Origin of the sequence: Candidatus Nitrosopumilus sp. (assembly GCF_028278985.1) — an archaeon.
GTDB lineage: Archaea > Thermoproteota > Nitrososphaeria > Nitrososphaerales > Nitrosopumilaceae > Nitrosopumilus.
This window is the reverse complement of sequence record NZ_JANQTA010000017.1, coordinates 54,342-97,796: the sequence shown is the minus strand read 5'-3', so window position 1 is coordinate 97,796 and position 43,455 is coordinate 54,342. Positions and strand designations below refer to the sequence as shown.

Here is a 43,455-nt window from a genome sequence, read left to right as displayed (position 1 = left end):
ATTTTTGATTAGCTCATTTACTAATTCATCAACATCTACACCATTTTGCTTTAGGACATTAATCCCAACTACGTTAGGTTCCTTTGATTCGGACATTTCCTTTTTCAGTTCTTGATTCTAATAAAAATATTACAGAAAATCTGAAGACTATTCTACGGAGATTCTAATTTTCTGTCCGTCAATATCGTCATCTTTGTATTCTTTGCAAGTTTGCTCAAAGTTTACTTTTTTGACTCTAACTAAAAATGCCAAGTCTTGAGACTTTTCTTGAATCATTTCTAATGATTCTGCATCCAAATCTAAAATTGATGCAACTTCTAGAACATCAGTTGGATTGTATCCTCTTTCTTTTCTTAGTGTTTGAAGTCTTCTTGCTACATCTTTTATCAATCCTTTTGCCATCATCTCTTTGTTTCTTGCAGTAGAAATGAATACAGTATAGTTGTCTCTACTTGACATTGCAAAGTTTTCTTGTGCATCAAAGTCAACTACAAAGTCTTCTGAATCAAGTGAGATTTTTTCACCATCAATATCAAAATCATATTTTGAATTACTTTGTAATGCTGTAACAATTTCTTCATGATCAGTTTCACCAAATTTTGCAACAAGTTTTCCCATGTGCTGTTTTGCTTTAGGTCCGATTCTCTTTCTCTCCAATTCCACTACTCCTTTTGCAGGAAGTCCTAGTTGATTTAGCTCTGAGATTTGTTCTAGTCCTGATTCTTTTTCTGTTTCAAAGATACTAAATTTCTCAACGTTGAGCTGGGATTGTAATAGTTCAGATAATGATTCAAGTTTTTGTTTTTGTCCTTTCTTTACACAGATGAGTGCCTCATTTAGTGGCCATCTTCGTTTTAATTTTCCCTTCATTCTTGCAGCTGACGAAATAGACACAACATCTTTCATAATATCAAATGATTCTTCAATCTCTTCGTTAACTAGGGATTCATTGTAGGTGGGCCATTTGTCTAGTAGAATACTTTGCCTTTCTTCAAAGACTGTTTGATAGAGATGCTCACTAGTAAATGGACAGAATGGATGAATCAAAATATCTAGTGTCTTGAGAACCTTGCTCAAAACTGCATAGATTGCAAGCCTTCTATTCTTCTTTTCCTCATCCTCATCCCACAATTCTCCTCTTGTAATTGGGATGTAAATCTGACTTAGATTGTTAATGATATAGTCATCAATTGCTTTTGCACTTTCATGGAATTTGCAAGATTGATTTCTTTCTGTAATTTTTTGAATTAGTTTTTGAAGCTTTGATAGCAACCAAACATCTGGTGATGTAAGCAAGTTGTTTTGTTTGGCCCAGTCAATTGTCTTTGATTCATCATAATTGTCATACTGGCTATTTTGCTTAAAGTAAAGATGCAGGTTGAATAGAGTATTGATGACCTGGTATGGCCTTGACATTAACTCATCAGTGCTAAAACTAAGTGGCTCAATTGGACTTGCTTTCCACATAAAGTAGAATCTCACCAGATCTGCAGGATATTTTTCTAATAGTTCTGCCCCTTCCAAAACATTTCCTTTACTTTTACTCATCTTTCCACCTTTTTCATCTAAGACATGTCCTTGGAACAAAAATGACTTGTAGGGTGGAGTTGGTCCGTTGTTTAAAATCACATTTTCAATTAACAGTGTATATGCCCATCCTCTGGTTTGATCAATACCTTCTGTGAAAAATGGAGCTGGAATCTCTTTCTCATATTCTTCATTGCTTAGTGATGAAAATGGAGCCGAACCACTGTTGTGCCATGTATCTAAAACATATTCCTCTCTTTGTGTTTTGGTACTACCACATTCCTTACACTTTATCACCACATTATCTATCCATGGTCTGTGAAGCTCAAATTCTGGACCGTCAGGTAAATTGTCTGCAGCATCAATGATGTCCTTTCTTGTAAAGAACCAATTTTTTTCTCCACAGTCTTGACAGCCCCACACAGGCAATGGACATCCCCAAATTCTTTCTCTTGATATACACCATGGGTGTCTTTCTTTGATGATTCCAAGAAATCTGTTTTTTGGCTGCTCAAAGAAATACTCTACACTTTCTGCTGCATCAATTGCTTTGTTTTCTAATCTGTCTAGTTTGTAAAACCATCCCTTTCTTGCTAGCCATACTAGTGCATTTTGACATCTCCAGCAAAGTGGATACTTGTGTTTGATTTTACCAATTCTGACTAGTGCATTTTTTTCTTTTAGATCCTCTACAATTGTTCTGTCTGCATCTCTAACAAATAGACCCTGATACTTTCCTGCTTGAGATGTAAATTTTACTTCATCATCAATAGGACTGAAAACCTTTACCTTTCTTTTGTTTGCAATTTTGATATCTTCCTCACCGTTTGCAGGAGACAAGTGCACCAAACCACTACCTGTACTTGCATCAACAAATGATTCAGACACTGCAATATGGAAATTATCTGCCTTTGCACATTCAGCTAAATCTGGAATACTGTCTAGTAACGGATGGATGTATTTTTTGCCTTCAAACTCAGATCCCTTTACTGTTTTGAGAGTATCACATTTCTCAATTTTCACTTCTGCCATAAAATCTTCTAACCTAGTTTTTCCAACCACCCATGTCTCTCCCTCTACTTTGACGTAGACATAATCTTCTTCAGGTTGCAATCCTACCATTGCATCAGTTACCAGTGTAAATGGCATTGTAGTCCATACAATCAAAAATGCATCCTCATCGACTAGCTTTACTTTGTAAAATAATGATGGATCTTTGACCTCTTCATATCCTTGATTGACTTCAGCATGACTAAGTGATGTCTGGCAGCTAGGACAATATGCTATAACTGTAAAGTCTTCTTCTAATATTCCATTATCAAATGCTTTTTTGAGAACCTGCCATTCTCTTTCAATAAATTCATCTCTAAATGTCCAGTATGCTTTCTCATGATTAAATGACATTCCCAACTTTTCATCAACTTCAACCCATACCTTGTTGTATTTTTCAACCAGTTTTTTGCATTCAGAAACTATCCTCTCAATTCCAAATTGCTTGATTGCTTCAGTCTTTCCACCTGTAACTCCTAATTCTTTTTCAACTTGGAGTTCAACTGGAAGGCCTTGAGTATCCCATCCACCATTAAACTCAATTTTTTTTCCTTGTAATGTGTTGAATCTATACCACAGGTCTTTGATGACTCTGCCTCTTAGGTGCCCTGCATGAGGAATTCCGTTCATTGTAGGTGGGCCTTCAATGAATCGAATCTTTTCAGGTTTATCTGATGCAAAGATTTGTTTTTCTAAATCAATTGAATTGATGTATTGCTTAACATCTGATTCTATTTTCTTTGCATCAAATTTTGAGTCAAGTTCCATCTGGATTTTGGTATTTTTGTGGCAATTTAAACTTCTAAAAAACTATCATAGGCAAAAAATCAATTTAGAACAATGATTCCATTTTCAATGAGATATTGAATCCCTTGGATGAAAGAGTCATCATCAATTGTGTTATCTGCCCACCAGCCTGCATTGTTCTTAATCCAAGACGGAATGTCTTGTGACTTGGATTCTTGCAAATTTGTAACTGAAACTATGATGATATCTCGATTGATCAGATATTGAATCCCTTGGATGAAAGAGTCATCATCAATTGTGTTATCTGCCCACCAGCCTGCATTGTTCTTAATCCATGCTGGAATCTCTTGCACTTGGGCAATTAATGGTGGATTGATTACGATGATAAAATTGCCTTTTGAGAGTGGATTACCATCAATATCTGAAAAGGAGATATTTGCCGTTCCAACATGCTCTGGCTCAAATATTATTTTGTGAGAATTTGGAATATCTGAATTGATATTTCCAATCAAATATTTTTCGTAAATTTTTTTATCATTTTGAATTATTTTCAAATCATATTCTGTACCTCTCTTGGTTTTTGCTTTGAACAATTCTTCAAATTCTACAAAAAACGTTGTTTCTTCTCCAGCTCTAATTGTTTCAGGTTCCCATGATAGGTAAACTTTGAATCTTAAATCAGGAGTTGCAAACTCTAATGGAAATTGTACACTTTCACTGGTCTCTAATTTAAAATCAATTTTTGAATCAGAAGTTTTGATTGCTTCTTCTCTGATGTCTTTGATAATTTCTCGATAAACAGTCATGTGAACTGTTCTGTCATCAAAAGAATAGTCATCAATGTTTACAACTTCATCTGGCATCAAGATACCATTGACATATGCATTGTATTTTGTTGATAGAAATTCTCCAAACGTATTTGGAACTCTAATCTCTTCATGAATGACACTTAGTTGCTCTAGATTTTGATTCCAATCAAAGGGCATTGAGAATGAAACTTTGTTAGAATCAAAATTAAAGTCGCTAATTATATCAAAATATGATATTACTTGAATGTCATGAACTTTGTTTTGACTGTCTGATACCTCAAAATTCTTGATATCTGCAAGACTGATTGCCCCTTCTAGCTCCACTTTTTGCTCCAAGATGTTATCATCAGAATCTATTGTGAGAATCTCTACTTTGTATTCATAGAGTCCTCCTGATGTAAAAATTGGACCTGTCAGAATTAGTGGTTGGTCCTCTGCTTTCATCCACCCTCTCAAAATAGGCTCCTGAATTCCCTTTATCGTAATTTCATCAGAATCATCTGAAATTACTTGAAAATTCAGATTTCCCATTTCATCATGAAAGGTATGTTTGAAAATTTGTTCTCCATCTTTTTTCATTTCTAACACTAGGGAGACATGCTCAATTATTGCCTCTGTATTAGAGTCAAACAATCTGATAGTTACAGAGTGCTCTGGATTTTCAGGATCATAAATTGATGGAGAAACATCAATTGAGAGTGTGGCGTCTCTATCTTGAATTGTAACTGGAGGGAGCACTTCTCCACCCAATCCATGTCCAAATACAACACTAGATGATAATGCAAATGTCATTAGAAAGATTGTGAAAAAATGTATCGTATATTTCAATTAGGATCCCTATGGTTGATTTTTGATCATTCCTAGCATTATAAAGATAGATTGATTTTTTTAGACTTGGATTATATAATTGAGGAAATAATAATTTTCATTGGTTAATGTTCTAGTTGTTGGTTCTGGAGGAAGAGAGCATGCATTGTCTTGGAAGTTATCTCAAAGTCCCAAAGTAGACAAAGTCTTTACTGCACCTGGAAATGGGGGTACTGAAAACAATGTGAATATCTCCGTTGAAGATTTGGATGGATTAGCTGATTTTGCTCAAAAAAATAATTGCTTTACTGTAGTTGGTCCTGAAGCTCCTCTTGCTTTAGGAATTGTTGATAAATTTAATGAAAAAAATTTGAAAATTTTTGGACCATCAAAGGATGCAGCACAGCTTGAATCAAGTAAGATTTGGGCAAAAAATTTCATGAAGCGAAATGACATTCCGACTGCTAGATTTGAAATCTTTGATGATCCTCAAAATGCCCTTGACTATCTTGATTCAGTTGATTATAATGTAGTGGTAAAAGCTGATGGTCTTGCAGCAGGCAAGGGTGTAATTGTATGCAATGGAAAAGACGAAGCAATTTCTGCAATTCAGACTATATTGGTAAAAAAAACATTTGGCGATGCTGGAAATCGAATCATTATTGAAGAGCGAATCGATGGAATTGAGGCCTCTTACATTGCATTATCTGATGGAGAAGTAGCAATTCCTATGGCATCAAGTCAAGATCATAAACGAATCTTTGATGATGACAAAGGACCAAATACTGGTGGAATGGGTGCGTACTCTCCAACTCCAATAGTAGACGATACTCTTGCCAAAAAAATTCAAGAAAATGTTATTGAGAAAACCATCCAATCAATGACCAAAGAAGGAATATCCTTCAAGGGATTTTTGTATGCTGGAATAATGATTAGAGATGGGGAACCATATGTTTTAGAATACAATGTACGAATGGGTGATCCTGAATGCCAACCAATAACAATGAGAATGGATTTTGATTTGTTTGACTATTTTTCATCTAGTGCAGAAGGTAACTTGTCGGCATTGCCATCACCCACCTGGAAAAATCAATCAGCTGTTTGTGTGGTTTTAGCATCAGACGGTTATCCTGAATCTTATCCAAAAAATGAAGAGATTACTGGTTTTGATAGCATTCCAAGTAACTCGTTTGTATTTCATGCAGGAACTAAAAAACAAGATGAAAAAATTCTCTCAAATGGAGGGCGTGTTTTAGGAGTTACTGCATTAGGTGATACTTTAGATTCTGCAATATCAAATGCATATGCAGCTGCTGAAAAAATTTCATGGGCTCATAAATTCTGTAGAAAAGATATTGGCAAAAAGGGATTGTCTTATCTCTGAGTTTCTAAAATTTTATCTTCAGTAACTATCCAATCAATCAAAATATCATGTTCTGATTTTGGAATGTTTTTGATTACCTGTTTTTCTAGAATTAATGAAATTGTAGTTGTATTGTTTTCAGCTAGAAATTTATCATAAAATCCATGACCGTATCCTAGTCTAACTCCCCCAGGCGAAATGCCTACAGTTGGCACAAAAATCAAATCCAAATTGTTGTCTTTGGGACACTCTTCTTTTGGCTCCATAATGTCAAAATTTCCCTTTTCTAGGCTCGAAAATTTTTCAATTTTCCTAAACTCCATAGTATCACCAACCACTTTTGGTAAAAACACCTCTTTTCCAATACTGAGTAACTCTTGGATAATATCTTGAGTTAGAATCTCGCTTCCGATGGGATAGTATACACCAATTTTTTTTGCATCTCTAAAGTTTTTCATTCCTTTGACTTTTTGATGAATTTTCTCACTTGCAATTTTTAGAAAATCATGTGATGTATTGTCTCTTTTTTCTAAAAGAAGATTTCTCAGTGATTTTTTTTCTGTACTGTTATCCAATTTGACTACTCAATGATGCTGCAGTAATTGTGTTTTTTAGCAGCATTGCAACAGTCATTGGTCCTACTCCTCCTGGAACTGGAGTTGCAAATGATGCCTTTTGTATAATATCGTCATAATCTGCATCGCCAACTAGTTTGTCATTGTGGCGAGAAATTGCAACATCTATTACTATTGCTCCTTCTTTTATCATATCTTGAGTTAGAGTAAACTTGTTTCTGTCTCCAACTGCAGTAATTACAATGTCTGCATTCTGACATAACTCTGTCAAATTCTTTGTTCTAGAATGGCATGTTAACACTGTAGCATTTTCTTGTAACAATAAATGATACAATGGTTTTCCAACTAAATTACTTCTATTAATCAAAACAACATTCATTCCTTCCAAATCAATATCGTGAAAATCAAACATCTCCATTACTCCTGATGGTGTACATGCAACAAGTGCTGCTTTTTTCATGGCAAGCAAACCTGCGTTATGTGGTGTTAGTCCATCAACATCTTTGAGAGGTGAGATTCTTGATGTGGTTGCAAATTCATCTAATTGATCTGGTAATGGCAACTGAACCAAAATTCCATGGACTGATTTATCTGAATTTAATTCATCGATAATTTTGTTTAATTCCAACTGTGTGATGTTTGCATCTAATTTGTGGTCTTTTGTTGCTATGCCAACCTCATCACAGGCTTTGTGCTTGTTTCTTACATAGGTAGCAGATGCTGGATTGTCACCTACAAGAACTGTTGCCAGGCACGGATTGATGTCCTGTTTTTTGAGTTCGTTTACTGCCTGCTTTACTCTGTCTTTAACTGATTGAGCAATCAACTTACCGTCAATCTTGGTACCTGTCATGATGTGGTATTGCTATGTTGATATTTAATTCTTGGAATTTGACTTGAAAATCTGAGTAAAGAAATTAAATGGTTAGATTTTATTTTTTTTCATGTTTGTAATGATGGCTGATATTCAGCTAAAAGACGGCGCAGAAGAAGATTTCAAAAATTGGTTTTCTGAATCAAACAAGGTATTGTCTAGTTTTCCTGGCTTTGTCTCTAGAAGATTTCTAAAGGCTCATGATGGAAGCTATAGAATTATTGTAGAACATGAAAGCAAAGAGACTTTTATCAAAATGCATAATAGTCCAGAACATGAAAAACTACATCCAACTGGTCATTCCTTTATGAGTTCAGACCCTGTACGAAAAACTTTCTCAGTGGCTGCAGAATAAATTGAAACTCGAATATGATCTAAATGCATATGTTGAGAAAATAAAAAACAACCCTTCTTATTTTCAAACTTTTATCAATAAACAAAGTTTGGCAACAGGTGTTCTTGTTTTACAACCAGGAGAAGAAGACACTCAAGAGCCACATGACAGTGATGAAGTATACTTGGTGTTATCGGGTGATGGTTTTTTAAAAATTAACAATAAAGACTATAAAGTTTCAAAGGACAAATTGTTTTTTGTTGCAAAAGATGTTGAACACTATTTTCATGGAAATACAAAGGAATTAAAAGTACTGTATTTTTTTGGTGGACCTGATTCTTAGGAAATAATTGTTCTTCTTCCTGAAACTTTGATCTTTTTTCTGGCAAACAGATTTACTGCTTCAGGATAGATTTTGTGCTCTTCTTTTAGAATTCTTTTTGATAGGGTCTCTTCAGTATCGTTTTCTTTGATTTTGACTACTGATTGAATTATGACTGGTCCTGTGTCCATTCCCGCATCAACAAAATGAACTGTACATCCTGAATATTTTGAGCCATAATCTAATGCCTGTTTTTGTGAATCAAGACCTGGAAATGCAGGTAATAATGCTGGATGAATGTTGAGAATTCTGTTCTTGTATTTTTTTACAAATTCTGGGCTGATTATTCTCATAAATCCTGCAAGACAAACTAGGCCATTTCGAGAAGTAACTCCGTTTTCTGTTAGGGCTTCAACAATTTTTTTATCATACTGCCATCTGCTACCTTTGAATCCTTTACTTTCAATAACTAGGGTTTTTACACCAAGTTTTTCAGCTACTTTGAGGCCTTTGGCATTTGGTTTGTTTGAAATTACAATTGCTGGATTAATTGGGATTCTTTTTTTCTTAATTGACTTTAGGATGGATTCCATGTTGCTCCCGCGACCTGAGATTAAAATTCCTAGATTTAGCAACTAGTCAATTGTAGATCAAACCTGCAATTTATATCAAATCTATTTACCGTTAATTTCGTTGCCTAGAAAAGTCAGGATGACCAAAAACGGAATCCTGTGTGAGGTAGATGACAAACGTGTTTACTTGGATCCAAAAAATGCTGATTTGACAGGCATTAATTTTGTATCTCATGCACATGCAGATCATTTACCTTCAAAAAATGGTGGAACTATTCTTTCTTCCATTGAAACAAATGAAATTGCAAATCTTCGAGGATTCAAGATGGAAAATCATGTAGAGTCTATGGATAATTTTTCTCTAGTTGATAGTGGTCATATTCTTGGGGCCAAAGGATTACTGTTTGATGATATTTTCTATACTGGGGATATTTGTACAAGAAATAGAGGATTTCTACATGGTGCAAAAATTCCAAAATGCAAAACTCTGATTACTGAATGCACATTTGGTTTACCTGAATTTATTTTCCCAAAAACTGAAGATACTCTAAAACAAGTCAATGAGTTAATTTCTGAACTTTATGGCAAAGGTATTCCTGTAATTTTAATGGGTTATCAGCTAGGAAAGGCTCAAACTATAACTCAACTCTTTGGCCATTGGGGTCCTCTATACTTTCATGATTCTGTAAAGGAGATGAATGACTTGCATCAAAAATTCAATGTACCACTAAAAGATGGAATTGGACATTCTGAGGCTGAAAAAAATGGATTGCTTGAGAAAAAACCTTGGGTGATGGTAGCACCAATGTTGTCATCTAAAAACAAATTTGTTCAAGAAATGAAATCAAAGTATGGTGCAGTAACAATTGGATTTAGTGGATGGGCTCAATCTACAAAGTTTTCATTTGGACGAAGAACTGATTACTCTATCCCTATGAGTGATCATTGTGACTTTAACGAATTAGTGGACATGGTTTTGCAATCTGGCGCAGAACAAGTATACACTATTCACGGATTTGTTGATGAGTTTGCTCAGCATTTGAGAAAAATTGGAATCTCTGCTCAGCCACTACTTGAAAATTCATTAGATGATTTTACTTAGCAAATTCTTTGCAATCACAGTCTTCAACAAGACATGTCTCTGAATTTCTTATGTGATCATGAGAAAAATGCTTGCAATTTTCATTTTTGCAAATTCTTCTTTGGGCCTCCTTTTGAACAACTGATTGTGCTATCTCGTTTGCCTTTTCTTTGGAATATCCTTTTTTGTCAATATAGAAATGAACGATTCTATTATACAGTATATCTGGATTAAATTGCTTTTCTAACATTGTTATTCCTAACTAATTAGCCATTTATCCTATAAAAAATCGATCTAAGTTACATTCATTCAAAAAACTATAGAATAATTATAAAATTTTAGATTAAGAAAAATTTCATATAATGTGAATTGATTTTTTGAATATGGTAAATTGGGTATGAACTCTGTCATTAAAGAAAAGAAACGTCCAGAAACAGAGATTTTCTTAGAAATTCTAAAGTATACTGAATGTATTTCGGGAGACAATTTATGCAAAACTCATTCTGAAAAAGTAAAACAGATTTTGATGGCTGATGCAAAAGATGCCCTTGACAAACTATCTGAATGTGACTAGAACCAAAATTTGATTTTAATTTTTGACTAGGTGTATTGTATTTTTTGAACAAACATCATCTTATGAAGTTATTTTCATATGAGAAAGTATGCCTAAATGTAGAAACTGTGATGATGATTATGTGTTTAATCGTACAAGTTTTTGCTCAATTGATTGTTCAAGCACTCATTCAAAGAAATATTTCTTCTATTAATATGAGAATACTGTAATATTTTGTATGAAAATAATAATGCTTATATCTTTATTTTGCTTATACTTGTAGGGTATGGTTAACTGCATTGTTGTTGATGATGATCAAGACTTGGTTGAAATCTTTTGTGAGCTGCTAGAAATTCTTCAAGTGCCTGTTCTTGGAACTGGAAACAATGGTCAAGATGCAGTTAATTTGTACACACAACATAAACCCGAAATAATTTTCACTGATTTGAATATGCCAGAGTTTGATGGATTGTATGCTATTGAAAAGATTAAAGAAATGAATTTGAATGCAAAAATCATTGCTGTTACTGGAAACTATGATGTTTCGCATGCATATCTTTTTGATGCACTAAATGTAGGAGTTGTTCACAAACCATTTGATGTTCAAAAGTTAAAACAAGCTATTACTGATGCATCACTTCAAAAAGAATTAACTTACAGTCCTACTTTGAAAATTCAATATAGATTCAGAAATGATTCAATGTTGTATTCATGTTTGATGACTTTTGATCAGTACAAAAACTTCAAAGAACTTCCAACTATTCTTGAATGTACTGTTGTTTCTAATGCTGATTCTGAGATATCTTCTGATGAAATGCAAGAGGCATTAGACAAGGCACTTGATGATGATATTGGCCCAGTGAAGGATCTTTCAAATGTTGTCTCTTGATATTATTCATGCCTATTATGTGAAAAAAGTTCATTTCTGGACAAACAATATTAATATGAAAGTATTACAAAGTGAACAAGTATGACTGCCATAGATCAATTCCTAGCAGTATCTTTAGAACGCACCATTAGGCAAAATCTTGGTGATGTTACAGTCCATAAAATTCAAGATAGGTTATTCTCCAAATTTGGATTATCTATAACAGAATCTATGCGAGAATTTGAAAAGTTAGATTCTGTATTACGCGAATTTTTTGGAGCAGGAGCTGATGGACTTGAAAAACGATTCTTGGAAAATGTATGTTGTATAAAATCCAAAAAAGACAAGGCAGAAAAACGATTTACAATCACTGACACTGAAATTACTCAATCAATTCTAAAGGCATTTGGTGATGCTGATTCTTCAAAGATTCTCAATGCATCTATTGGTGAGCCATGGACCATCAATGAAATTTTAGAGCGATTAAACATTCCTCAGACTTCTGGTTATAGGAAGATCAATTTTCTAATTGACAATGGCTTGTTGATTAAAGAAGACTATGTTTTGTCTGAGAATAACAGAAAAATTGACAAGTACAAATCATTATTTGATAATGTCAATATCGACATTAATGACAAGATGACAGTAAGTGTTCAGTTTACATCTAATGTTGTTAAACAAAGTTCTATTCTTAACACCATTTACAATTTTTAGAACTAGATTCTAACTTAGAATCACACCAATATCCATTAAATTTGTATGTGTGAAATTTGTAACAATGTTTGCTTTTTGTTTTTGAAAGAACCTTGCTGAGTCACTATTTTTTAGAAATTCTTTCATCGTTAGCAAATCAATTTTTACATTCTCAGTTATTGCTCCTGCAAAAACTGAATTTCCATCTATGCCATCGGTTCCCATAGATGCAATCACTAACTTCTTTTCTTTTTGAGTATTTTTTAACAATCGCAAGACTAGTTCTTGATTTCTTCCCCCTGTCCCTTTGCCTAGAACCTTGACTGTTGGTTCCCCTCCAAAAATTAAACATTGTTTTTGTTTTGTTGGAATGTTTTCTAAAATTTCTGTAACTACATTTTTAATTTCTCCAAAAACCTGTATTGTAGATACGTTGTACCCTTTCTTCTCAGCTGCTTTTTTCATTTGAATCAAACATGATTCGTTATTTGCAATTACAATGTTGTCAATTTTTGGTTTTTTAGGGACTTCTTCATTGTTTTCTAATCCTTTTTTTAGCAGCTGCATAACTTCTAGTGGCATTTTACGTTTGAGTTTGTATTTATCAATAATCTCTAATGCGTCATTGTATGTTGTGTTGTCCATGTAAGTTGTTCCGGATGCAATTGATGACATATCATCTCTCTCAACATCAGACATTATCAAACCGACTCCGGAACATTTCATATCTTGAACTAATTTTCCACCTTTAATTTTTGAAAGATGTTTTCTAACACAATTGAACTCTTGAATTGTTGCACCTGATTTTAACATCAAATCAGTAACGTGAATTTTATCGTCTAGTGTAATTTGATCAGGTAATGCCAATAGTGATGATGCACCACCTGAAACAAGAAAGACAATTAATTCGTCACTTTTTCTGTTTTGCACAAACTTCATGACTTCTTTTGCAGCTTTTACACTGGTCTGATCAGGTTTTGGATGTCTTGGATTGAAAATCTGAAATTTCTTTCCTTTAACAATGGATTTTGAACCCTTTGGAATGACTATGATTCCATTTTTGACTGGAAATATGGCATTTAGAGCCTGAGTCATTGAATCTCCTGCTTTGCCAAAGGCTACTGTATAAACACTAGAGTAATCTGAAAATTTTATCGATTTATCCCCAATCTTGATTTCTGTTGGTGTAACAAATTTTGAGAGAATGTTTTTTGGATTTGCTGCTTGTAATCCTGCATCTAAAATCTCTAAACAGTCTTTCTTTTTGTCATTTAATGCCAAATCCTCAAAATTTTGAATGATCATACAACTAGTTCACAATGCAAGATATAATAATAATCAATGATGCCTCTGATTTATGCAGACAGTACGCATTCCAAAAGTTATCAACTTTGGAGAAAATGCACTTGGTGAAACAGAATATCCAAAGAATGCTCTAATTGTCACAACAGTTCCTCCAGAACTTTCTGACAAATGGATTGCCAGAATGGGCATTCAGGATTACATGCTGTATGATCAAGTAAAACCTGAACCATCAATTGATGATGTCAATGCTGTAATTTCACAATTCAAAGACAAGGATCCATCTGTTCTAATTGGATTAGGTGGTGGAAGTTCTATGGATGTAGTAAAGTATGCTGCACCCGAGATGAAAAAAGAAAAGATCTTGATTCCAACAACCTTTGGAACTGGAGCTGAAATGACAACATACTGTGTCCTCAAGTTTGATGGTAAAAAGAAACTGTTACGCGAAGACAGATTTTTAGCTGACATGGCTGTAGTTGATTCATACTTTATGGATGGAACTCCAGAACAAGTTATCAAAAATTCTGTTTGTGATGCATGTGCTCAAGCAACCGAAGGTTATGATAGTAAACTTGGTAATGACTTGACACGAACTCTATGTAAGCAAGCATTTGAGATTCTTTATGATGCAATTATGAATGACAAACCAGAAAACTATCCTTATGGTTCAATGTTATCTGGTATGGGATTTGGAAATTGTTCTACAACACTCGGACATGCATTGTCCTATGTTTTCTCAAATGAAGGTGTACCACACGGTTATTCCTTATCTTCTTGTACTACAGTTGCTCACAAGCATAACAAATCAATCTTCTATGATAGATTCAAAGAGGCTATGGATAAACTCGGCTTTGACAAATTAGAACTCAAAGCAGATGTATCTGAAGCTGCTGACACAGTTATGACTGATAAAGGACACTTGGATCCAAACCCAATTCCAATATCAAAAGATGACGTTGTAAAATGTCTAGAAGATATCAAAGCAGGTAATTTGTAAAAAATTCAAAAATTTTTTACCTTTTTTCTATTTTATTCAAAAACTGCGAAATTGGTACTTGACTAAACTTATTTATGCTAATAATCTGACGTACCTATAGTTGACTGATAAAAAATTAAAGTTTGGTATTCAAAATGGCCTGAATGTTGCACGAGCTGGATACACTGAAGACCAAATTTTGACAGCATGTATGCTTGCTGACAAAACAGGTTATGATTCAATTTTCTATATGGACCACACAAATGTCCCACAATGGAAAAATGCCATTGTATTAGATCCTTGGGTAATGTTGTCAGCAATTGCAGCAGTTACAAACAATGTAGAACTAGGAACTTGTGTAACTGATGCAATCAGAAGACATCCATCAAACATTGCACTTGCAGCAATTACACTTGATAGAGTTTCAAAAGGCAGAGCAATTCTTGGAATTGGTGCAGGTGAAGCTCAAAATCTTAAAGAGTTTTGTATTCCATTTGAAAAACCAGTTTCAAAATGGGCAGAACAAATTGAAACTATTCACACACTTTACGAATCTACTCCAGATAACACAGTAAATTATGAAGGACAATATTACAAACTTGAAGGCGCATGTTTGCAAGCACCTCCAATCAGAAAACCAAGACCACCAACATACATGGCATCAGGTGGTAAGAGAACACTTGCATTAACAGGAAAATTAGGTGATGGTTGGTTACCAATTGGTTACACTCCAGAACTCTTTGAAGACCATGCAGCACAAATTAGAAAATCCATGGATGAAAATAACAGAACTCAAGAAGAAAAAGACAAATTCCAATTTGCACTTGATATTGATGTATACTTTTCAGAAGATGCTGAAGAATCATGGGCTAGAATGAAAGAAGCAGTCAAGGTTAGTTTGTTCAAGCCTGAAGTTTTGAGAGTTCACGATCTCAAAGAAATTGAAGGCTTTGATTTTGTCAAATACTTTACAGAATATTCAATGTCAAACCAAGAATGGATTGTAAAGATGAGAGAAGCTGCAACAAAGATTCCTGAAGCAGTAGCACGTTCTTCAACAGCAGTTGGAACTCCTGATGATATTATCCCAACATTTGAAAGATTCATGGATGCTGGAGTAAACCACTTTGTCATTAGATTCTGGGGTAAGAATTACTTTGGTTCAATTGACAAATTTGCAAGTCATGTAATGCCTGCATTGCGTGAGAAAGCAAAACAATAGACATTCTATTCTATAATATACAGAAAATCATTTACTTTAGCTTCATCTTGTATTAGTATGGAAGATGATTTGCCTGAAGCAGTCAAAAAATGTCTTGATATTTTAGAAGAAAACGTTGAGATTCTAGCCAATCTAGAGTATGACCTCAATGATGAAAACGAAGATGAGATGACTGCTGACATGCAACTACATGACCTTTATGATATGGCAGAAGACGTTTCTGAATCATCTAAACTAAAACGTGCAGAATCAAATTTTATGAGAAGACAAACAGAAGACTCTCTATGATTTGTGAGGTCTTTTACCTTTAGATTTTGTAAACGCTCTTGCTCTTCGTTTGTTTTTTTGCTTTTCTAGTCTCTTTCTAGTTCTTTCAGTAGATTTTGTAGCACCTTGAATGATTTTGGTTTTACTCCCATCACGCAGCATGATTTCCTTTCCTTTGAATCGAAATTCAACATCTCTGCATTTGATGTAATATCTTCTCAAACAGAAAAAAATCCTATTGTTTGTTCCTTTCATTTCTTTTACTTCTCTTGATTTTTTTAACTCGTTGAGAACATTTCGTAAAAGACCCTTGTCAATATCGGTAATTCTATGCAGTTCTCTGAACCAGATGAATTTTGATTCAGCCCCCCATTCTTCTAAAATATCTAAAACTTGGTTTGTCGCATCTTCACGTTCTTCATCAAATTCATCCATGTTTTCACTTGAATGGTCCCATTTTTAGCAATTTTCATTATGAAAAGTTTGGATGAAAAAAGTCAAGTTTTCTGATCCATTGGTCTTTTGGTTATTTTTGTGATAATAATTCATGAATACAGAATTCAAAAGTGAATGTGACGCACTTTCTTGTCGAATCTTAGAAATCAAAGCACTTGCAAAAGAACTAGATGAAGAAAACTAATCTCTGGATTTATAAAATAAATCATTGAGATAAGATTATTGCAACTTGTAGGACGTTTACAAATTCAATCAAAACAAAAGATGATAGAGTTTCTTAATCAAGAACATGTTGGAAGAATAGCAACAATTGATTCAAATGGATATCCACAAATAATTCCTATGAATTTTGTATTTTTCAATGATGCAATCTACATGCATTCTCATGTTAAGGGAGAAAAATTAGAAAACATCAAGGCAAACTCAAAATCTGGCTTTGAAGTAGACCGTGAATTAGAATTTTTACCATCTTACTTTTCTAGTCCTACTGATGCTTCAATGGCTGACACTCTTTACATTAGTGTGGTGATTAAGGGTGAATCTATTATTGTCCAGGATTCTAGTGAAAAATCACTTGCACTAAATGCCATGATGCAAAAATACCAACCAGAAGGACAATACGAACCACTTCGTTCTGATATGGATGTTCTAAACTATACTGCAGTGATCAAAGTTGTTCCAGAAACAATGACGGGTAAATACAAAATTGGTCAACATATGAAATCTGAATCAAGAGCAATTTTAGCACACTTGATTCAAAAAAGAAATTCTCCATCAGCAAAAGAAACTCTGAAAATTATGGGTTTTGAAGAGACTACTGATGGCCTTAAAATGGTTGATGAGCCGGTTTGGTAAAGATATAATCACATTTTGACTCTGTTTTTTCTTGCTTCTTCTTTCATTTGTTCAAATTTTTTCTTTGCCTTTAGCTTTGTTTTCCAGACAACCTCTTGCTCTGTATCTTTCAACTCATGGTCTGGATCTTCACTCAAATCTTCTCAATTTCATATGATCATTTTTTAATTTAACATTTCTGCTAATTTTCCACTTTTGAAACTCTAGTTGACTATGGGTCTTAGTTTTGAATCAGTTAGCTATAAGTTCAGTTTTTAATGAATTTCTATGTTGGAACAAATTTCAAAATTTGAACTCGTATCTGACTTTGAACCTACTGGTGATCAGCCTCAAGCTATAGATGAGTTAGTCAGAGGAGTAAAGAAAAAGTCTGTTCAGACACTGCTAGGCGTTACTGGTAGTGGTAAGACATTTTCAGTTGCAAATGTAATTGCTAAAACTGGAAAAAATGCACTTGTAATCTCTCATAACAAAACACTAGCTGCACAACTATACTCAGAATTAAAGCAATTTTTCCCAAAAAACAATGTTGGTTATTTTGTATCCTACTATGACTACTATCAACCAGAGAGCTATCTTCCTCAAACTGATACTTACATTGAAAAAGATACTCAGATAAATGAAAAAATTGAAAAACTTCGTTTAGAGGCAACTGCAATGCTACTATCAGGTGAGCCTACAATCATTGTATCTACTGTATCTTGCATTTACTCACTTGGTAATCCTGAAGACTGGGAGGACTTGGCAATTACAGTTTCATCCAATGATGAAATCAAACGTACAGAACTAATTAGGAAATTAGTTGATGCTAGATATGAAAGAAATGACACTGAAGTTGCTCCAGGAAACTTTAGAGTCAAAGGCGATACCATCGACATTACACCTGCATACTCTGAAGATTTGATTCGTATCTCCATGTTTGGAGATGAAATTGAAAAGATTGTAATTCTTGATCATGTTTCGCTAAAAGAGAAAAGAAAAATTACTTCATTCAAAATATTTCCTGCAAAACACTATCTAATTGCAAAAGATGTTAGAAAAAAAGCAATTCAATCAATCAAAAATGAATTAGCAAAGCGATTACCTGAACTTAATGAACTTGAAAAACAAAGACTTGAGATGAGAACAAAATATGATCTTGAAATGATTGAAGAGTTGGGTTATTGCTCTGGTATTGAAAATTATTCTAGGCACTTTGATGGAAGAAAAGCTGGCGAGAAAGCTTTTTGTTTAATGGATTTCTTTGGTGATGATTATCTTTTGATAATTGATGAATCTCATGTAACATTGCCACAATTGCATGGAATGTACAAAGGTGATCATTCAAGAAAAAAAGAACTGGTAACTTATGGATTTAGACTTCCAAGTGCATATGATAATAGACCTCTAAAATTTGAAGAATTTGAAGATTATATCAAAAACACAATCTTTGTTTCAGCAACTCCTGCAGATTATGAGAAAAAAATCTCGTCAAAAATTGCTGAACAACTAGTACGCCCTACAGGATTACTTGACCCTACAATCGAGATTAGGCCTACAAAAGACCAGATGGATGACCTAATCAAGGAAATTCATAAACGAGCCGAAAAATCTGAGCGTGTTCTAGTCACAACTCTGACTAAACGTATGGCTGAAGACCTTGCTGAATACCTCTCAAAAAAAGATGTCCGAGTGCGATACATGCATTCAGAAATTGAAGGTCTGCAAAGAACTGAATTAATCAGGCAATTACGATTGGGTGAATTTGATGTACTTGTTGGAATCAATCTTCTAAGAGAAGGATTAGATATTCCTGAAGTTTCCCTTGTTGCAATTTTAGATGCAGATAAAGAAGGATTTCTGAGAAACTTTACCAGTTTAATTCAGACATTTGGAAGAGCTGCAAGAAATGATAGCGGCTCAGTGATAATGTATGCAGACAATACTACTCAATCAATGAAAAATGCAATGAATGAGACTCATAGACGTAGAGAAAAACAATTAGAGTACAACAAAAAACATAACATTACTCCAGCAACAATTATCAAATCCATTCCTGATCAAGTTGCAACACTTGATGATACAAAATTAAAATCAACTCATGATTTGGCAGCAGATATAATTGATTTAGAAGCTCAAATGAAAAAATATTCCGAAGATTTAGACTTTGAGCGAGCAATTGAATGCAGAGATAGAATAAAAAGACTAGAAAAGGAGATTAAATTCAAAGATGACAGAAAATAAATTAAAAATTCGTGGTGCACGTCATCACAATCTAAAAAATATTGATATTGACATTCCAAAAAATAACCTAGTTGTAATTAGTGGATTATCTGGTTCTGGAAAATCTACTTTGGCTTTTGATACAATCTATGCTGAAGGACAAAGGCGTTATGTAGAATCACTTTCTGCATATGCCCGTCAATTCTTGGAGATGATGGATAAACCAGATGTTGATTCAATTGAAGGACTATCTCCTGCTATTTCTATACAGCAAAAAACTACTAGCAAGAATCCTCGTTCTACTGTAGGAACAACAACTGAGATTTATGATTACATGAGATTACTTTTTGCAAGAATTGGAATTCCTTATTGTACAAATTGTGGAAGAAAGATTTCTACACAATCAGTTGAAACAATTTGTGATTCTGTTCTCAAAGATTTCAAAGGCAAAAAAATACTAATCTTATCTCCAATTGTCCAACGCAAAAAGGGAACATATGAGAAGTTATTTGAGCAAATCAAGCGTGATGGATATTCTAGAATACGCCTAAATGGTGAAATTTTGAGCCTAGATGAGGAAATTCCTCCACTTGATAGACAAAAATGGCATAATATCGAGATTGTTGTAGATAGAATTACTACTGAAAAAGCCGAGCGTTCTAGATTATTTGAGGCAATTCAGACTGCCATCAAGGCATCAAAAGGAGATGTCATGATTGCATCAGAAAAAACTGAAAAGATCTTTTCTCAAAACAATGCATGTCCTTATTGTGGAATCACAGTTGGTGAACTAGAACCACGTACATTTTCCTTCAACTCTCCATTTGGAATGTGTAAGACTTGTAATGGTCTTGGTGTAAAACTAGAGTTTGATTCTGATTTAGTAATTCCTGACAAGTCAAAATCTATTCTTGATGGTGCAATAGTTCCATGGAGTGGACGATTTTCATCATTTAGAAGACAAGCATTACGTGCAGTTGGAAAAAAGTTTGGATTTGATTTGATGACTCCAATTAATAAAATAAAACCAAAACATCTTGAAATAATTCTTAATGGAACTGATGATTTAATTGATTTCAAGTATCGTTCAAAATCTGGAGATTCATCATGGCAATACACTGATGCATTTGAAGGTGTCTTATCTAATCTTCAACGTGTCTTTGTAGAGACTGATTCTGAATCAAAACGTGAATGGCTAAAACAATTCATGAGAGATACTCCTTGCAACGTTTGTGATGGAAACAAACTCAAACCTGAATCACTTGCAGTAAAAATCAACAAAAAAGGAATCATGGATGTATGTGATATGTCAATTGATCATTGTTATGATTTCTTTTCTACATTGAAATTAACTACAACAGAGCAATACATTGCAAGAGACGTTCTAAAAGAAATCAAAGAACGTCTTGAATTTTTGATGAATGTTGGGTTGAACTATCTTACATTGAATCGATTAAGCTCTACGCTCTCTGGAGGTGAATCCCAAAGAATCCGATTGGCAACTCAGATTGGTTCGAATCTTACTGGCGTTTTGTATGTTCTTGATGAGCCTACAATTGGTTTGCATCAACGTGATAATGAACGACTCATTAAAACGCTAACAAAGCTACGAAATCTGGGAAATACTGTCATTGTAGTAGAGCATGACGAAGAAGTTATACGAAATTCAGACTGGATGGTTGATTTGGGACCAGGGGCAGGTGTTCATGGCGGAAATGTTGTTTTTGAGGGGACCGTTAATCAAATTCTTAATGGTCACAAGTCTGTTACTGGTGATTATCTAAAAGATAATTCTCTAATCAAACTAGATGAAAAAATTAGAGAACAATCAGGCACTTTGAAAATAAAGAAAGCTGCTGAAAATAACCTCAAAGGAATTGATGTTGAAATCCCATTGGGATTGTTTGTATCAGTTACAGGAGTTTCTGGTTCTGGAAAATCTACTTTAATTAATGATATTTTACTAAAGGCACTTGAAAATCACTTTTACAAATCAAACAAAAGACCTGGTAATCATAAAGAAATCTCTGGTCTTGAAAATATTGATAAAGTAATTGCAATTGACCAGTCTCCAATTGGAAGAACTCCACGTTCAAATCCAGCTACTTACATTGGTGCATTTACTCCAATTAGAGAATTATATGCAAATACAGAACTATCTAAAGAACGAGGATATGCTCCAGGACAATTCTCCTTTAATGTTGCAGATGGAAGATGTTTTGCATGTGATGGAGATGGTGTAAAGCAAATTGAGATGCAGTTCTTGTCTGATGTTTATGTAAAATGTGATGAGTGTAAAGGTAAACGATACAATTCTGAAACTCTATCTGTCTTGTACAAAGGAAAAAACATTGCTGATGTCTTAGATATGACAGTATACGAAGCCTTGAACTTTTTTGAAAATGTTCCAGCAATCAAAAGAAAACTTCAAACAATTTATGATGTTGGATTGGGTTACATAAAACTTGGACAATCATCTACAACACTTTCTGGTGGAGAAGCTCAACGGGTAAAATTAGCCTCAGAATTATCAAAACGAGGTACAGGAAAGACATTCTATATTCTTGATGAGCCAACAACTGGTCTTCATTTTGCTGATGTTCAAAAATTACTTGATGTTCTAAATCGCTTGGTAAACTTGGGAAATACTGTAGTCGTAATTGAGCATAACATGGATGTAATCAAAAATTCTGATTGGTTAATTGATCTTGGACCTGAAGGAGGAGATGAAGGTGGAAAAATTGTTGCATCTGGAACTCCTCAACAAGTAAGCAAAGCGCCTGGCAGTTATACTGGAAAATATCTTAAAAAACTGTTAAAAAAATGACTTTTGAGATAGCAAAAATCACAATTCCTACAAATCCTGGAATCTACATGATGAAAGATTCTGATGAAAAAATCATATACATTGGAAAGGCAAAGAATCTTCGAAAACGTGTAAAGTCATATTTTTTGAAAAACCAAAACTACAAGACTAAAAAATTAGTTGAAAATATTGACGACATTGAATTTGTTTTAACAGATAATGAAAATGAAGCTTTTCTACTTGAATCAAATATGATCAAAAAATATCGTCCACGATTCAACATTGAATTAAAAGATCAACAACGATATACCTACCTACGAATCTCTGATGAAAAATATCCTAGATTACTAGTTGCAAGAAGAACACGTGATGGAAAATTTTTAGGAAAAGGAAAAACATATGGTCCATTTACTCAAGGAAGCTCTAAACTTCTAACAATTGGCGCATTACGAAAAGCATTTCAAATTCGAATTTGTAAAACTCTTCCAAAAAAAGTATGCTTGGAATATCATCTTGGAAATTGTGAAGGTCCATGTGAATTCAAAGATGCTCAAGAGAGATACCCAAAACATGTCAAAGCTCTTGAAGATGTTCTAAAGGGGAAAAATCAAACCAAAATATTTACAAAAAAATTAGAATCTGAGATGCATCAGGCTGCAGAATTACAGCAATTTGAGCGTGCAAAAGAGATTCGTGATACTTTGATTAGATTAGGCAGTCTTCAGACCAAACAAAAAATGGAATATGTTGAAAATTCTGATGAAGAATACTTTGGAATTGGAATACAGGAACAGTCTGCAGTTGTAATGAATTTTAGAATGATTAATGGTGTGATTAGAGATAGTGACAAGTTCTTTTTTGACCTAGTTGGTGATAATTCCTTTTCAAATTTTCTTTACCAGTATTACTCTACACACAAAATTCCGAAGTTTGTTGTAGTTAGTGAGTTGCCAGAGAATCAAAAGATGTTAGAATCATTATTGTCTGAGCAAGCAGGATTTACAGTAAAAATTATTCTTCCTACCAAAGGAAAGAAAAAAGAAATTGTTAATCTGATAATGAAAAACATCAATCTTGTCCACTCTAAAGGTGGAGACCCTGGTTTAGTTGAACTAAAAGATACTCTAAACTTGCCAACAATTCCAAATGTCATTGAATGCTTTGATATCTCAAATCATGGTGATGACTTTGCAGTTGGCTCAATGGCTCAATTTGTTGGTGGAAAACCAAACAAATCTGGATACAGAAAATTCAAAATCAAAACTGTTGAAGGACGTGATGACTTTGCAATGATTGGTGAGGTTATTAAAAGACGATACTATCGGCTAGCAGAAGAGGATTCTGAGATGCCTGATCTAATTGTCATTGATGGTGGAAAAGGTCAGCTAAATGCCGCAGTAAAATCACTTACTTCATTAGGCCTAAAACTACCCTGTATCTCTCTTGCAAAAGAAAATGAAGAAGTTTATGTTCCAAAAAGAAAAACTCCTATAATTATTTCAAAAACAAAATCTTCAATTCAAATTTTACAGCATGCTCGAGATGAGACTCATAGATTTGGCGTTGCATACAACAGGACCATTAGAAGAAATCAAATAAAATAGAAAAAAGGAAAAGTTTTGGCTAGTTCACTGTAACACTGCCGACCATCCAAGGATGTACCATACAGAAGTAATCATAGTTTCCTGCTTCTTCAAAGGTGAATGAATATACTGCGCCACCCATAACTAAGCTACTATCAAATACACCAGATGGACCATCTGCTGGACTACCACCTGTTACTGTATGTGCTGCTGTGTCAACATTAACAAATTCTACTGTATCTCCAGCATTGATTGTAATGTTTGCTGGGATGTAACATTCGTTAGTTTCTTCGCAACCTGGAACTGAAGTACCTGCTGGCATGTCAACTGTATGTGTCATTGGACCTGCTGGTTCTTCCATGGTTTCTTCCATGTGAGTTTTCTCTTCCATGTGCATTTCTTCTTCCATTGCTACTTCTTTCTCAGCTTCTTCCATCATAGGTTCTGTTTCTACGAGGTCTAGAATTTTGTAGTCAACGACGAATGTGTTAGTATAGAATGTGTGAACTGCTAAAGCATTACCGGAAAATTCCCACTCACCTTTTGCACTGTTTTGTTCAACGAGTGTTAATTCAAATCTTGTTTCGCCATCTGGGGTCCAAATCTTTGATGGGTTTTCATCATCTCCGAGTGGTCCTCTAAGTGAAACTAACTGAATTACTTCAGATGCATCATAGAGAAGTGTACCTGAATAGGTGTTTTCACTTGGTGCCAATAGCACTGCAAGTTGGTGTTCTTCATGTCCAATTCCTGGGTCTTGAATAGATTCGGCTCTCTCCCAACCAGATTTCATTGGTTTTTCAGGAGCTGCCTTTGGTTCATCCATTGCTGGCTCAGGTGCTGTAGATGTTACAGCTGGAGCTGAAACACTGGGTCCGGCATTTTGAGCTGCATCGCCATACAAAGCAAATGCAACTCCTATAGCTACAATTGCGATTGAAAATCCAATTGCAGCCTTGTCTATACCTGCCATAGTTGATCCATGACTTGGGTGTATGGTAAATAAATCTAATCGTCTCTATGACGTTCATAACTTGCAGATTTTAGGCTTGAGTGATTTATTCTATGAAAATATTTTCTGAAATTTTGAGATGTACAAAAACTTGAAAAAATTTCAACATTGTGAAAAATGTCTTGAAAAATATTGATGATCGCTCTATTCTGGCACTAGGGCTTGTCAACGATGTTGAACAACACTTTGTTTTATGAATTAGTGCCGTAACAGATTCACACAACGCAAGTGAGCTGTCACCAAGTACCTGCCGGTTATGGTCTTAAGCTCTTTGCACTATTTTATTTTCGCCAAGTTTCTTTCTTCTGTATCTAAAGTGTATTTGATTTCTAATTTGCGTTGATTGATTAATTGATTGATGAATCCTGTTCTTTTTTTGATAAACTCATCATCGATTGTTTTGTTTGATGAAAGATGATCAAACATTTCTTTTTGGTCTAAAATGATTTCAACACTGTCTTTGTTTTTGATGATAAATGTTCCAATGGCCCAAAATAATCCAACATGAAGTGCAATGAACTTTGATTGAATATCTGAGACTTTGTCATAGTACAATTGTGCATGTTCTCTCTGCTGACTAGATAATTTTCCATTTGTGTCAATCAACCATGAAATCTTTGTAGAATTCCCATCAGCATAAAAAACATGTTGCATTTGTCAACCAAAAAGGGGTCTTTTATCAATATATTTTGAATACGTTACTTATGATCACAGATTGAAAGGTGTACTTATGCTTGAATCTCACGCCTTCTTCTCAAAGATGGTAGATGAACTAGTAGAGTTCTCAGAATATGATCCTGAATTAGCTGACGGAATAAAGTGGTTAGATGATCAGGCTCAGAAAAAAGGTATCACATTCTATGATATGGTCTTTGAAGTTTTGTACAAACATGATGTAAACTCTAAAGCAAAAGAATGGCTTAGCACAAGAAATTAAAAATTATTTTCTCAAGTCTAGTGTTTGATATTCACAACCTTGAGGTCCACAATACTTTCCAACATAGACTGCTTTAGGTCTGTATAATGCTGGCTTTGGTGCAGCTTCTGCAAACTTTTCTTCTATGATGTGAGCTGCCCATCCTGCAACTCTAGAAATAGCAAAGATTGGTGTGTTAAGGTCAACTGGGATTTTTAGCATATAGTAAATTGATGCACTGTACAAGTCAACGTTTGGATAAATATCTCTATCTTTTTGCGATTTCATATAGGAAATGGTTGTAGTTTCTACTTTTTCTGTCATATCAAACCATTTTTCTTTGGTTTTTCCTGCTAGTGTACGCGATAATTCTTTTAGAACTTGTGCTCTTGGGTCATAAGTTTTGTAAACTGCATGACCCATTCCCATGATTCTTTGACCGTCATCAAGGTTTTTCTTTATCCATGTCTCTACTTTATCAATCTCTCCAATTTCTAAAAGCATCTTCATGACTTCGGTGTTTGCACCTCCGTGCAATTCTCCACTTAGTGCCCCTATTGCTGCACTTGATGCAGAATACATGTGGGCTCTAGTTGATGCAACCTGTCTTGCTGTAAATGTAGATGCATTAAACGTGTGGTCTGCATGTAAAATCAAACATACATCAAACACTTTTTCAACTTCAGGATCTGGTTTTTTTCCAGACATCATGTATAGGAAGTTTGCTGCGTGACTCAATGATGGGTCTGGATCAACAATGTCTAATCCATTTCTAATTCTCTGCCAACTTGCAATGATTGTTGGGACCTTTGCAATTAGATTGATTGCTTTTTCATAACTGGCATCTTTGTTGGCAAATTCTTCATCATAATATCCTGCCAAGGCTGAAACGAATGCCTGAAGCATATCCATTGGGTCTGCATCTTTTCTCCAGTTTCCCATGTTCTTTTGCATCTGCTTTGGGATGAATCGGGCATCAACCAGTTTTGCAGTAAATTCGTCTAGTTGTGTTTTAGTTGGTAAATGATCATAAAGTAATAGAAATGCCGTTTCTTCAAATGTGGAATTTTTTGTGAGATCTAAAATGTCAAAGCCACGATAGATTAGTTTGCCTTTTTCTCCATCGATATTGGAAATTCTGGTATCTGCTACCTCGATTCCTCTTAGGCCGATATTTTTGGTCTCCATACCTGTGCCTAGCAGAATTGTTCTATTATATTTTCGCTAAAAAAGTGTCTATCAAGTTTAGCATTTAGTCTAATATGGCAACTTTGGGTCATAAATCAGAATTTTTAATCAAAAACTAATGACTCCTAAAGAGCGAGAACATTTGCAAAAACTAGATGACCTGGTATTGAATGCATCCCCAGAGCAATTAGAAAAGATTCAATCCATTGATTCAGATAATCAACTTGAGGGCTTGTCTCTTTATGATGTGTATCTTGACTCTAGCTCACTAGTTGAACAGAGCGTAAAAAAATCAAAGAAATAATTCATTCTTCATTTAAATGAGGGTTTGTAATTTTTTCAAATGAAATGGCAGCAGCTAAAAAGACAACAAAAAAGACCACAAAGAAAGTTGTCAAAAAACCAGCCAAAAAAACTGCAACCAAAAAGACCACAACCAAAAAAACTGTTTCTAAAAAAACTGCAACTAAAAAAACTACTAAAACTGTAAAAAAGACAACTACAAAAAAAGTTGTTAAAAAAACTGCAAAACCTAAACGCACCAAAGTAGTCTGTATCTCTCACAAAGAAGACGCAGATGGTATTAGCTCAGCTGCCCTAATAAGACAAGCATTTGGTGGGGATGCAATTTTGGTAGACTATCCAGGACAGATGGAAGCATTAAACCAAGTTGTACTAGATGAAAAATTAAAATCACTTTACATTTGTGACTTGGGTCTTAGCAAAAAGACTCAGGATGAATTTATCGATATAATGGCCACTTTGAGAAAAAACAAAGTAGCAGTTACTTACATTGATCATCATGATATTGATCCTAATGTTGTAAAGGCATTAGAAAAACTCAAAGTCAAAGTTATTCATGATATCAACGAATGTACTGCAGTCCAAGTTTATTCTGCATTCAAATCAAAACTAAATGATCATGCATCATTTGTTGCAACATGTGCTGCAATTACCGATTACATGGAGGACCGCCCAATTGGTTCAAAATTACTTCAAATCTATGATAGACAATTTGCATTAATCAGCGCAACTGTTCTAACTTACAATATCGTTGGACATCAAAAAGAACCTGACTATTTGCTGTATCTGGTAGAAGAATTAGCAGACTCTAAATTCCCACATGAAATTCCAAATACCTTTGAGTTTGCACAGATTCAAGTTGAAAAATTATCTCAAATGATTGCCAAAGTTAAAGATGGAATGAAAACTATGAAAAATCTTGGCTACATGGAAATTTTAGACTCTGGTGCAAGTGGTGCAGTCAACTTTGTCATGGGATTGTCAGGCAAAGACGTTGGTGTTGCATACAAGGAGCGCGTAGACCATGGAATCTATGCAGTTTCTGTTCGCGGTTCTAAAAACTGTAAAGTTCATTTGGGAAAAATCGTTAACGTTCTAGCAACTGACCTAGGTGGCTCTGGTGGAGGACACGATAGAGCATGCGGAGCTGTTGTTCCAAAACCAAAAATAAAAAAATTCATCACAGAATTAAACAAGAAAATAAAGTAATTACTGCAAGAATCTAGGAATCTTTTTTGCTACATGAGATATTGAAATTCTTCCTGGCCCAGCCACGATAATTGCTAGAGTTGCTGCAAGCATTACCAAGTCCCACTCCCATCCACCTTTGGAGACAAAAAACCCGTTCTCCCATCTGATGTGAAATATTGCACCAAGTAAAATCACTGATAATATTGCAGCAGAAATTCTAGATAGTACTCCTACAACTAACAACACTCCTCCAACAAATTCGGCAAGTGCAATTGGCAATTGGAGCTCTGGTGGAATTCCTATAGTGACTAACCATTCCTGCCAACTAGGATCAAATTTCTTTATACTATGTACAATGAATATAACGCCAACTGATGCGCTAATTCCCCAATGGGCAATGTCATGTAATACATTTCCCTTTAGAGTTGCTTCTGTATTCATCAATTCTGGCCTCTGAAAAATCATTAAAAGGGTTTGTCCAAATCACATCCAAAAGTTGGAATAATTTTTTAATAATTTTGATGAGAAATATAATCAAAATTGAACTTCAAGATTATTGCACCGGCAATAGCTATAGGTGTTGCACTGATAGGTCTGGCATTATTCTTATCTGAAGACTCTCAACCATACGTTACCATTTCACCTACTTCTACATCAGTGGTTCCATCAGATTCTGGAATCTCTGAATTACAATTAATGGAAACTGACGGCATCAAACATCTCATTCCACTAGATAAGATCAAAGGAGGTGGTCCTCCAAAAGATGGAATTCCATCAATTGATAATCCTGTTTTTGCAAATGTTTCTGGTTCACAGTTTATGTCTGATTCAGATACTGTAATTGGTCTTGAGATTAATGGAGAGGCCAAAGCATATCCTTTGTTTATTCTTGTATGGCATGAAATTGTAAATGACAAAGTTGGAGGAACACCTGTTTCTGTAACTTATTGTCCTCTATGCTATACAAATCAGGTCTTTGAGAGGGTGATTGATGACCGAGAAGTTGAATTTGGAACTTCGGGAAAATTATACAACAGCAATCTGCTAATGTATGATAGATTGACTGATTCGTATTGGAGTCAGGCCTTGGGTTTGGCAGTAAAAGGTGAACTTACCGGGTATCAACTAGATTTGGTTCCATTTGATGTGATAACTTGGGGTGATTGGAAAAAATTACACCCTGATACTTTGGTGTTAACTACTGATACAGGTCATATTCGCTCATATGCTACTGACCCCTATGGCAGCTATTACACAGAACCACGAATCATGTTTCCGGTAGAACACAGTGATGATAGACTACATCCTAAAGAAATCATAATTGGATTTTCTATAAATGGAATTTACAAAGCATATCCACAAAACGACATTGAATCATCTGGTTTGATAAATGATTCAGTTGGAGAAACTTCTCTGATGTTGGTTTCATTTTTTTCTGAAAACTCTAGAGCATTTGATAGAACAATTAATGGTCAAACATTAGAGTTTGAAATGATTGATGGGGAAATTGTTGATTTATCAACAAACTCTGTTTGGAATTATGATGGTTTGGCAATTTCAGGTGAAATGAAAGGAGAACAATTAGAACGATTACCAATAGAACCTGGATTCTGGTTTGAGTGGGTTGCATTTCATCCAGATACTTTGGTGTATGGTGATTCAAATTGAAACCAATTAGAAAAGCAATAATTGTTGGTGTATTAACAATTGGAATTTATCTTGGAGTAGTTGTAGCTACAACTCCTGCATTAGAACCACTTTATGCAATCAGTGCTGCCTTTCAGCTAAACTCTATTGTAATTTTTGGAATGGGAATTGGAATTGGACTGCAAGTATATCTTTCTGAAAAAAGTAAGATGCTTGGATGCAAACTTGATGTGAAAAGAAAAGCATTTGGAGGAAACTCTGGAAGCACTGCTGCTACCTCGTTTTTCTCGTTTTTCTCTCTAGTTCCCCTGGGATGCTGCGGATGGTGGCTCTATGCATTATCTCTGCTTCCAAGTGTGGTAGGAACAGGCGTGTCTGCAGTCCTAATTGAGCACAGCCAAGCATTAGCATATGGTGGATTGGCAATAATCTTTGGATTTGCAGGGTTGACTGCACTAAAACTGAGACGAGAACAGAGATTGTTAACTAATCAAGCTTGATTGAAAAAGCGCAAAGTTCTCCCTTGCTTTTGCTTGCAAACTTTGCAATCTTTGCTAAAAATCCATATTTTTTGTCTCTCCACTTTACTGCTTCTTTGACTTGCTCTTCAGGAAGAATTGTTGCAATGCCTGAAAACCATTCTCCTTTGATGTCTCCTTTCATAGAACAAATTGCAAGATTTACTTTGGTGTTGTTTTTTAGACGTTTGAATTTTCCAGTTTGATCACGAGTCACAACAAAAATTGTTTCATCTCTAATTACAAACCAAACAGGAGTCTTTATACCGTCTCCACTTTTTTTAAAAGTCTCAACAGAAATGTATTTTTCAGATTCTAGTTGTTCTAAAAGACTCATGTTTTTATCTAGTTTTGATATGTAATATTAGTATCTAGGAATAATACTAAGTTTTGATTTTGCAGAAAGCACAATAATTGAGACAATTGATACTGCAAGAATCATTGCAGCTATAGTACCAAATTCTGGAACTACTACTCCATCTTCAATTTGTACTTGGATGGATTGCTTGAGGACTTCTCCTGCTCCTTGGTTTGCAGTGATTGTGTAAAATCCATCTTCTTTCCATAATGGTCCTCCTGTTTTAATTTCAGTTTCAAATGCTCCTCCAATTCCTGGAGTGACTTGGTCAATTGATACAAGATTGCCAGCTGGAGATTTGACAATTAGTGTAAGGTCTGTTCCCCAGACACTAGTGTTTCCAAATACTTTGATGGTATCAGAACCATTTGTGGCATTTGCACTAAGCAAGATTCCTCCCTTTGGAGCTACAGCAATTTGTTCCTCTTTTGGCTCTTCAACTGGAATTTGAATATCATTTCTAGGCAAGTCTTGTGCAACTACCACAAAACTGGTAGATGCTCTCTCAAGGGTATCTTCATGAGTTGCAGTGACTGTATACACGCCTACATTAAAGCTAGGAATAGGTGGATTGATGAGTTTTGAGAATTCTCCTCCATCTCCAATTTCTGCCTCTGGTGCAAATACTAGAAATCCGTTAGGGTCTGTGACAAAGAGCTTGACTGGTTTGTATTCTGTAACTCCTGTGATTTTTCCTGTAACTAGAATTGAATCAAGCGCATTAATTTTTTCTTGTGAAGCTTGAATTTCTATTGTTGATTCAGCAAAGGCTGGAGTAATTGCAAATGCTGCAGCAATAATAATTGCCAATGCTAACTTGACCATCTTTATTTTCTAAAAATTCTTAGTATTTGTCTTTATCTTATGATTGGTACAAATACGAAATTAAATTCTTGGCAGCTCTTCTTTTTTACTTCTGGCCCTTGATCTTAATCTTGTTTTACAACATGGACATGTAGTTTCTTCAGTGAAAAAGAAAAATGCACATAACGAACACCATTTTTGTCCGATTTTGTATCTCAAATTGTTGGTAAACGAAGTTGATTTCATTCTCTCACAAACTCCCTTACATGTCTGTACCATGTGAACTATAGTGTGAAAAAAATATTTAAGAAAATATCCAAATTTTATTCAGCAAATTCTACTATTGCATCAATTTCAGTCATTGAATTAAGTGGAAGACTTGCTACTCCAACTGCAATTCTTGAATGCTTTCCTTTCTCACCAAATACTTCAAACATCAAATCAGATGCTGGATTGATTACTTTGGGTTGCATTGCAAACTCTGGAACTGAATTGACAAATCCTGATAGCCTTACAATTCTTGTAACCTTGTCAAGACTACCTAGTTCTCTTTTGATTTGAGCTAGAATATTGATTGCACAAACTTTGGCTGATTTTTGGGCAGTCTCTAGGTTGTCATCTGAAACCTTTCCAGTGAAAGTTACTTTGCCACCCTCAAGTGGAATTTGTCCTGAAATGAAGAGCAGATTTCCTGTTTTTACTGCTGGGATATAGTTTCCAGCAGGTACTGGGGCTTCTGGAAGTGTGATTCCTAGTGATGCTAATTTGTCTTCAGACATGTTATTTGTGCCTGTTTTTGGCTTGATTTAGGTTTTACTTGATAACTGTTACTATACAATCCGTGTTTGACCTTATATTCTGAAAATCAATTTTTGAATTAATGCAAAAGACATTGCCAATCTTTGGCTTGTTTGCCATAATGTTTGTGGGACTGATAGCTCCTGCAATGGCCGAAGATGGGGAATGGGAAAAATATTCTCAAATTGAAAAAGAATATGATGAGAAACGTCATCAACTCGATGAGAAATATCACAAAGAGTTTGAAGAACTAGACAGATATTATTCAGAACAAAAGATGGCAATCTATGATAAATTAGAAAATGATTCTTCTCTAAGTGAAGAAGATGCAGACAGAATGTTTGAAGAATTGTATGAAGAGTATGACACTAAACTAGAACACCTTGAAGAAGACATGCATTTGGCTTTTGAAGAACTAGAAGAAGCATTTGAAAAAGACATGGGATACGATAGATATGAAGATGATGATTATGATGCAGCAGGAAATTACATTGGTGACAAATACGATGATGATAGATACGAAGATGATGACGATGATGATGACCGATATTATAATGATGGTAGATACTATGATGATGACAAATATGATGATGACAGATACTATGATGATGACGATTACAAATACAATGAAAGATATGATGACAAACACTATGATGAAGAGCCATACATGGATGATCCTGAATGGAAATCAATAGAACCTCTAACTGAAAAAATTCTAGATGCAATCCCAATGGAGAAGATAGAGCATCTCTGGGAAGCAGGCCAAATCGATGAACTAGTAGAGTTGATTGTTTCAGAAACCGGAATGAGTGCAGAAGAGGCAAAACGTGTAATTTCATTTTTTGAAAAATATGAAAAAGACTATGATCATGAAGAATATGGATACTATGATGAGCATGATTACTATGAAGGCTCTGGAGAACTAGAGCAGAGAATCGCTGAACTTGAAGAAGAAAATGAGATGCTCAGACAGACCATCTCAGAACTTGAAGAAAAGGTTGCTCAACTAAACCAAGTGTTGATGGAGCAAGTAAGTTTCATCTATGAATGGGTATTAGCACAGTAAATCTGCTTATTTTGTGCCTAATTAGACGTAAACAAAATAAAAAATGAATGGGATTATTTTAGATCCCAAACACATGTGTCGTGGTTAAATGAGTGTGTGCTGTTCTCAATTATTTTGTTTGGTGCAAATCCTCCAGGAGTACAAAATTCTACATACGGATTTCCGCCACTAGATTTTTCTACCGGTGGTGGTAAACATGCCAAAGCTTTTTCAGCTCCAATTCTTGCGTTATCAGAACTCCAGTATTTTCCTGTTTTCTGTTTTTCAAAAATTTCCTCACAGGTAATTGTTTTTAGCTGTTCTCTTTCTATTGCAGCATTTGGATACATTACATTGAATCTGTAATCCAAGGTGACTACAAGAATCATGGCGACCACAACAAAACACACCATAGGAATAATCCAGAATCGTAACGATTCCTCTTCCATGCTTCTATATGGTGAATACTATATTTAATCGCTCGAATTTTTAATTGTAATAAATGCATACTTTTTCATATTGTTTGAATTTTAAGCAACACTTGCAAAACAATTTCCCATCTCTCATTCGTGCCTAAAATCTTGATTTTTACTGATGATTTATCAGTGCTTACTAAATATGAAAAATCAGACATTTTTTCATGGTTGGTATTGGGTTAGCAATTTTAGCTATTGTTTTTTCAATTACTCTGATTGGAACTTCGCATGCTCAAGTATCAGAACAGACTACTCTTAGTGGTGATTTAGAAAACAATCCTACCGCTCAAGAAATTCTAAAGAAAATAGAAAAAAGTAAACGATGGATTGAAAATATCCAAAAAAGAAATGCCGAGAATTTAGAAAAACAAAAGGAACTTGAAGAAAAAAGAGCCGAAGTATTACGTTACTTGGAAGATGATTTGAAAAAATGGGAAGAGGTCTGGGATTATTACACTTTTGATAGCATGCTAGAGAGAGCCCTTGCAAACAATCCTGCAAATTCTACAGAAACTATCTATGATCATCCTCTAAAATTCACAGCATCAAAAATCAATGCTGGTAGAGCCGCATTATCTGAAGTAATTGCAAATGGTGGTGGTCCTGTTGAAGCTAGAGATGCATTTGTAGATGCTGCAAAAATCTCAAGGGCTGAGATGCTTTCTGCAAATATCTTGTTTAACGTTCTAAATGAGAAAGCATACTATAATCAGCAAATACTTTTTGAATCTGATGGACAGTTCATTGATGAAATCTCTGGTAAAGAATTAAGAAAATACTATGAGGATTACAGAACAAATCCTCAGTATTTGCAAGCAAATCCATTTGATAAAATATCTTGGGAAGATCTTGGAAAGAATAATCCTACAACAGAATGCAGGGATGATTATACCTTAGTGTATAGAAATCATGCTGATGATTATGTCTGTACAACTCATTATACTGCAGAAATGTGGATTCGATATGATATGGGAGTTTTAGTTGATGAAAATTTTTCAAATTCTCAAGTCGTTGATATTGAAAAACTAGAGCGAGACAGAACAATTCAAAAAGTTGATTCATTGAATGTCAAAATCCAGTCAATTCAGGCACGATTTGAGCAAAAAATTGATGAAACCACTTTGGAATATGAATCTCTGATCAAAAGTACAATGTCTGAAAAAGTTCTAGAGGAAAAAGAGGTTCTTGATAAACTTAATTCTGGAAATCTGGACAAAGATGTTGCAAGCCAGATGATAATTAACATTCGTGAAGATTACTCTGTTTTAGAAGAGCATTACCTTGATGAAAAATCAAGAACTCTAGAAATTCTAGAAAAACAACATCAATCAGACTTGGATTCCTTTGTACAAAACTATGAACATGACAATAACCTCTCAATCATTTGGAATTCAGCAACAAGTTCATTTGAATCCATAAACTGATATCTGAATTCTAAAAATCTTTGATAGAAAATGAAAATTGAAATTGAGGTTGCCATAATTACTGCAGTAATTCTTGCTGGAATAATTGGAATATTTTATCTTGTTGTGTTTCTTCCATGGGAATTTTATTTTCAATGCATTGGAAACGGAATGATTCCTTCAGGAGACCGTTCAGAGCATTCATGTCATCAACTTGAAGATTATCTGTTTATGTTATTTTATGAAGAATGAATTCAAAAGCGAATCTGAATCTTGTTAAATCCAGATATTTTCTTCTTTATTTTTAAATACGATAATTTGGCATTTTTTTTGTGACTAGAACAAATAGCAAGAAATCTGTCGCCCTAACGGCTGTAATGGCACTAGTTGTCTTGATGGCGATGGGTGTCACTGATGTATTTGGTGATCATGAGGCAGATACACTAGTTCACGAGTTTGGAGAGCTTCTTGAAGGCGTTGAAGCAGAAATCCTGAAAATCCCAAATGATACAGGTTCTTCTGTAGACACAACTGATACAATGCAAACTGAAAAAATTCTAAAACAGATTGCATACATTGAAGCCTTTGACGAAATAATTCGTTCACAAATTCTCTAAAGTACTCGTAGTCTTCCCTAGTGGAAACTAAATTTAGAGTACTTGATTTTACATTGATTTTATTTGAAGCAAGTACTCTATACCGTATTTTTTTTAAAATGATTCAAAATTCGTAGATTTGTTTTGCAGTCTTACCAGTTTGAGCCATATCTGTTCAGATTAAACACACGTGAGCATATGGGATGTCTCGTAATCCAAAGTTATGACGTCTGTAGTAATTCTTGATGATGATCAAGAGACAATTGATAATCTTTCAACCTATCTCAAAATGCATGATATTGAAACCTTGGGAACAGCTACTGATGGTTCATTTGGTCTAGAATTGTATGAAAAACATAATCCTGATTATATTATTACAGATTACAATATGCCTAAACGCGACGGATTGTTTGTAATTGATTCAGTCAAAAAACTATATCCTGAATGCAAAATTATTGTTTTATCAGGATTTGCTTCTCCTGAAATTAAATTACAATCAATTGCTTCAGAAGGAGTTACCGTATTAGAAAAGCCTGTAAACAATGAAGAGCTCTTAGCAGCCCTTAGCTAGTTCTAGCTTTTTGAAATTTTAATGTGAACTTTTTCGCCTTTTGAAGAATTATTTTGGTATACTGTTCTAGTCTTGTAGCCTTGTTTTTGGAGGCATCCATCAAGGATAGAAACCCATGGCAAGGAATGACCACTATTTAGTTTTGATTCAACTGTAATGTTTTTGGTGTTAGCCTCAAAGTTGACATGGCCTGAGCAGGTAATTTGCAGTACTGCATCAATGATTTCTATAATATCATCTAGTGACTTTGATTTGAATGAGATTCCGTTTTTCTCTAGTAATTTGAACATGTCAAATTCTGGTTTCTTTGAGACCATTGTAGAGTTTAGGATGTAAGATAGTCCTGAATCATTTACAGTCTTGATAATTTTGTAAATTTCTTGGGCTTCAGCTTTTGTCATATCAGCTAGTGCCTTTGTCTTGATTGCATTTTTCCAAATGTTTGAAAATACTTTTTCTTGGTTAATTCCTAAAATGTCAGTTGATGAAAATATTGCTCCCTTGCCATTGTCATTGTTTACCATCAGCAATTCTGTCTCATCAAAGATGAAACAATTCTGAGTAATGTCGGAACCTCTAATCTCAACTCCTTCTGGAATCTTTCTAAATGCTTCAGAGCAAATCTGTGATGGTTGCACTATAACTTTGACATCTAGATTTCGTCTAAGAACTGAAACTAGTTGTTCTTTGCATTCGGCTAGTAATCCCAATCCCCATTGGTCTGCCATAATTCTGATTGAAGATTTGGAGCCTTCAATCATGGTTTGTAATTGATTCAAAACATTGTTAGCTGAAATGTGAAAGTATCTCTTTTCTTCTGAGCCCCTTGATTTTCTGCTCTCTTCGCTTGCCTTTTTCAAATTGGAAACTAGAGTGTTCATTGCATTTACCTTGTTGATTTGCTCATGAATGATTCCATCAAATGCGTCTTCTGGTGCAATTGCAGTACACATGATTGGTTTGCTCTTTGAGATGATTGCTAGTTTTTTGTTTTCAAGTTTTAGCAAAGTTGGGTAAATCTTGGTTCTTGGAATTTCTGAATAATATGCCAATTCGCTTGCGGAAATTGTTCCTTTAGCAATTAATGCCACATAGGCTTGTGCTTCGTACTTGCTTAGCCCAAATTCTTCAAGGCTAACAGTTAGTGCGTGCTCATTGACCATGATTGTATTTGACTTGTTATTAGGTAAAATTGAGAGCTAAATTCCTTTACACAAGTACTCAAAAAAAATCAAAATTGTATCTGCAGATGGGTGTAACTGTGGTTACTATTTTCTGTGATACATGGTCCTGATATACAAAATTCCAAATCAACATTTGGTATGTTGGTAAAATGTAACATTGAATCATCTGATGATTTTAACATCTCTCATTCAGTTACTCTGGTTCCAAGATTAGAATACTCTGTGAATCTTTTATCTGAAATTATTGATACTCTTTCTGAAAAAAAATCAGAACTTAAAGAATCAAACAAAGACCTTGTATCATACTTTGATGAACAGGAACCTACACATTTGCAATCACTTGAATTAGAAAAAACCTACTGGTATTGCCATGAGGTATTATCTGTAGTAAAAAAGAGAACATCTGGAATTAATGGCGTTACTAGTCTTCCAGAAGTTTTGCCATCTACAATTCCAATGATTAGAACAATTAGTGCAAAACTCTTTGAAATCATGCCTAATTCTAGCCAAAAACTCTCTGAATTATCAGTTCATTTGGGAAGTATTGTTTTAGATTCAGCTGCATTAACTAAAGCAAGATTTGATTTTAGTCAGTCAAATGAGGAATCTGCAAGAATACTAGATGAAGTAAAATTGATGGTGGACTCTAAAATAAGTAAGTCTTACCCTAATGTTGATTTTTTCAAATTATGTAACACTTGAAGATGCTTAACACTAAACGAAGTTTTTCAAAGGATTTAGAGAAAATCAAATCGATTTCTGGCAAACTTGACAAGAAAATTTCAGAAGCAAAACCCTCTGAAGAAGGCAAGCTTGACAAATTAACTCTAGAAGAACTACAGGATTTAGACAAGGTTGTGGGTCTTGCCAATTTCATGTTAACCAAATATCAGGACAAAAAAGAGATGCGCTCTATTCTCAGAGGATTTGTAGATATCATTTCAGATTCAGCAAAATCCCTGGAGGAAATCGATGATGAGGTTTCAGAATTGATTTTAGAGGCTGAGGATTCTATTAGCAAGGTCAAAGACATGCACACTCACATTTCTGATAAATCTGATTTTAAGGGCAAATATCATGATGGACCTGACTATGACGAGCACGAAACAAGTGCAATTAATTTAACCAAAATTACGACAGAGGTTAACACCGTAGAATACCAACAAAATTCTCAAGGGAATACTGCGTAGGTAATATCGATGAGTTTAGCCCCCCAAGAATTAGAAAATACTGCTAGCAAAAGCGCTTCAGAGGCAATCAAGTGCGATTCCCAAGGAGCCAGAGGCATGGCAATTACTCACTATCAGCATGCAATTGATGCACTGGTAAAACTATTGCAACTATATCCAAACAGCAAACTAAATCCAATTTACAAAGAAAGATGCAACTCTTATCATAATCGAATTAATGCATTACAGCAGGCACACGGTGTTGATCCTGCAGTAGACCCTAAAGCCTCTCCAGAAGAGCAAAAGAAATCTGTTCAGAGACAAGAAGCAGAAAATGACTTTGAAGAATTAGTTCTCAAAGAAAAACCAGATGTTACTTGGGACCAAGTAATCGGTTTAGATGATGCAAAAGCAGCATTACGTGAATCCATTGTTTATCCAACTAAAAGACCAGACCTGTTCCCATTGGGATGGCCAAAAGGCATGTTGCTTTATGGACCACCAGGCACTGGAAAGACAATGCTAGCAGCAGCTACTGCAAATGAAATGGACGGTTATTTCATCAATGTAGATGCATCTTCTATGATGAGCAAATGGCTTGGTGAAGCAGAAAAGAATGTTTCAAAATTATTTGTAATGGCAAGAACTTATGCTGAAAAAGAAGGCAAACCAGTAATCTTGTTTGTTGATGAAGTTGATTCACTATTAGGTTCAAGAAATAGTGAAGTCGGTGGTGAAGTTAGAACTAAAAACCAATTCCTAACTGAAATGGATGGTGTTAACGGTAAAGGCAAAGACTTGATGCTATATGTAATTGGCGCAACAAACAAACCATGGAGTCTTGACTGGCCATTTTTGAGAAGATTCCAAAAGAGAATCTATGTATCTCTTCCAACACAAGCTGCAAGAGAGAATTTGTTTGATCAGTATACTGCTCCCCTAAGAAAAGATTACCGCGTAAACTCTGCTAGCTTGGGCAAACTCTTTGACGGTTACAGTGCCAGTGACATCAAAGACGTTTGTCAGGCAGCACAAATCAAAACAGTTCATGAAATTTTCAATTCTCCAGATTATCATGAGCCCGTAGAAGGAGAAGAACCAGTTCAACCAAGAGAGTTGACAACTGCTGATTTCAAAGAAATCATGGCAAGAAGAAAACCAAGCGTTTCAGGTGAAATGATTAGAGCATATCACAAATGGAGCGAAGAATTCCAAGCCCTTTAGGATATAGCAAAATCACTGTATCTGAAACCAAATCCGCCAAGTACTCCTAAAATAGAACCAAAAACAGCTGCAATTCCTAAGAATATTAGAGCTGACAATATCCAGACTGCAACCACCTGTCCTAATCTTAATTCAAGACTTTGTTTTGTTGCCATTATCATCAATATTATCAAATGAATAACTAATGGAATATATGCCAAAATTGAAATTATTACAAAACTCATTCCATCATCTAGTTCTGGACTCTCAATTAGACTGATTAGGTATAGACTCATTACAATCCCTAATGGGATACTCATGATAGAAAATGGAAGTCCTGCAAAAGTCAGTGTGGAAAATAATCTCTTAAAATTACTTTGAACTTTGTATATTTTTCTTGCAATCCAAAGCATCAATACTGGTGAAAAAAATCCTGCAACAATGGCCCATGCAAAATTACTTACGTGATCAATTGGCTCTGTTGTTGCATCTACATCAAAAACCTGAGACCAGGTTCCTGACGCATCTGCAATGCTTGCAGCTATTGCAGAAAATATCAAGACAGCAATTGCTGGAAAAAAATATTTTTCTGAATAACTGTCAATTTCTGCAAGTGCTTTTTTTGGATGAATGAAAAGATCCTTGATGATTTCTACTCTCAACAAAAATTTTAAGAAATTCATACTAGTTAAAGAACTGGATTAATTCAAACTGACATTCTAAAGGCATGCATTACCAATATAGCGATCAGAAATCAAAATCTTTGTTTCTCCAAAAACTTAAATTCAAAGTATAACGGAATTGCTGAGGGTCACAATATCCACAAAGAAATCAATCCACGCAAAAAAGTTTGGAAAGCTCATTTTTGATGATGGTACTGTTCTTGACGGAGAAGGATTTGGATATTCGACGACTGTTTTTGGTGAAATTGTATTCAATACTGGTATGGTTGGGTATACAGAAGCACTAACTGACCCTTCATACAAAGGGCAAATTCTTACACTAACATATCCGCTTGTTGGAAATTATGGAGTTCCCGATCCAAAAATTACAGACGATGATGGGATTCCAAAGTACTTTGAAGCAGACGAGATTCAAGCAAGAGGTCTTGTAGTTCATGAACTATCCCATACTGCAAGTCACTGGAATCTGTCCATGACTTTGGATGAATGGATGCACAATGAGAAGATTCCCGGTATTGCTGAAATTGATACTAGGGAATTAACAAAGAAACTCAGGACAAGTGGGGTCATGATGGCCGCCCTTGTTGTATCTGATACTGAGATTGATGTTGAAGCCATCAAAAAGCAACTTTCTGAGGCTACAAATTACAATTCTGAGCAGTTTATGGATTCAGTTTCAACTAAAGAAGAAAAAATCTATGGAAATGAAGAACAGACAGTAGTTGTAATTGACACTGGTGCAAAGTTTGCAATTATTAGAAATGTTAGAGAACTTGGATACAGAGCAGTTGTTGTTCCATGGGATACTAGTTATGAAAAAATAATGTCATACAATCCAAAAGGAATTGTTTTAAGTAGCGGACCTGGAGACCCACAAAACTGTCCTGCAACAATTGAGGCAACAAAACAATTAATTGAAAACAATGTTCCAACACTTGGAATTTGTCTTGGTGCACAAATAATTGGTATTGCAGGAAAAACTGAAACTTACAAACTAAAATACGGACACAGAGGACAAAACAAGCCTTGTGTTAATTTAGAAACTAACCAAGTTTATGTTACTAGTCAGAATCATGGATACGGAATTAAACCTGAATCACTTGAAAAATCTGATTTTAAATTGTGGTTTGCAAACGCTGATGACAAAACAGTTGAAGGAATAAAACACAAATCAAAGAAATGCATTGCAGTTCAATTCCATCCTGAAGCAGCCCCTGGTCCTTATGATTGCAAGTTTGTCTTTGAAGAACTCAAGGAACTAATGGAGAAATAAAATGCCAAAAAACGAATCATTAAACAAAATTCTTGTTCTGGGTAGTGGCGCCATTAAAATTGGTGAAGCCGGAGAATTTGATTATTCTGGTAGTCAGTGTCTTAAAGCAATTCATGAAGACGGTCTCAAAAGTGTCCTGATAAATCCAAACATTGCTACAATTCAAACTGATACAAGATTTGCAGACCAAGTGTATCTGTTACCAGTAAATCCACAATATGTTGAATCTATTGTAGAGAAGGAAAGACCTGATGGAATCATGTTGGCATATGGTGGTCAGACTGCTCTGAACTGTGGTGTCAAACTAGAAGAAGCTGGAATTTTGCAAAAATATGGTGTCAAAGTGCTTGGAACTCAGGTTCAAGGCATCAAAAACACCGAAGACAGGCAGCTTTTCAAGGATCAGATGACTGAAGCAGGTGTTCCTGTACTCAAGAGTAGAACTGTCACTAGTTTTGATGATGCAAAAAAGACTGCCGAAGAATTGGGCTATCCTGTCATTATCAGAGTGGCCTATACTCTGGGTGGCCGTGGTGGTGGAATTGCTCACAATGAGATTGAATTACATGAAATTGTAGAGCGAGGTCTTAATGCAAGTCTTGTCGGCCAAGTACTAGTTGAGGAATACATTGGTCATTGGAAACAAATTGAATATGAGGTAATGCAAGACTATGATGGCAATAATGTAATTGTCTGTAACATGGAAAATATTCTTTCAATGAAAGTTCACACTGGTGATAACATTGTAGTTGCACCATCTCAAACAATTAACAATCATGAATATCACATGTTGCGCTCAGCTGCATTGCGTGCAACAAAACATGTTGGAATTGTTGGTGAGTGTAACATCCAATATGCATTGGATTCAGATTCAGACAGATATGTTGCAATTGAAATCAATCCACGTTTGTCTCGTTCTTCAGCTCTTGCAAGCAAGGCAACAGGTTATCCACTTGCATACATGTCAGCTAAAATTGGATTAGGTTATAGTTTATCAGAACTAGTAAACAGAATTACAAAAAGTACAACTGCATGCTTTGAGCCATCACTTGACTATGTAGTTTGTAAACATCCAAGATGGGACTTTGCAAAGTTTGATCATGTCAATCGAAAGCTTGGTGTTACTATGAAATCAGTTGGTGAAGTCATGGCAGTTGGACGAACATTTGAAGAATCTTTACAAAAAGCAATCAGAATGCTTGACATTGGAAATGATGGACTGGTGTTAAATCGTGCAAATGGCAAAAAATACACTGAAGAAGAAATTGAA

The 43,455-nt window shown here is 34.9% G+C and carries 49 protein-coding genes (1 of these 49 cut by a window edge); 29 read left to right on the top strand and 20 right to left on the bottom strand.

Annotation, left to right across the window (positions count from 1 at the left end; genetic code table 11):
* Positions 1-147: 147 nt before the first annotated feature.
* Positions 148-3,345, bottom strand: a complete 3,198-nt coding sequence (gene ileS, locus Q0941_RS05805; protein WP_299292155.1) for an isoleucine--tRNA ligase — start codon at positions 3,343-3,345, stop codon at positions 148-150.
* Between the two features lie 59 nt (positions 3,346-3,404).
* Entirely contained in the window at positions 3,405-4,925 is a 1,521-nt protein-coding gene (locus Q0941_RS05800; protein WP_299292154.1) for a peptidase, read from the bottom strand.
* A 136-nt stretch (positions 4,926-5,061) separates the two neighbouring features.
* On the opposite strand from Q0941_RS05800, the gene purD reads away from it, so the two are divergent.
* On the top strand, positions 5,062-6,324 hold the full coding sequence (gene purD, locus Q0941_RS05795; protein ID WP_299292153.1) for a phosphoribosylamine--glycine ligase: 1,263 nt from the start codon (positions 5,062-5,064) through the stop codon (positions 6,322-6,324).
* On the opposite strand, the gene Q0941_RS05790 is transcribed toward purD, so the two are convergent.
* Positions 6,315-6,878: a 5-formyltetrahydrofolate cyclo-ligase gene (locus tag Q0941_RS05790; protein ID WP_299292152.1), complete on the bottom strand. Its 564-nt coding sequence runs from the start codon at positions 6,876-6,878 to the stop codon at positions 6,315-6,317. The genes purD and Q0941_RS05790 overlap by 10 nt on opposite strands.
* A complete protein-coding gene (locus tag Q0941_RS05785) occupies positions 6,871-7,731 on the bottom strand; it encodes a bifunctional 5,10-methylenetetrahydrofolate dehydrogenase/5,10-methenyltetrahydrofolate cyclohydrolase (protein ID WP_299292151.1) in 861 nt (286 codons plus the stop codon). Before Q0941_RS05785 ends, Q0941_RS05790 begins: the two co-directional genes overlap by 8 nt.
* 100 nt (positions 7,732-7,831) lie before the next feature.
* Between Q0941_RS05785 and Q0941_RS05780 the strand changes: the two genes are divergently transcribed.
* Positions 7,832-8,107, top strand: coding sequence for an antibiotic biosynthesis monooxygenase (locus tag Q0941_RS05780; protein ID WP_299292150.1), 276 nt, complete (start codon positions 7,832-7,834; stop codon positions 8,105-8,107).
* A 1-nt stretch (position 8,108) separates the two neighbouring features.
* Positions 8,109-8,429, top strand: a complete 321-nt coding sequence (locus Q0941_RS05775) for a cupin domain-containing protein (RefSeq protein ID WP_299292149.1) — start codon at positions 8,109-8,111, stop codon at positions 8,427-8,429.
* On the opposite strand, the gene purN is transcribed toward Q0941_RS05775, so the two are convergent.
* Positions 8,426-9,043 (bottom strand): phosphoribosylglycinamide formyltransferase, encoded by a 618-nt coding sequence (gene purN, locus Q0941_RS05770; RefSeq protein WP_299292148.1) that lies wholly within the window; start codon positions 9,041-9,043, stop codon positions 8,426-8,428. The genes Q0941_RS05775 and purN overlap by 4 nt on opposite strands.
* Before the next feature lie 76 nt (positions 9,044-9,119).
* Between purN and Q0941_RS05765 the strand changes: the two genes are divergently transcribed.
* Positions 9,120-10,082 (top strand): exonuclease, encoded by a 963-nt coding sequence (locus tag Q0941_RS05765; protein WP_299292147.1) that lies wholly within the window; start codon positions 9,120-9,122, stop codon positions 10,080-10,082.
* On the opposite strand, the gene Q0941_RS05760 is transcribed toward Q0941_RS05765, so the two are convergent.
* Entirely contained in the window at positions 10,075-10,311 is a 237-nt protein-coding gene (locus Q0941_RS05760) for a hypothetical protein (protein WP_299292146.1), read from the bottom strand. The two genes, Q0941_RS05765 and Q0941_RS05760, sit on opposite strands and share 8 nt — an antisense overlap.
* Positions 10,312-10,458: 147 nt before the next feature.
* On the opposite strand from Q0941_RS05760, the gene Q0941_RS05755 reads away from it, so the two are divergent.
* The 3 genes from Q0941_RS05755 to Q0941_RS05745 all read left to right on the top strand — a co-directional run bounded on the left by Q0941_RS05755 (position 10,459) and on the right by Q0941_RS05745 (position 12,196).
* On the top strand, positions 10,459-10,635 hold the full coding sequence (locus Q0941_RS05755; RefSeq protein ID WP_299292145.1) for a hypothetical protein: 177 nt from the start codon (positions 10,459-10,461) through the stop codon (positions 10,633-10,635).
* 265 nt (positions 10,636-10,900) lie between these two features.
* Positions 10,901-11,503, top strand: a complete 603-nt coding sequence (locus Q0941_RS05750) for a response regulator (protein ID WP_299292144.1) — start codon at positions 10,901-10,903, stop codon at positions 11,501-11,503.
* Between the two features lie 81 nt (positions 11,504-11,584).
* Positions 11,585-12,196, top strand: coding sequence for a transcriptional regulator (locus Q0941_RS05745; protein WP_299292143.1), 612 nt, complete (start codon positions 11,585-11,587; stop codon positions 12,194-12,196).
* A 9-nt stretch (positions 12,197-12,205) separates the two neighbouring features.
* Here the strand turns inward: Q0941_RS05745 and Q0941_RS05740 are convergent, their stop codons facing one another.
* A complete protein-coding gene (locus Q0941_RS05740; protein ID WP_299292142.1) occupies positions 12,206-13,480 on the bottom strand; it encodes a DUF4147 domain-containing protein in 1,275 nt (424 codons plus the stop codon).
* Between the two features lie 52 nt (positions 13,481-13,532).
* On the opposite strand from Q0941_RS05740, the gene Q0941_RS05735 reads away from it, so the two are divergent.
* The 3 genes from Q0941_RS05735 (at position 13,533) to Q0941_RS05725 (ending at position 15,966) form a co-directional block, all read left to right on the top strand.
* Positions 13,533-14,477 carry an iron-containing alcohol dehydrogenase gene (locus Q0941_RS05735; protein ID WP_299292141.1) on the top strand — a complete coding sequence of 315 codons (945 nt, stop codon included), beginning with the start codon at positions 13,533-13,535 and terminating at the stop codon, positions 14,475-14,477.
* Between the two features lie 100 nt (positions 14,478-14,577).
* Positions 14,578-15,678: an LLM class flavin-dependent oxidoreductase gene (locus Q0941_RS05730; RefSeq protein ID WP_299292140.1), complete on the top strand. Its 1,101-nt coding sequence runs from the start codon at positions 14,578-14,580 to the stop codon at positions 15,676-15,678.
* A 57-nt stretch (positions 15,679-15,735) separates the two neighbouring features.
* Complete coding sequence (locus Q0941_RS05725; protein WP_299292139.1) at positions 15,736-15,966, top strand: hypothetical protein; 231 nt, start codon at positions 15,736-15,738, stop codon at positions 15,964-15,966.
* On the opposite strand, the gene Q0941_RS05720 is transcribed toward Q0941_RS05725, so the two are convergent.
* A complete protein-coding gene (locus tag Q0941_RS05720) occupies positions 15,961-16,380 on the bottom strand; it encodes a hypothetical protein (RefSeq protein WP_299292138.1) in 420 nt (139 codons plus the stop codon). The two genes, Q0941_RS05725 and Q0941_RS05720, sit on opposite strands and share 6 nt — an antisense overlap.
* Before the next feature lie 243 nt (positions 16,381-16,623).
* On the opposite strand from Q0941_RS05720, the gene Q0941_RS05715 reads away from it, so the two are divergent.
* Positions 16,624-17,256 carry a pyridoxamine 5'-phosphate oxidase family protein gene (locus Q0941_RS05715; protein ID WP_299292137.1) on the top strand — a complete coding sequence of 211 codons (633 nt, stop codon included), beginning with the start codon at positions 16,624-16,626 and terminating at the stop codon, positions 17,254-17,256.
* Between the two features lie 8 nt (positions 17,257-17,264).
* Here Q0941_RS05715 and Q0941_RS05710 read toward each other — a convergent pair whose 3' ends face one another.
* The gene (locus Q0941_RS05710) at positions 17,265-17,393 is read right to left on the bottom strand and encodes a hypothetical protein (RefSeq protein ID WP_299292136.1); all 129 of its coding nucleotides are present in this window, start codon (positions 17,391-17,393) and stop codon (positions 17,265-17,267) included.
* A 130-nt stretch (positions 17,394-17,523) separates the two neighbouring features.
* On the opposite strand from Q0941_RS05710, the gene uvrB reads away from it, so the two are divergent.
* From uvrB to uvrC, 3 genes are read left to right on the top strand one after another with little or no spacing between them, the layout of a single operon-like run.
* Positions 17,524-19,479, top strand: coding sequence for an excinuclease ABC subunit UvrB (gene uvrB / locus Q0941_RS05705; RefSeq protein WP_299292135.1), 1,956 nt, complete (start codon positions 17,524-17,526; stop codon positions 19,477-19,479).
* Positions 19,466-22,285: an excinuclease ABC subunit UvrA gene (gene uvrA / locus Q0941_RS05700; protein WP_299292134.1), complete on the top strand. Its 2,820-nt coding sequence runs from the start codon at positions 19,466-19,468 to the stop codon at positions 22,283-22,285. Before uvrB ends, uvrA begins: the two co-directional genes overlap by 14 nt.
* On the top strand, positions 22,282-23,868 hold the full coding sequence (uvrC, locus tag Q0941_RS05695) for an excinuclease ABC subunit UvrC (protein ID WP_299292133.1): 1,587 nt from the start codon (positions 22,282-22,284) through the stop codon (positions 23,866-23,868). Before uvrA ends, uvrC begins: the two co-directional genes overlap by 4 nt.
* 19 nt (positions 23,869-23,887) lie before the next feature.
* On the opposite strand, the gene Q0941_RS05690 is transcribed toward uvrC, so the two are convergent.
* Together Q0941_RS05690 and Q0941_RS05685 are read right to left on the bottom strand one after the other, a co-directional pair.
* A complete protein-coding gene (locus Q0941_RS05690; protein WP_299292132.1) occupies positions 23,888-24,820 on the bottom strand; it encodes a plastocyanin/azurin family copper-binding protein in 933 nt (310 codons plus the stop codon).
* Between the two features lie 315 nt (positions 24,821-25,135).
* Entirely contained in the window at positions 25,136-25,513 is a 378-nt protein-coding gene (locus tag Q0941_RS05685; RefSeq protein ID WP_299292131.1) for a hypothetical protein, read from the bottom strand.
* Positions 25,514-25,589: 76 nt separating this feature from the next.
* Between Q0941_RS05685 and Q0941_RS05680 the strand changes: the two genes are divergently transcribed.
* Positions 25,590-25,796, top strand: a complete 207-nt coding sequence (locus Q0941_RS05680) for a hypothetical protein (RefSeq protein ID WP_008299161.1) — start codon at positions 25,590-25,592, stop codon at positions 25,794-25,796.
* Positions 25,797-25,799: 3 nt separating this feature from the next.
* On the opposite strand, the gene Q0941_RS05675 is transcribed toward Q0941_RS05680, so the two are convergent.
* The gene (locus Q0941_RS05675; protein ID WP_299292130.1) at positions 25,800-26,963 is read right to left on the bottom strand and encodes a citrate synthase; all 1,164 of its coding nucleotides are present in this window, start codon (positions 26,961-26,963) and stop codon (positions 25,800-25,802) included.
* Positions 26,964-27,081: 118 nt separating this feature from the next.
* Here Q0941_RS05675 and Q0941_RS05670 point away from each other — a divergent pair, with 118 nt between their 5' ends.
* Together Q0941_RS05670 and Q0941_RS05665 are read left to right on the top strand one after the other, a co-directional pair.
* Positions 27,082-27,267: a hypothetical protein gene (locus Q0941_RS05670; protein ID WP_299292129.1), complete on the top strand. Its 186-nt coding sequence runs from the start codon at positions 27,082-27,084 to the stop codon at positions 27,265-27,267.
* A gap of 44 nt (positions 27,268-27,311) precedes the next feature.
* Positions 27,312-28,475: a DHHA1 domain-containing protein gene (locus Q0941_RS05665; protein WP_299292128.1), complete on the top strand. Its 1,164-nt coding sequence runs from the start codon at positions 27,312-27,314 to the stop codon at positions 28,473-28,475.
* Here Q0941_RS05665 and Q0941_RS05660 read toward each other — a convergent pair whose 3' ends face one another.
* On the bottom strand, positions 28,476-28,898 hold the full coding sequence (locus Q0941_RS05660; protein ID WP_299292127.1) for a DoxX family protein: 423 nt from the start codon (positions 28,896-28,898) through the stop codon (positions 28,476-28,478).
* Between the two features lie 99 nt (positions 28,899-28,997).
* Here Q0941_RS05660 and Q0941_RS05655 point away from each other — a divergent pair, with 99 nt between their 5' ends.
* Both Q0941_RS05655 and Q0941_RS05650 read left to right on the top strand, forming a co-directional pair.
* On the top strand, positions 28,998-30,125 hold the full coding sequence (locus Q0941_RS05655; RefSeq protein WP_299292126.1) for a DUF3179 domain-containing protein: 1,128 nt from the start codon (positions 28,998-29,000) through the stop codon (positions 30,123-30,125).
* Positions 30,122-30,604: a hypothetical protein gene (locus tag Q0941_RS05650; RefSeq protein ID WP_299292125.1), complete on the top strand. Its 483-nt coding sequence runs from the start codon at positions 30,122-30,124 to the stop codon at positions 30,602-30,604. Before Q0941_RS05655 ends, Q0941_RS05650 begins: the two co-directional genes overlap by 4 nt.
* Here Q0941_RS05650 and Q0941_RS05645 read toward each other — a convergent pair.
* From Q0941_RS05645 to Q0941_RS05630, 4 genes are read right to left on the bottom strand one after another with little or no spacing between them, the layout of a single operon-like run.
* The gene (locus tag Q0941_RS05645) at positions 30,591-30,959 is read right to left on the bottom strand and encodes a PPOX class F420-dependent oxidoreductase (RefSeq protein ID WP_299292124.1); all 369 of its coding nucleotides are present in this window, start codon (positions 30,957-30,959) and stop codon (positions 30,591-30,593) included. The genes Q0941_RS05650 and Q0941_RS05645 overlap by 14 nt on opposite strands.
* A 27-nt stretch (positions 30,960-30,986) precedes the next feature.
* The gene (locus Q0941_RS05640) at positions 30,987-31,805 is read right to left on the bottom strand and encodes a PEFG-CTERM sorting domain-containing protein (RefSeq protein ID WP_299292123.1); all 819 of its coding nucleotides are present in this window, start codon (positions 31,803-31,805) and stop codon (positions 30,987-30,989) included.
* Between the two features lie 60 nt (positions 31,806-31,865).
* Positions 31,866-32,063 (bottom strand): hypothetical protein, encoded by a 198-nt coding sequence (locus Q0941_RS05635; protein WP_299292122.1) that lies wholly within the window; start codon positions 32,061-32,063, stop codon positions 31,866-31,868.
* 44 nt (positions 32,064-32,107) lie between these two features.
* On the bottom strand, positions 32,108-32,563 hold the full coding sequence (locus Q0941_RS05630; protein ID WP_299292121.1) for a RidA family protein: 456 nt from the start codon (positions 32,561-32,563) through the stop codon (positions 32,108-32,110).
* A 101-nt stretch (positions 32,564-32,664) separates the two neighbouring features.
* On the opposite strand from Q0941_RS05630, the gene Q0941_RS05625 reads away from it, so the two are divergent.
* Positions 32,665-33,648: a bZIP transcription factor gene (locus tag Q0941_RS05625; protein WP_299292120.1), complete on the top strand. Its 984-nt coding sequence runs from the start codon at positions 32,665-32,667 to the stop codon at positions 33,646-33,648.
* Positions 33,649-33,701: 53 nt separating this feature from the next.
* On the opposite strand, the gene Q0941_RS05620 is transcribed toward Q0941_RS05625, so the two are convergent.
* Positions 33,702-34,076: a hypothetical protein gene (locus tag Q0941_RS05620; RefSeq protein ID WP_299292119.1), complete on the bottom strand. Its 375-nt coding sequence runs from the start codon at positions 34,074-34,076 to the stop codon at positions 33,702-33,704.
* 191 nt (positions 34,077-34,267) lie between these two features.
* On the opposite strand from Q0941_RS05620, the gene Q0941_RS05615 reads away from it, so the two are divergent.
* The 4 genes from Q0941_RS05615 to Q0941_RS05600 all read left to right on the top strand — a co-directional run bounded on the left by Q0941_RS05615 (position 34,268) and on the right by Q0941_RS05600 (position 36,673).
* On the top strand, positions 34,268-35,527 hold the full coding sequence (locus tag Q0941_RS05615; RefSeq protein WP_299292118.1) for a hypothetical protein: 1,260 nt from the start codon (positions 34,268-34,270) through the stop codon (positions 35,525-35,527).
* A 30-nt stretch (positions 35,528-35,557) separates the two neighbouring features.
* Positions 35,558-35,758 (top strand): hypothetical protein, encoded by a 201-nt coding sequence (locus Q0941_RS05610; protein ID WP_299292117.1) that lies wholly within the window; start codon positions 35,558-35,560, stop codon positions 35,756-35,758.
* Between the two features lie 80 nt (positions 35,759-35,838).
* The gene (locus Q0941_RS05605) at positions 35,839-36,123 is read left to right on the top strand and encodes a hypothetical protein (protein ID WP_299292116.1); all 285 of its coding nucleotides are present in this window, start codon (positions 35,839-35,841) and stop codon (positions 36,121-36,123) included.
* Positions 36,124-36,325: 202 nt separating this feature from the next.
* Entirely contained in the window at positions 36,326-36,673 is a 348-nt protein-coding gene (locus Q0941_RS05600; RefSeq protein WP_299292115.1) for a response regulator, read from the top strand.
* 2 nt (positions 36,674-36,675) lie between these two features.
* On the opposite strand, the gene Q0941_RS05595 is transcribed toward Q0941_RS05600, so the two are convergent.
* Positions 36,676-37,836: a TrmB family transcriptional regulator gene (locus Q0941_RS05595; protein WP_299292114.1), complete on the bottom strand. Its 1,161-nt coding sequence runs from the start codon at positions 37,834-37,836 to the stop codon at positions 36,676-36,678.
* 159 nt (positions 37,837-37,995) lie between these two features.
* Between Q0941_RS05595 and Q0941_RS05590 the strand changes: the two genes are divergently transcribed.
* Genes Q0941_RS05590 through Q0941_RS05580 form a run of 3 tightly spaced genes read left to right on the top strand, consistent with a single transcriptional unit; the run spans position 37,996 to position 40,250 of the window.
* A complete protein-coding gene (locus Q0941_RS05590; protein WP_299292158.1) occupies positions 37,996-38,559 on the top strand; it encodes a hypothetical protein in 564 nt (187 codons plus the stop codon).
* A gap of 2 nt (positions 38,560-38,561) precedes the next feature.
* Positions 38,562-39,047, top strand: coding sequence for a hypothetical protein (locus tag Q0941_RS05585; protein WP_299292157.1), 486 nt, complete (start codon positions 38,562-38,564; stop codon positions 39,045-39,047).
* Positions 39,048-39,056: 9 nt separating this feature from the next.
* Positions 39,057-40,250, top strand: a complete 1,194-nt coding sequence (locus Q0941_RS05580; RefSeq protein ID WP_299292113.1) for an AAA family ATPase — start codon at positions 39,057-39,059, stop codon at positions 40,248-40,250.
* On the opposite strand, the gene Q0941_RS05575 is transcribed toward Q0941_RS05580, so the two are convergent.
* Positions 40,247-40,912, bottom strand: a complete 666-nt coding sequence (locus tag Q0941_RS05575; RefSeq protein ID WP_299292112.1) for a YIP1 family protein — start codon at positions 40,910-40,912, stop codon at positions 40,247-40,249. The two genes, Q0941_RS05580 and Q0941_RS05575, sit on opposite strands and share 4 nt — an antisense overlap.
* A gap of 118 nt (positions 40,913-41,030) precedes the next feature.
* Here Q0941_RS05575 and carA point away from each other — a divergent pair, with 118 nt between their 5' ends.
* A complete protein-coding gene (gene carA / locus Q0941_RS05570) occupies positions 41,031-42,185 on the top strand; it encodes a glutamine-hydrolyzing carbamoyl-phosphate synthase small subunit (protein WP_299292111.1) in 1,155 nt (384 codons plus the stop codon).
* Between the two features lies 1 nt (position 42,186).
* Positions 42,187-43,455: the start of a carbamoyl-phosphate synthase (glutamine-hydrolyzing) large subunit gene (carB, locus tag Q0941_RS05565; protein WP_299292110.1), read on the top strand. Its footprint extends 1,974 nt past the window's final position; 1,269 of the gene's 3,243 nt are visible here — the first part of the coding sequence; its start codon is at positions 42,187-42,189; its stop codon lies beyond the right edge, outside the window.

Coding starts and splice junctions, on each gene's coding strand:
- Q0941_RS05595 (WP_299292114.1), bottom strand. CDS start 37,836: ATGGTCAATGAGCACGCACTAACTGTTAGCCTTGAAGAATTTGGGCTA.
- Q0941_RS05720 (WP_299292138.1), bottom strand. CDS start 16,380: ATGGATGAATTTGATGAAGAACGTGAAGATGCGACAAACCAAGTTTTA.
- Q0941_RS05580 (WP_299292113.1), top strand. CDS start 39,057: ATGAGTTTAGCCCCCCAAGAATTAGAAAATACTGCTAGCAAAAGCGCT.
- Q0941_RS05760 (WP_299292146.1), bottom strand. CDS start 10,311: ATGTTAGAAAAGCAATTTAATCCAGATATACTGTATAATAGAATCGTT.
- uvrA (WP_299292134.1), top strand. CDS start 19,466: ATGACAGAAAATAAATTAAAAATTCGTGGTGCACGTCATCACAATCTA.
- Q0941_RS05735 (WP_299292141.1), top strand. CDS start 13,533: ATGCAGACAGTACGCATTCCAAAAGTTATCAACTTTGGAGAAAATGCA.
- Q0941_RS05680 (WP_008299161.1), top strand. CDS start 25,590: ATGCTTGAATCTCACGCCTTCTTCTCAAAGATGGTAGATGAACTAGTA.
- Q0941_RS05645 (WP_299292124.1), bottom strand. CDS start 30,959: ATGAGTCTTTTAGAACAACTAGAATCTGAAAAATACATTTCTGTTGAG.
- Q0941_RS05640 (WP_299292123.1), bottom strand. CDS start 31,805: ATGGTCAAGTTAGCATTGGCAATTATTATTGCTGCAGCATTTGCAATT.
- Q0941_RS05725 (WP_299292139.1), top strand. CDS start 15,736: ATGGAAGATGATTTGCCTGAAGCAGTCAAAAAATGTCTTGATATTTTA.
- Q0941_RS05590 (WP_299292158.1), top strand. CDS start 37,996: ATGTTGGTAAAATGTAACATTGAATCATCTGATGATTTTAACATCTCT.
- Q0941_RS05740 (WP_299292142.1), bottom strand. CDS start 13,480: ATGATCATTCAAAATTTTGAGGATTTGGCATTAAATGACAAAAAGAAA.
- Q0941_RS05600 (WP_299292115.1), top strand. CDS start 36,326: ATGACGTCTGTAGTAATTCTTGATGATGATCAAGAGACAATTGATAAT.
- Q0941_RS05585 (WP_299292157.1), top strand. CDS start 38,562: ATGCTTAACACTAAACGAAGTTTTTCAAAGGATTTAGAGAAAATCAAA.
- Q0941_RS05685 (WP_299292131.1), bottom strand. CDS start 25,513: ATGCAACATGTTTTTTATGCTGATGGGAATTCTACAAAGATTTCATGG.
- Q0941_RS05745 (WP_299292143.1), top strand. CDS start 11,585: ATGACTGCCATAGATCAATTCCTAGCAGTATCTTTAGAACGCACCATT.
- Q0941_RS05630 (WP_299292121.1), bottom strand. CDS start 32,563: ATGTCTGAAGACAAATTAGCATCACTAGGAATCACACTTCCAGAAGCC.
- uvrB (WP_299292135.1), top strand. CDS start 17,524: ATGTTGGAACAAATTTCAAAATTTGAACTCGTATCTGACTTTGAACCT.
- Q0941_RS05690 (WP_299292132.1), bottom strand. CDS start 24,820: ATGGCAGGTATAGACAAGGCTGCAATTGGATTTTCAATCGCAATTGTA.
- Q0941_RS05635 (WP_299292122.1), bottom strand. CDS start 32,063: ATGGTACAGACATGTAAGGGAGTTTGTGAGAGAATGAAATCAACTTCG.
- Q0941_RS05765 (WP_299292147.1), top strand. CDS start 9,120: ATGACCAAAAACGGAATCCTGTGTGAGGTAGATGACAAACGTGTTTAC.
- Q0941_RS05785 (WP_299292151.1), bottom strand. CDS start 7,731: ATGACAGGTACCAAGATTGACGGTAAGTTGATTGCTCAATCAGTTAAA.
- Q0941_RS05625 (WP_299292120.1), top strand. CDS start 32,665: ATGCAAAAGACATTGCCAATCTTTGGCTTGTTTGCCATAATGTTTGTG.
- Q0941_RS05755 (WP_299292145.1), top strand. CDS start 10,459: ATGAACTCTGTCATTAAAGAAAAGAAACGTCCAGAAACAGAGATTTTC.
- Q0941_RS05670 (WP_299292129.1), top strand. CDS start 27,082: ATGACTCCTAAAGAGCGAGAACATTTGCAAAAACTAGATGACCTGGTA.
- Q0941_RS05575 (WP_299292112.1), bottom strand. CDS start 40,912: ATGAATTTCTTAAAATTTTTGTTGAGAGTAGAAATCATCAAGGATCTT.
- Q0941_RS05610 (WP_299292117.1), top strand. CDS start 35,558: ATGAAAATTGAAATTGAGGTTGCCATAATTACTGCAGTAATTCTTGCT.
- Q0941_RS05750 (WP_299292144.1), top strand. CDS start 10,901: ATGGTTAACTGCATTGTTGTTGATGATGATCAAGACTTGGTTGAAATC.
- Q0941_RS05780 (WP_299292150.1), top strand. CDS start 7,832: ATGATGGCTGATATTCAGCTAAAAGACGGCGCAGAAGAAGATTTCAAA.
- Q0941_RS05615 (WP_299292118.1), top strand. CDS start 34,268: ATGGTTGGTATTGGGTTAGCAATTTTAGCTATTGTTTTTTCAATTACT.
- Q0941_RS05675 (WP_299292130.1), bottom strand. CDS start 26,963: ATGGAGACCAAAAATATCGGCCTAAGAGGAATCGAGGTAGCAGATACC.
- Q0941_RS05665 (WP_299292128.1), top strand. CDS start 27,312: ATGGCAGCAGCTAAAAAGACAACAAAAAAGACCACAAAGAAAGTTGTC.
- ileS (WP_299292155.1), bottom strand. CDS start 3,345: ATGGAACTTGACTCAAAATTTGATGCAAAGAAAATAGAATCAGATGTT.
- Q0941_RS05660 (WP_299292127.1), bottom strand. CDS start 28,898: ATGAATACAGAAGCAACTCTAAAGGGAAATGTATTACATGACATTGCC.
- uvrC (WP_299292133.1), top strand. CDS start 22,282: ATGACTTTTGAGATAGCAAAAATCACAATTCCTACAAATCCTGGAATC.
- Q0941_RS05800 (WP_299292154.1), bottom strand. CDS start 4,925: ATGACATTTGCATTATCATCTAGTGTTGTATTTGGACATGGATTGGGT.
- Q0941_RS05620 (WP_299292119.1), bottom strand. CDS start 34,076: ATGGAAGAGGAATCGTTACGATTCTGGATTATTCCTATGGTGTGTTTT.